The organism is Dermabacter sp. HMSC08H10, from assembly GCF_001807585.1.
GTDB classification, from domain to species: domain Bacteria; phylum Actinomycetota; class Actinomycetes; order Actinomycetales; family Dermabacteraceae; genus Dermabacter; species Dermabacter hominis.
Map to the genome: position 1 here is coordinate 1 of NZ_KV789419.1, position 57,671 is coordinate 57,671.

Sequence of the window (57,671 nt, forward strand, 5' to 3'; positions counted from 1 at the left end):
TGTCCGGGACACACGTCCCGTTATCTGACCGTTACACAAAACCACAACGTCCTGACGGTGTCACGCCAATCCACCAAAAGGTTCCGTTATGTTCCCGTAATGTTCACCCAAGTGGCCTATCTCAGGGATTGTGTGCACAATGGCTCTCGCATATTGACCGCTGACGCGCTCAGCAGGGGGTTTGGACTGCGTGTACACCTATGATGACCAGCTTCTCGACGCCGTTAAGGTGCGCCGGAAACGGCTTGCCCAGGCGCTTTTGCACCGGTCGGAGAGGCTGCGTCGGACGTGGACGGACGGCCTCGGCACGATGCTCGCCAGTATTTTCTTCGCCGTCCTCGCGTGTGCTGTATGCGTAGCCGTGTCATTCGTTATGCATCTCCTCGCGACCGACACGACCTTTAAACGACAGCCCATGCAGGGCACGTCGATTACCACTCCCGCCACACCTCCCACTACGCCGGCTTCCACGCCGAACACTGCTGATGAGGACAAGCAATGACCCAAAGCCCTTACGTTCGCCTCACTATTCGCGGAAGTGAGCGCGCTGCGGACGTGATCGTCCCCGGCTCGCTCACGCCCGCCGATGTGATCCCCGAGTTCATTGAGCTCGTAGGCGAAACCACGAAAGTTTCAAGCCTCGGCCTTTTCACGGTCCTCGGCGCGCGACTTGAACACACGGTTCCCGTTGGTGAGCAAGAGCTTCTTGACGGCCAGGTTGTGCAGGTTCTGCCGCTTGCCGACGCTCCCTTGGAGCCGGTCGTTCACGACGTCGTCGATCGCCTCACGTCCATCGACGTCCGGGGTTTATGGAACGACACCAGCCGCCCGTGGGTGCTCGGCATTCTTTCCACTGTCCTTCTTCTTCTTTCCCTGTGGTTCATCCCCGGTGCGTTTTCCCGCCCGTGGTGGCCCGTCGCGGGAATGTATGCGCTCACCATCGTCACCGCGGCTCTGAAGGTCCACACCCTCGCGTGGCCGCTGTATGCGGGCTCGCTCCTGCTCACCTTCCTCGGAGGGATCAACTTCGAGTTTGGGGGTAAGGAGAGCGCGATCTGGTGGCTCAGCGCGTTCGCGGCCAACCTTGCAGTGTTTGGGGTTCTCCGCCGACGCTTCCTTGCGCTCGGCACTGCCCTCGCCACCCTTGCCGCCGGCATCGGTATCTTCATCCTGTCTACAACGCTCGGTGCAACGGCGGAGCAGGCTGGTGCGATCGTTGCTGTGATCGCCCTCGCGGCGCTGGGCCTGGTGCCGCGCTTCGCAATGCAGGGGGCAGGTCTCTACAAGGTCCAGGATGCCCTCGCCGAGGATGAGGACGTGAAAGTCAAGCGCGTCGATGTCGCCATTTCAGAGGCGTATGAGGCTCTCTCCATGTCGGTCGTCGTTCTCGCGGTGACCTTGGCTATCTCCCTCGGTCTTGCGTCGGCCCTCGTCGTGGAGAACATCTTCGCGGCAATCACCGTGGCAGCCGTCGCCATTGCCATGGTGTTCCGCACTCGTCACTTCCCGTTCGCGCTCCACCGGGCCGTTCTGTGGGGCGCCGCAATCGTGACTGGTGTGTGTTGCGCTCAGGCGATTGTCGCGTCGAAACCCGACCTTTCAGTTTGGCTCGGCGTGGGCGTCATCGTTGTGGCGATCGCTGTGTACACGGTCCCGCGTTTCGCCTTCCGTAGCTCCGTGAACTCAGCCCTTGGACGTCGCATCTCCGGCGTAATTGAACGCATTTGCACGCTCGTGACCGTGCCTGCGCTCGTCGGTATTTTCGGTGTGTATAGCGAATTGTTGAGGACTTTCCAGTGAACCAAAAAGACCGCGCACTCAAGATCAGTAGACGCAAGGGCGAAGGCGGGGCGCGTCGTGCGCTGCGCCGAGTGACCGGATGGATCGGCAACGACGAGACCCCGACTCGCATCGCACAGGCACGACGCGATGAGCAACTGCCCATCACGACCGGGCGCCGCATCGCTTTTCTCGGTGCCCACGGCGGCGCAGGCGCGACCTCGCTCCTCGTCGCGAGCGCGGGCTACCTCGCGCAGGCGCGCGGCGGTTCGGTGACCGTCGCCGGACTGCGCTCGACGAGCGACCTTGCGTGGTTCCTCGGTGAGAACTACCACCAGCGAGGCCTTCGTCTTCAGCAGACCCCTCTCCTGCAGGCGCGTGAATCGATCGGCGAGATCTCGCGATCGCAGCAGGTGCTTCTCGTCGACTGCGACTCACACGTGAATGACGACGAGCTTTCGATGCTCATGCCGCACGTGATCGTCATCGTGGGCCGCCGTACCGTGCAGGGCATCGAGAAGGTCGAGAGCATTCGTGAGGCTCTCGGTGACAAGCACGGCGCTACTATTCGTCTGCTTCGCGAGACCCCGGAAAGCGGCCTTGGAAAGCCCCGCGGCGGCATTCAGCTCGGCGACCTCGTGGTCATCCCGCAGGATCAGCATCTCGCGGGCGACTCCCACGTTCGTATCGCCAACATTTCAGAACCCTCCCGCGTCGCAATCGAGGAGCTGGGTGCGCTCATGATGCAGTTGGCGGTCAGTCGGTGAGTACACGAATCGTCCACCGTCCCGCCCGAACCTCGCCCTCGGCCCCGGGGATCACACGCCACGAGATCGAGCTGCCGCCGGCGCTGCCCGAGAACGATGGCACGGCGAACTTCCTCATGCTGATCCCCATGCTCGGTGCCGCGACGAGTATGACCCTCATGATGCTGTTCAGGGGCTCCGCCCTCGCCGCGATCGGTGCCCTCATGATGATCGTGACGGTCATCGCGTTCGTCATCATGTTTATGAGCAACCGTGGTCGCACAATCAGGCGTCGGCAATCCCTCCGCGACCGGTACCTGACCTACCTCGACCGTCAATCGAGCGAGCTCTTTGAAGCCGAGCAACATCGGGCCGAACTTGCGCGCGCAGCTGAACCCCACCCCGGGGCTCTTCTGTCTCTCGCGCGCTCCACCTCCAGGCTGTGGGAGCGCCGCCGCGACGACCAGGACTTCATGCGCTTGCGGCTCGGTACGGGCTTCGCGCCGGCGGTCGAGTTCGATCGTGTCGGCGAAGATAACGCGATGAGCCTGGACGATGAGTTTATGTCGAGCGAGCTGGATCGCGTCGAAGCTCGTTTTTCGACGATGCCCGATGCGCCCGTGACCATCCCGTTCGACTCCGTGGGCAACGTGAGTATCGTGGGCGATCAGCCGTTTTGCCGTCGCATCGCCGTACTGCTCACGAGTCATGCGGCAGCGCTGTCCTCGCCCGAGGACATCCAAATGGCTCTCACCTACCCCGAGGGCGAAGCGCGCGATTTTTGGTCGTGGATGACGTGGCTTCCGCACATGGCTGACCAGTCTCGCGCGACTCAGCACGGTCCCATTCGCCGCATCGCGAAGGACGAGCGACAGCTCGCGGAGGTGCTGCGCCCCGAGCTTCACCGACGCCTCACGGAGGCCGCGCAGCTTCGACGCAATCTCGGTGGTGGCAACATCTCGAGCACCATGGCGCGCATGTGGATCGTCTCGGACCATCACGGAGAAGACGCGCTCGATCTTCCCATCGGCGACCGCGAGGTGCGCCCGTCGGACGTCGGCCTTACGATGCTGCACCTGCTCGCGAGTCGCGAGCACGAGCCCGACGACATCACGCTTCGCATCAGCCCTTCGTCGGTCAAGTCCGATGAGGCGATCATCGAGCGCTACACGTCGCGAGATCAAGAGCCGGAGCGCCTCACGGTGAAGCTCGACGAATTCACGCACGAAGAGGCGAGGGCGCTCGCGCGCTATCTCTCCGGCGTTCGCCTCGCACCCGACTCGCTTGAACACGACGAAACGCAGCAAGCACTGCGCGCCTCGGACCTTCTTGGCGTCGGCGAACTCACGAACATCAACCTTGAGGAAGCGTGGGCCCCGCGCCCCCGCTCGAGCTTCCTGCGCGTACAGATCGGTACCGACGACCAGGGCGCTCCGGTCATGCTCGACCTCAAGGAGTCGGCACAGTACGGCATGGGGCCTCACGGCCTCGCGATCGGTGCGACCGGTTCCGGTAAGTCTGAGCTCCTGCGCACCTTGGTGCTCGGCCTCGTCACGGGACACTCGCCGGCGGACGTCAACATGGTGCTCATCGACTACAAGGGCGGTGCAGCCTTCGCGCCGTTCGAGAACCTCCCACACGTTGCGGGCGTCATCACGAACCTTGGCGACGACGCGAACCTCGTGGAGAGGGTGTACGCGAGCCTTGAGGGCGAAGTCAAACGCCGCCAGCAACTCCTGAAGGACGCTGGAAGCCTCTCGGATATTACGACGTACCGGCGTCGTCAGGCGGCCGACGGTGGCGAACACATGGAGCCGCTTCCGCATCTGCTCGTGATCATTGACGAGTTCGGCGAGCTTCTGACCGCCCGCCCGGACTTCATCGACCTGTTCCTGTCGATTGGCCGTATCGGTCGTTCGATCGGTGTGCACTTGCTTCTGTCGAGCCAGCGCATCGAGGGCGGCAAGCTTCGCGGCCTCGAAACCTACCTGTCGTACCGCATCGGTCTTCGTACCCTGTCGGCGGCCGAGTCGCGCACCGTGATCGACACGGTTGATGCGTTCTCACTCCCGCCGTTGCCCGGTTACGGCTATCTCAAGGTCGACACGACGACCTACACGAAGTTCCGTTCAGGCTACGTGTCGGGCCTCTTGCCGGCGCAAGAGGATGAGATGGAGGTTGCGGACCTCCCTCACGTCTCCCTTATCGATGAGTTTGCCGTCCTCGATACCGATTCGGAGCCCGATAAGAAAGCTGCCCCGGGCGGCGCCGATGATGAGGACGAAGAGGGCGACACGATTCTCTCGACCGTCGTTGCCCAGCTCGAGAAGCAGCCTCGCGTCACGCGCCCCATCTGGCTCGACCCGATCGACAAGGTCATTACGCTCGACCAGGCTGCCGGCAAACCCATGGCTACGAGGCGCGGTCTGCGTCTGCCGAAGGACAAGCTCCTCTCGGTGCCGATTGGCATGATTGACGATCCGGCGCGTCAGTGGCAGGGCAAACTCAACCTCGATCTTGCTGGCCCAGGCGGTCACGTCTTTATCGTGGGTGCTCCCCGTTCAGGCAAAACGACGGCACTCCACACGATCGCGGCGTCGCTCGCGCTCACGCATCCTTCCGCGGAGGCGATAGTGTACGGAATTGACCTTCTCGGCTCTGGTCTCATGGCAATCGAGAAGCTTCCGAACGTTGCGGGCATCGCGACTCGCCAGCAGCGCGAGGCCGTGCGCCGCACGGTCGAAGAGGTTCAGGCGGCTATGCAGGCGCGCGAGCTTTTGCTCCACCAAAGCCAGCTTCCCGACCTCGAATCGGTACGGCGTGCGGCGGGCCTCGACGTTGATCCGAAGCTCATGAGCGAGATCGTGCTGCTCGTTGACGGGTTCGGCCAGTTCAACGAGGAGTTCAACGACCTCGAGGAGAACATCAAGGACATCGTCCGCCGCGGTGCTGGCCTCGGTGTTCACGTGGTCGCGACCGGTTCGCGCCTCAATGACGCGCGACTGACGATGCAGACCTACTTCGGTAACCGCCTCGAACTGCGCCTCACCGACCCGGGTGAGTCGAGCGTTGCGCGTAAGCTCTCGGCGACGATTGCCGCTGACCGACCTGGTCAGTGCTTGACCTCGAAGAGCCTGTTCGGCCAGATCGCGCTCCCGCGCATCGACTCGAAGGCGGACCGCGAAACGACCGTCGAGGGGCTTTCCAACCTCGTCGAAGCGGTTTCGGCATCGACCACGGACCGCGCGCCCAAGGTGCGCCTGCTTCCGACGGTTGTCACGCCCGATCTGCTCGAGCAGAGCGAATCGAAGAATCTCATCCCGATCGGCCTTTACGAGGGCGACCTCGGCACGGCGCAACTCGACGTGGAAGGCACCGACTGGAACATGGTGCTCCTCGGCTCCAACAAGATGGGCCGCACAAGCATGCTCAAGTACATCGCGCGCGAGATGATGAAGCGGTGGAGCGAGGAGGAGCTGGTCTTTGCCGTATTCGATCCCCGCAGGAACCTCGCGGATGCCATCCCCGAGCCCTATCTCGGCGGGTATGCGGCTTCCGCGACCTTGGCTGAGCAGCTCGTGGCCGCCATTATTCCCGAGCTTAAGAAGCGCGTTCCCGGCTCACCCGAAGCGGCGGAGGCCGAGGGTGAAACGCAGCCGCGCATCGTTCTGCTTATCGATGACTATGACGTGCTCACGGCCGGAAGCATGAGCCCACTTCAAGCTCTTCAGCCGTTCCTCGCGATGGGGCCGGAGATCAACCTCTCCGCGATCATTGCTCGCCGTGTCGCGGGTGCTTCGCGCGGTCTATACGAGCCGGTGTTCAACACGGTGCGTGAGAGTGGTGCGACGGGCTTCATGTTCTCGGGCGACCGTACTGAGGGCCTCCTCCTCGGTGGCGAGCGCGCCCGATCCCTCCCGACGGGCCGGGCTCGCATGTTCCGCATGGGGCAGCCGGGTGAAACTGTTCAGATCGTGTACGAGGGTGGAGATGAGGAAGTGACGCACTCGCGTGGCTTCGGCAGTCCACATGCAAACAACTGAGAGGTGAAGGCATGAACCAGCAGGCCATTGTGCGGCTTCACAGCCCGCGCGAGTGGGAGGCCGAGCGCCTCGCCGATGTCGTGAGCGCCGTGTTTTCGCCCGATCACGAGATGTGGTCGACTGACTGTGATGCGGTCGCGATTACTGACGGCACGTCCAACACCCCGCCCATCTGGTTCGTTGACGATGCGGTCATCGCCGCTCCTTACTATGCGGCCGAGATCGTCGGGCCACGCGCCGAGACGATCGCACTCGCGAAAGCATGTGCGCGTGCATTCTCTGCGAGCGCGAGCGACGTGAGCATCGACGTGGACCTCGTGGACGATGCGGGCTGGGCGAACCGGACCCCGCGGGAGCAGATCAGCCGCGGTGAATACTACGAGGACGACACGCCTCTTGTGCCGCGCGTGATCGACATGCCCGTCGAGGTCATCGAGTACAGCCCGTGGATCTCCGCGCTCATCGCGAGTGCGCAGGCCGAGCCCCATTCGCTCATCATTCGCACGCCGGAACGTACGCGCATCACCCCGTACATGCGCCGCATTTTCGAGACGTTCCAGGTGCTGTGGATACGCGAAACCGCCGATGGGCCCGTCGAGGGGATCACGGGCCTCGGGTACGACTGGACGAGTGACGGCGTTCTCGAGCAGGCGGAAGGGCGCAGCGTTGCGCACTTTACCCCGCAGAGTTTGCGCATTCGGCTCCAGGTGCTTCACCCCCTTGACGACACGGAGGCGGTGGGCGAAGCAAGCGAGCGCCTTCTCGCGGCAACCGTCGGACTCCCGAGCGTGCGGGTGGGGCGAAGTGAAATTTCTCGTGCGCCGTGGGATCGCGAGGCCGTGGTGGGTATGTCAGCGGAGGCATCGCCCGCGATGATCACGTGGTGTCTGAGCGGGCCGGAGATGCGCGGGACGCTTGATCTTGTGCCGTCTAACCAGGGAGTTCTCGAGGATATTTTCCTTGAGCTTCCCGTGGGGGAGTCGAGGCTGAGCAGCGCCGATGCGCGCGCACTCTGGGATCAGTTCAAGGAATACATGCCGCTCGGCTTCGTGATTGCCGAAGGCATGGAGGCTACGACTCGGCTCGTGCACGAGTCGGCAGAGCACGCGTTGAAGGACGACCTGGAACCGTGGGAGGGCGGCTTCGGCTACCTCGGCTACCTCGGTGGTAACCCGGCTGGGGAGAATGCGGGGGAGGAGTCCGACGCTTCCGTGGCCTCCGGTGAGGCTGCGCCCGAGTAATCCAGGACCGGCACCCGGAAGGGGCCGGAGATGTAGAGAAGCGCCCGTCGGACCCCCTCCGCCGGGCGCTTCTCGTACCGCGGAAATCCCCTCACCGCGGCACCGCCCCACCCGCGCGATGGTGTCAGCGGCGGGTGGCGATGTGAACGCCGCTTGGCGGCGCGGGCCTGAGCCCTCGTTTGTGAAAATGAGGAATGCGGTTCAGTCACGGGGAGACCCGCGACACGAACAACATCACGAATATATAACAGCCGCTGGTCAAGCGCTATTCAGAGACGTCGTTTTGGGAAATTAGGGCATGTGCACTCCGCCACTTTGTTGCTAGCTACCGTGTTTTGGTTGCGCAGAGCCGGGACTATGAGGCTCGCGCCGCGGCGTGCTGGCCACCAGGGACGGCACACAGGTAGGGCAGCGCTGGAGTTGGGTTCCTCGGGTCGCCTTCGGCGTGCGGTTGAGGGCGGGTCCGACGGTTGCCGGTTTAAATGTCTCACCCCCGGGATACCGTTGTGAGCGTAACGGGAAACGGTCGAGAGGGGCCCTCGTGAAGATTCGATTTGGCTGGCTTGCCGATGGCGCCGCGTGGGCGTCGCGCGGTGGCGCGGAGCGTGCGTGGGACATGGTCGCGGGGCCGCGCGAGCTCGTGGGGGTGCTGCTCACGCGCCTGGGGCTGCGCCATCCGGAAACGTCGCACGCGGTGAGGGTCGCGCGCACGCACCGCCTTCTCGGCGAGGTGGATCACTCGTGGTATCGGCGCTCGCGAGAGCTGGATCCGTGGAACACGGCGCGCGTGCTGCTTCGGCTACGCGATGAGGCACTCGAGTTGGGTTGGCGTGCGCCGGAGCCTCGCCGGGTTGATGGAGTACGCCAGCCTCGGCTTCAGGCGCTCGCGGCACTCGAACAGGCCATTGTCGTGGGCGTCGAAGGAGTTGCCGGTGCGAATCTGCCACCGGGGTTTGCCGATGATCTCGCGAGTGTTCACGCCGAGCTCGAAGAGCTTGCGGTTTCGAGCGAGGTGTGGCCACTGGGGATCGAGGCCATCGAGTGCGCCGAGGATCCTCGCAGTCTCCCCGGCCGCTGGCCGGCGATTTTTACGCTCCTCTCGCGCTGCGGTGTCGAGGTGACGGTTCGCGAGGAAGATGCACGCGTGCCCAGTTCACTGTCGATCGTGCGTGCGCCCCAGGAACTTTCGGCCGGAGAAGTCGCCGCGCAGATTCTCGAAGACGCATGCGCGGGCGAGGGCACGGTGACCGTGCTTGCAAGCAGGGGAACACTCCCGCTTGACCTGTCGTTGACGCGGCGCGGCCTTCCGCCCGTGGCGCATGCGCCGTCGGAGTTGCCACGGCTTGCCGCACAGATCGTGCCGCTCTTTCTCGAGGCGAGTAGCGCGCCCGTGAACGTACAGGCGCTCGTGGAATTCCTCAGTGTCGAGGTTCCGTGCGAGAAGAGGCGGGAATCTGCGGGGGAGGGGCAAGCGTCGGCCCCCGTGCTGCCGTGGAAGGTGACCCGCGCGCTCCTTCGCGCCCTCGGAGAGGAAGCGGGGATCGACGCGAGCGATCCGCATTCGGCGTTCTCACGGGCGCTCGAGGAGATAGCTGCGGATCCCGAAGCCGGCACGCACAATGTCGCGATCGTGCGTGAGCTGTGCGCGTTCACCGCCGAAACGCCAGGGGACCGCGTGGCGGTCGGTGCTCTCGGCAGGCGCCTTGAGTTTCTCGAGGCACGAGTGGAATCGATGCCGAGAGCGGCCGGGCCCGCGAAGAGCGTTATTCGCCAGCACCTCGCGACCCTTCGCGATCTCGTGGATCTCGTGGGCGGGCCCTCGCTCAGTGAGCGTGAGCTGCGCGACCTCGTCTCGGCATCCGCGCCTTCGGCGCGATCGGTGCTTGCACGTCCATCCGTCGCCCCGTGGGAAACGGCGATCAGCGAGGCGTACGTGGATGGAGGAACGGTCGTGTGGTGGGGCGCCGCCGGAGTCCAAGGAAGGCGCGGTGCCACGTGGGACCGCTCGGAAGTCGACCTGCTCGAAGAGGGCGGGGCGCGCGTCATTGAACCGGAGGCACTCGAGGCGCTCGAGATGGGCACGAAACTGCGTGCTTTGAGTCGTGCCTCAACGATCATCGCCGTCGTTGCCGATGTCGTGGATGGCGAGCGTGCGAGCCTCAACCCTGCACTCGCGCCACTCGCAGGAGCATGGCTTGACGCCCACCCCGAGATCAAGGCTCTGGACGCGAAGCAATCGGATCCCACGCAGCACCGGGCGCTCACTATCGATGCGCGTCAATGGGCTGCGCGACGGCTCGAAGCGGGCTTGGTCGAAACAGTGCCCGAGCTTCGATTCATGCCGCCGTCAACCCTCGCGCGCGACGTGACGCCCGGGATGCACCTCATGCCAGAACGCCTGTCGTTTACGCAGCTCGAAAAACTTCACCGCGATGCCCTTGAATGGGTGCTTCGCTATCTGTTCGGCATCAAACCGGGCAGCGCCGCGAGCGTCCCGAGCGGCAACCGCGCGATAGGCACGCTCGTGCACGCCGTTATCGAAACTCTCGTCAATGACAAGCGCGTGCCGCCAAGCTACGAGGTCCCTGAAAGCACCGTCGAGGAACTCGCGGCGCGGCTCATCCCCCGGTACGCGAGTCACCTCGACCTCCCCGGCAACGAGGCTCTGCGCGCGTACGTCCTACGGAGGGCGAAAACAAGCATCGGCATGCTGTTTCGCACGCTCCGCAGCGCGGGCATCAGCGTGCTTCAGATCGAGCATGCACTCGAAGGCGTGCCCCTCGCCTTCACGGTGGAAGCCACCGGCGCAGCCCAACAGTTCACCGCGCCCCTCTTCGGTTCGATCGACTTCACGGGAATCGACGAGAACGGGAGCCCCGTTCTCCTCGACTTCAAATGGACGAAAAGCACGTCGCGATACGCGAACTACGTCGCCACGCACGAAGCGCTCCAGCTTGCGACCTACGCGTGGGCGTACGGCGCACAGAGAGGTGAGATGCGCGAGCCGCGCTCCGGATATTTCATGCTGCGCCACGCGGAGTTCGTGACCCTCGACCGTGGCCTCGGTGGGCGTGGGGAAAGCGGTGAAACTTCCGACGGAAGCCTCGCCCTTTTCGAGCGGCTTCGCGCCACGATCGAGGATGAACTGAGCGCGATCGCCCAGGGTCGCGTGACGAGTGCGCTGGGGGACATCGCCCTCGCGAACGGTCTTTCGCCTCTCGACACCGCCCACAAAAAAGCCGCGGCGGAACTTGCCGAGGAACGCGCGCAAGCGGGGCGCGTATTCGTCGATGCTAACGCCGCCTACAGCGACTATTGCCTGCTCACGGGACTCACGGGAGACTACTCATGACCTTCACCGTCATCACCGCGTCGGCGGGATCCGGCAAAACTTACACCCTCACCACGCGACTGGCTGATGCGCTCGCAGGCGGCGTGCGCACGAGCGAAATCATCGCGACGACCTTCACGGTGAAGGCCGCGGCCGAGCTCCGCGAGCGTCTCCAAGTACGTCTTCTCGAGCTCGGGCACGTGGAGCAGGCGAACGAGATCGGCTCGGCACTCATTGGCACGGTCAACTCGATCGCGGGGAGCATCGTTCAGGACTACGCGATCGACATGGGGCTTAGCCCCGAGCTGCGAGTGCTGAGCGAAGAGGAAAGCGAACTCATTTTCACGGCGTCGATCAACCACACCATCGCCGAGATCGAGGAGCGCGAGCACAAGCTTCTTGCTCGACTCGGATACGAAGGAGCGCCAGACCAAGGCGCGAACTCGTTTGAGCGCGATGAATCGTGGGCGAGCGCCGTTACGAGCATGACGAGGCTCGCTCGCACAAACGGCATCACACCCGCCGCCCTCGAGCACAGCGCCGAGGAATCGATCACCGCTTTCCGCTCGATGATCGATGAGGCAGGCTACGAGAGTGGACCCGATCAGCGCGGAGCCTGGCTGCGCACCTTCGAACGTTGCCTCGCAGAACTCACGGCGGATCGCGACGCGGCGCGTGCGGCCGAAGCCCAGGGTGAGGAACTTACGCATTGGCCGAGCGACGGCGAGCCCGCGAAACGGGTCTCGTCGACACTCGGAAACATCGAGGGATCGATCGTCACGCTCGAGTCGCTCTACCGTCGCATGAGCCGCGGTATCGAGAACGTGCCGTGGACGCAGTGGATGGCACTCGCCGACGTGACGAAAGTGCGCCCGGCCCACGGAGGCAAAAAGCCCGGTGCGCGACCTCAGGCAGTCTTCGCACCGCTTGCCGACCTCATCCTTGGCGCGAGCGACGGCGTGGGGGTTCTCGGCAACGAAGCGTTCCTCGCGGATGTCGAGAAATTGATTCGCCTCGCGTTCTCGACTGCGGCGCACGCGCTCGAAGCGTATACCGAGCACAAGGCAGCACTGGGGGTCATGGATTTCGCCGATCAAGAGACCCTCGCGCTCGATCTCGTCACGAACAACGAGCGCGTGCGCTCCTCGCTCAAGAGCCGCTTCCGATTCCTCGCCGTTGACGAATTTCAGGACACGTCTCCGATTCAGCTCGAGCTTTTCATGCGCCTTGGCGACCTTGTTGAGGATGTCGTGTGGGTGGGTGATCAAAAGCAGTCGATCTACGGCTTTCGCGACGCAGCCCCCGAGCTCATGTCGGGCGTCGTCGATGCCGTGCGTGAGGGCCGCGGAGGGTTCGCTGGCGGAAACGTCGAGGCGCTTACCGATTCCTATCGAAGCTCTGAGCCGCCGCTCGCCCTCACAAACGCCCTGTTCACGGCAATCTTTCGAGACATGAAGCCATCGACTGTCGCGCTTGACGTGCCCGGTGCCCGCGAGAACACGCGGCACGAGGGCCGCGTGGAGCTGTGGAAGGGCCCCGAGAACCTGCCACGCGCGAAGGACGCAGCATTGCGAAGCTCGATCGCGATGGGCATCCACGCGCTCCTTACCTCGGGCGCCACAATCGCCGGAGAGCCCCTGACGCCCGGTGACATTGCCGTGCTCGCGAGAGGCGGGGGAGCGCTTGCCACCGTGACGGACGCGCTTGAAACACTCGGCATACCCACGACTGGCGCGAAGCGTGATCTATGGACCGGGCGCGAAGCGCACATGATGCGTGCCGGCCTCGCGTCCCTCCTCGACCCGAACGACACGCTCGCACTCGCCGAGCTGGTGAGCCTCGTGCCGGAGCACGCGTCGCACGAAAGCTGGTTCCACGAGCTTGGCGCACTCCCCAATCGTGCCGAGCGTGCGCGGCGCATGCACACCTGGCGTGAAGATCCCGCACTTGCGGGTCTCGAAGCTTTGCGTGCGCGCGCCGCTCAACTCAGTCCGAGCGAAGTCGTCCTTGCCCTCATCGATGCGCTCGAGCTTCCCCGGCGCGTCAAGCAGTGGAGTGCGAGCGAGGAGCGACTCGCAGTTCTCGATGCCCTTCACTCACTTGCCCGCGAATACGAGGAGGAGTGCACGGGCAGGGGCCGCGCCATGGGCCTTGCCGGCCTCGGGGCCTTTCTGGCGGAGCACGGCAAGGAGCACAGGCTTGCGCACGACCCGAACGCCGTCACCGTCAGCACCATCCACGGTGCAAAGGGCCTGCAGTGGCCCGTGGTCGTCACGATCGTTCCCGAGAAAGCGAAAAATGTTCGAGACGCGGTCACGGTGCGGCCGAGGCCAGCGTCGGAATTCGATCCCGAACACCCCCTTACCGGTCGAGCGCTGCGCTTTAACCCGATCATCAACGACTCTTTCGTGCCCATGGCAAAGGCGCTCGCACACGATAGCGATGTGACGCGCGCGCGTCTCGCCAACCGCGCGGAGGAGGCCCGCATCCACTACGTTGCGCTCACGCGAGCGAAATATCAGCTCGTTCTCGCAGGTCACAAAGACCTTACCGAGACGCTGTACGCGCAGTTTTCGCCCGAGGTTCTCGAGGCGGAAATCGCAGAAGCAGCCTCGTGGACGCCCGAGCGGGACGAATCCACGAAGGCCGTGAAGGAACGCAAGGAGGCTCGGGGTCAGAAGGCCACGTATTCGCTCAAGCTCGCGGAGAATTCCGACGGCTCCGCGGCCCTCACCGTGACCGGGGCGCGCGTCCCGGCCGGTCTGCCGGGCCAGAGCGAGCCTCACTGCGCCGCTGATACAGACGACGACGCCCAGGCGAACGGGTGTGAGTGCGGTCCTCGCGTCTCAACGATCCCCGTGACGGTTCTCCACCACGAGACTCCAGGCGACGCCGATGACCCCGATTCGCCTCTCGAGCCGTACCGCCGGGAGCGAAGCCCACTCGCGGCGGAACCCACGGCGGCTCCCACGGGGGCGCCGTCCAGTTTCATCGAGCACGAGGGCGGCCTTCCCGCGCGTTTTGCCGCGAGCGCCGTTGATTCCACTGGCATCGACGCGCGAGTCACGATTCACGTGAAGCTCGGCGCCCCTCTCGTCGGGGAGGGCGGCACGCATCGAGAACTCGTAGGCGAAGCCGTCCACGCCTACCTTGCGACCCCGTACTCGCAGCTACCGCGCGAGCGCCAGCTCACCCTCGCCCGGAGGATCACCGAGCGATGGCTCGGCACAAATCCTCTGCTCAAAGCGAAGGTCACGCCCGAGGTCATCGTCGAGGCCGGCGAGCGATGGCACGCCTGGATCACGCGCGAGTTCCCGGGGCACACCGTCGGCACCGAAGTTCCGGTGGCGTGGTGGAATGCCGACGGTCAAGCCATGGAAGGCTGGATCGACTCGCTCCTGACCCTCGAGAACGGTCACAGTATCGTCGTGGATCACAAAACGAATTCGCGGACCGAACCAGCCGACGTCCTCGATTTCATTCGCCGCGAGTACGTGGGCCAGCTCGCGACCTACCTGAACGCCCTCGAGGAGCGCACGGGGCGTCGCCCCGATTACGCCCTTGTGCATCTCCCACTCAGCGGGTACGTCGTGAAAGTGGAGGTCAAGCCCTAGTTTCGTGCGGGGAGCAGCCCGAGCGCTTCGGCAATCGGAACGGCGCTCGCCGCAGCCCACGCCTGCGGGCGACACGATGCGGGATAGGGCATCGGCTGCTGCACGGTAGCCGTCGGATCCCCCGCGAACAGTTCGGGCAGGCGCCAGTCGAAGCCCTTCGCCGCCTGCACGAGCGCCCGGGCGATCTGCCGGGCTTCGTTCGTGAATCCCGCGCGCATGGCTTGGCGCATGATGAACGCCGTGTTATGGCTCCACACGCTGCCGCCGTGGTAGCGGGTCCGGAAGTACGCGCTGTTGTCGCTCGAGAGGGTGCGGATGCCAAAGCCCGTGAACATCGTCGAGTCCATGAGCCGGTCGATGACGAGGCGCTCTTCGCGCTCATCGAGGAGTCACGCGGCTACGAGCCCAGCTTCATAGGCGTACCCCTGTACTTCAGTGAGGACGATCAGTGCTTCGACGATCGTGCCATCCGCGAAGCACACGGAGTCGCCCGAGTCTTTCCAGCCCTGGTTCGCAAGGCCCTGGCCGGATTCGTCGATGTACTCGAGGAAGAGCTTGCCGTCGGCGTCGGCGTGATCGAGGAGCCAATCGGCGGCGCGCGCAACGTTGTCCGCAAGGGCTGACGGCGTCCCTAACGAAACCAGGAGAATCTGTACCCAACAATTGTGGCGGAACTCGATCTCATACCGCCACAAACGTGGGGGTTAGTTTCATAGGGCCCCAGCTGCGTCGTTGCCCGTGTCACGCAAGCGCTCGACCCAGCGCTCGTGGAGCACGCTCGCGGGGCTTTGTTCCTCCTCGGCAATGCCGGGTTCGAGCGGTTCATAGGTGAGGTCCTCATTCACGTCGTCGTCGGCGACGTTGAAGCGCAGCACGATACGGGTAGGAACTGGCTCGCCCGCGGCCTCTAGGACGTCCTGGAAATCGGCCGTGTTTTCGGTGAGCGGTTCGAGGAGATACTCGACCTGCTCCTCGATCGGGCTTTCGAGCTCGGGGATTGCTTTACCGAGCTCGTGCGACCGGACGATGGTGCCGTCGATCTCGTATACGGCGTTCACCGAGACGGCTCCGCCGAGGTGGGCAACGACCCATACGCGCTGAAGTGAGTCGTGGCAGTCGGCGAAGCTATAGGCGACCTGCAAGCAGTATGCCGACCACTGGTCGAAAGGTGTCTCGCAGTCGGTGGGGTCCGTCGGCTCGAACTCGATAGTGGTGGCGTGAGCGTCCTGTTCGTCGCCGGGTTCCTCGGGGAGCGCGGATGCAGAGTCATCGCCGGTCTCGCGTAGTCGCTCAATCCACCGCTCGATGAGTTCGGTATTGCTCACCTGCTTCTCTTCGGGAACTCCGGGTTCGAGCGAGTCGTAGGTCATGCTCGCTGTCAGTTCCTTCTGCTTGACGTCGTAGCGCAGCACGATGCGGGTGGGCAGCGGCTCGTTCGCCTCGACGACTGCGTCTCGCAGTTCGACCGAGTTCTCGAGGAGGGGATGGAGAAGTTCCCCCTGCGCCTCGGGGGAGCAGTCGAGTTCAGGAATCGCCTCGTCGAGGCTGTAAGGTTCGCAAATCCGGCCGTTGACTTCGTAAACGGCGTACGGCGTCACGGTTGTACCGAGGTGCGCGATCACCCAAAGTCGGTCGAGTGCCTCGTGGCCGTCGGCGTAGGTGTAAGCGAGTTGCACGCAGGCGGGTGCCCACTCTTCGAACTCGTTCTTAAATGTGCCCTGGTTCACCATGGCTCAAGGCTAAACGGTCGCGCCTGGGGGCTCTTCGAGGGTGGCGCGAATCTAAACCCAACGTTTGCGGTGGAACTCAGCCGAATTGCGCCACAAACGTAGGGGTTAGTTTTCTAGATCAGGTAGGAAGGGCCCGGGGCAGGTCCGCCCCCGTCTAGGGAGCGGAGGGCTCTTGGTGGTCCGACGGCGCCTTTTCCCGGCCTGTACCCTGGAAGTTATGGCTTCTTCCGCGCGCACCCCTCAGCCGCCGTTTCCCTTCGTGCCGAAGGCCCTCATCGAACCGATGTTTGGGCGCGTCGTCGTGGAGCGCGCGGCCGATTACGCGAATGACGACCATGTTCGCCTTCCCAACTGGGTGACGACCTCGACCGGGTCGAAGGGCGAGCTCATCGGCGTCGTGCACGGCCGCGGCGCGGATCCCTATCGCGTGCGAGTGTCGCTCCACCACGTCGACGATGACGAAAACGACACCGAAGGTGAGCTTCCCCTGTGGATTCCCGTGCAGTCGACGTGCTCGTGTCCCGTGGCCATGAACTGCAAGCACGGCGCGGCGCTTGCCCTGTGGTCGGGGCAGCAGGCGGAGCAGTGGAGCGAGAGCCGCGAGGCGGAGGCCGAAGCGGAGGCTGAGCAGGCAGCGTCGTGGCTTGAGACTCTTGCGCCGCTCTTGCGCGCGAGCGAGGAGGAGACGGAGGATACGACCCCTCTCGCGCTCGGCTTCGAGCTCAAAGCCGAGCAGCTCACGAAGACGAGGTTTTCGTGGGGCTATGAGCCGTTCACGATGGCTCACCTCGAGGCGGGCAAGAGCGTGTATTTGTCGATCCGCCCGTTGCGTCGCGGCAAGCGCAACAACTGGATCAAATCGGGGCTGTCGTGGCGGACGTTCGAGTACCGCATGAACGGTCGCGGCTTCGACCCCGCGCATGCTGACGCCCTGACCAGGATCTTTGCGCTCTCGGAGGCGGATCGCAGCCATACGGCCGCGGTCGAGCAACTGTGGATCAACCAGTTTCGCTCGCCGATTTTGTGGGAGGCTCTCGCGCGCGCTCGCGAGGCGGGGGTGGCGTTTGTGGGATTGGAGAACGTTGGCGAGGTCCGGCTTGGTGAGGGGGCCGACGTCGGCCTGGACCTGACCGGCGCCGACGATCTCACGGTGCGGGCCCTCGCGCATATCGACGGCGAGCCGAGGCCCGAGGCGCGCATGCTCGGCTCGAACGGCGTCATCGACATCCGCCAGGGCGCTCGCGACTCGTTCGATATTGAATTCGCGGGGACCGGCGCCCCCGTGCCGATGCCCGTGCAGAAGCTCCTCGAGGCACGCACTCGCATCGACGTGCCGAAGAGTGAACGCGAGGCGTTCTTTGATAGCGCGCTTCCTCGCCTGAGCCGTGTCACGAGCGTCGCGAGCGGCGACGGGAGCGTCACGATGCCGTCGCCGAAAAAGCCGCGGCTTCAGCTCGAGGTCGCCTACAGCGGCGCAAACTCCCTTGCTCTGAAGTGGTCGTGGCTGTATCCGTCGAGCCGCAACCGTTTCAGCGTGCATGCGCGCGGCGGTGCGGAGCGCGACCGCGACTGTGAGGATGAGCTTCTTGCCGCGGTGCGCGAGCTGTGGCCAACGGTTGGCGGCGCGCGCCCCGATGACCGCGCCCCCGAAGGCACCGAGAAGCTGAGCGACGTGGACACCGCCCACTTCACGACGCGCGTTCTGCCCGAGCTCGAGGCGATGGACGGCATCGACGTCACGATCTCGGGCACGCGCCACACCTACCGCGAGCTCGATGGTGATCCTTCCGTGCGCGTGAGGCAAACCGAGAATCCTTCGAAGAACGACTGGTTCGACCTTGGTTTCGAGGTCACGCTCGAGGGTAGAACGATCCCGTTCCCCTCCCTTTTTGTGGCGCTCGCGAAGGGGCAGTCGACGCTTCTGCTCGAGGATCGCACCTACTTTTCGCTTGAGCATCCGGCATTCGATGCCCTGCGCGCCCTCATCGCCGAGGGGGAGGCCCTCGCGGAATGGAACCCCGAACGCCAGCAGATCTCGAAGTATCAGGTGGGGTTCTGGGAGGATCTCGCCGACGCGGCGGATGCGACCGAGGCTGCCGACGGTTGGGAAGAAACCGTCGGAAAACTGAAGAACCTCGAGGCCATCCCCCATACGCCCATTCCAGCCGGGCTGCACGCGAAGCTGCGCTCCTACCAGCGTGAGGGCTTCGAGTTCCTTGCGCTGCTGTATTCGCTCGGGCTCGGCGGGATTCTCGCCGATGACATGGGTCTCGGCAAGACACTCCAGGCGCTCACGCTTATCCAGCACGCGCGAGAGACGGCGAGCGCGGGGGAGGGTAACGGCTCGGTGGTGGTGCACGCGGGGGAGACCTCCGCCCAGGCAAGTTCAGGTCCGACGCCTGCCGGCCCCCATCGCCCCTTCCTCGTCCTGGCGCCGAGCAGCGTCATCGGGGTGTGGCAGGCGGAAGCCGAGCGCTTCACGCCCAACCTGAAGGTCGCGCTCGTGGATCGCACGCGACGCGCCCGAAAAACGGAGCTTCGGCGCGAAATCGAGGGCGCCGACATCGTCGTCACGAGCTACACGATCGCCCGCATCGATTCAGAGGATTTCGCACGCGAACAGTTCGCGGGCCTCATCCTCGACGAGGCCCAGTTCGTGAAGAACCGCGCCTCGCGCATCCATCAAGCGGTCAAGAGGATCAAGGCGCCGTTTCGCCTCGCGATCACCGGCACGCCCATGGAGAACTCCCTCGGGGACCTGTGGGCGATCATGTCGATCGTCGCGCCGGGTGTTCTTGGCCCTCACGTGCAGTTCCGCACCCACTTCACGCAGCCGATCGAATCGGGCGAGCATCCGGAGAAGATGCCCGTGCTTCGCCGCCGGCTCCGCCCGTTCATGCTGCGGCGCACGAAGGAACTCGTGGCGAAGGACCTTCCTCAGAAGCAGGAGCAGGTCGTCAAGGTCGAGCTCGAGGGGGCGCACCGCAGGATCTACGATTCGGTGCTTCAACGCGAACGCAAGAAGGTCCTCGGCCTCATCGACGACATGGACAAGAACCGCTTCATCGTGTTTCGCTCACTCACGCTCTTGCGGATGCTCGCGCTCGATCCCGCGCTCGTGGACGATGGCGGCGATAAGAACGCGCCGTCGACGAAGCTCGCGGTTCTTTTCGAGCGCCTCGACGAGGTCGTCGCCGAGGGCCACAGGGTTCTCGTATTCTCGCAGTTCACGAGCTTCCTCGCGCGCGTCGCGGAGCAGCTTCGGGAACGCCAGATCGCCTACCAGTACCTCGACGGTTCGACCCGCGATCGAGCCGACGTCATCCGAGACTTCCGCGAGGGCAACGATCCCGTATTCCTCATCTCCCTCAAGGCCGGCGGTTTCGGCCTGACGCTCACCGAGGCCGATTACGTGTTTCTCCTCGATCCGTGGTGGAATCCCGCCGCCGAAAACCAGGCGATTGACCGCACGCACCGCATCGGCCAAACGGAGCGCGTCATGGTCTACCGTCTCGTTGCGGCAGATACGATCGAGGACAAGGTCCTCGCGCTCCAGGAGAAGAAACGCGCGCTGTTCGATTCGCTCACCGACGGTGGCGAGGCGTTCAGCGCACAGATCACCGCCGACGACGTCAAGGAGCTCTTCTCGTGACCGGTCTCGCCAACCTCGCCCGCTTCTGGCCCGCGCCTACCGAGCGCGACCACAAGTACACGCGCGGCGTTGTGTGCATGGCGACGGGCAGCGAGCACTACCCGGGCGCGGCGCTCATCGGCTGTGAAGCGGCGGCCCGCTGCGGCGTGGGCATGGTGCGTTACCTCGGGCCCGAAGCCGTCGCGCGCATGGTGATCGCGCGTACACCCGAGGTCGTCCCCGCCGTCGGCCGTGCACAGGCATTCGTGGCTGGCTCCGGATGGGAAGGGCCGGGCCGTCTTGAGGCCGTGCGCGCGTGCATGACGGAAACCTCGCCGGGTGCCCTTCTGGTCGCGGATGCGGGCGCGCTTGGACCCGCCCTGGCGCGTGCGAATTCCGACGGTTTCTCCGCCCGCCTCGTCCTCACCCCTCACGCGGGGGAGGCCGCGAGCCTGCTCGATGGCTGGGACCGTGGCCGCATCGCGTCCTCACCCCGCGAGGCCGCGGAAACCCTCGCCGAGCGCACCGGCGCGACGGTGATCCTCAAGGGGCACACGACGTGGATTGCCGCGCCGGGAGAGGACACTCTCGCGGTCACATCGCCCACGACGCGCCTCGCGACCGCGGGAACGGGCGATGCGCTCGCGGGCATCACCGGGGCGTTGCTGGCGCTCAACCACGCACAGATCGCGCAAGGGCTTGAGCGCGGCGACCGTCGGACGCTCCTTGCGGTGTGCGAAGCCGCTGTGACCCTGCACGCTCACGCCGCGGCCCTCGCAGCGGGTGAGGGCCACGCGCCGATTCTCGCAAGCGACATTGCGCAGGTGATTCCCGACCTCTTCGCTCGACTCTCGTCCAAGGTGAACACGTAGACTAGACACAATCCGAAGACGGGCGCCCCATGATGTGAGGCGCCCTCGTCATTTCCACCGCCCCCAGCCCGAAGGGACCCCGATGGGTGAGATTTCCCTGCAGTTCGAGGTCATTTCGCTGATTGTCCTCGTTGCGATCCTCGTTATCGACCTTCTCCTCGTTCTCAAGCGCCCCCACGTGCCGTCCTTCAAGGAATGCATCGGCTGGGTCGTGTTCTACGTGGCGCTCGCGCTCATCTTCGCCGTCACGCTCTACTTCCTCGCCGGCCACCAGGTCGCGGGACAATTCATCGTGGGCTGGCTCACCGAATACTCGCTCAGTATCGACAACCTCTTCGTGTTCATTGTGATCATGTCGAAGTTTGCTGTGCCGAGGAAATACCAGCAAGAGGTGCTCATGGTGGGCATCATCATCGCGCTCATCGCGCGCGCGATCTTGATTTTGCTCGGCGTCGCCGTGATCAATTCCTTCGCGTGGGTGTTTTACATCTTTGCGATCTTCCTGTTCTACACGGCCTACAAACAGGTCCAGGGCGAGGAAGAGGAGGAGGCCGAGGACGGCTTCGTCATGAAGAACCTTAAAAAGGTCGTCCACGTCCACGATCACTACGACGGGAGTAAGATTCGCACGGTGGTGAACGGCAAGAAGGTCTTCACGCCGATGCTGCTCGTGTTCCTTACGATCGGCCTGACCGACGTGATGTTCGCGTTCGACTCGATCCCGGCGATCCTCGGCATTACGCAGAACCCGTTCATCGTGTTCACGACGAACCTGTTTGCGCTCATGGGGCTTCGCCAGCTGTACTTCCTACTCGGTGGGCTCGTGGACCGCCTCGTGTACCTCCACTACGGCCTCGCGGCGATCCTCGCCTTCATCGGCCTCAAGCTCGTCATTCACGCGGCCCACGAGGCGCCGCTGTGGCCTAAGGATTCAGGCTTTGGTCACTTCGTGCACTCGATCCCCGAGATCCCGATCTGGCTTTCGCTCGCCGTGATCGCCGGCTCGATGATCATCGCGATCATCGCCTCGCTTCTGTGGGCGCCGAAGACGAACGACGATCAACCGGCGGCTGCTGTCGAGGGTGGCGAAGGCCGCTAAGGGTAGGCTTCCCGGTCTAGCGGGCAAGGTTTTTAGCGACATAGCGTGAGAGCTATGAGTAGCTCCACCCCTGCCCCAGAAACCTCCCCCGAAGACACACACGACCGCGCCGCGTCATCGGCGAACCTCAACCGCCTGCGTGCCGGCGTACTCGGCGCAAATGATGGCATCGTGTCCGTCGCCGGCATGGTCGTTGGTGTCGCCGCCGCAACCCCGACCTTCGGCGCTCTCGCGATCGCGGGCGCCGCCGCGCTCAGTGCCGGCGCGCTCTCGATGGCGATGGGCGAGTACGTGTCCGTTTCGACGCAGCGAGACACCGAACGTTCGCTCCTCGAGCGTGAGCGGCAGCGCCTCGCCACGGACCCGGAACGTGAACTCGCCGCCCTCGCGGCCTCTCTCGAGGAGACCGGGATCCCCGAAGACCTTGCGCGCGAAGCCGCCGAACGCATGAGCGCGCACGACGCGCTCGACGCTCACGCCCGCGTGCGCTACGGCATCGAAGAAGAGTCGATCGCCTCGCCCATGGGTGCTGCGTTTGCTTCCCTCATCGCGTTCACGCTCGGCGGCTTGCTTCCGGTCATCGCCGTGCTCGTCACGCCCGTGGCCTTCAAGGTTCCCGCCGTCGTGGCGTCGGTAGTGCTCGCACTCGCCCTCACCGGTTTCATTTCGGCGCGCCTCGGCCAGGCGAAAGCGGGCCGCGCCACGATCCGCACGATTCTCGGCGGTACGGCAGCGATGGCCGTCTCCTACGGCATCGGCACGCTGCTCGGCGTGAGCGTGATCTAGGTGTACTGACCGGAGAGGTTGATCGACCAGTCCTTAGTCAGCGCGGAAGGTGCGCCGGTAGTTCGTGGGAGTCACGTTGATCTCACGACGCAGGTGACGCCGTAGCGTGCTAGCTGTTCCCAAGCCAGTGCGCTGGGCAATGACATCGACTGGCAGGTGGCTGTTCTCCAGCAGGTGTCGGGCGGCAAGGACTCGTTGGTGCAAGATCCATTGCAGGGGGGTCTGTCCCATCTCGGCAACGAAGCGTCGCGCGAGCTGCCGCTCGGACAAGTGCGCCTGGCGCGCCAGGTCGGCGACGGTGAGGCTCTGGTCGAGGTGGTCCACGATCCATGCGGCGAGTTCGGCGAAGCCATGTGTCGTGGGAGCAGCCGCTGGCTCGATGTATTGGGCCTGGCCGCCTGCTCGGTGGGGCGGTACCACCATGCGGCGAGCGATCCGGGTAGCGGCCCGCTCCCCAAAGTCCCTGCGCGCCAGGTGCAGGCACAGGTCGATTCCGGCTGCTACACCGGCGCTGGTGGCGACCTGTCCGTGGTCGACATAGAGCACATCGGGCTGCACCGTGATGTCGGGGTACAGCCGCTGCAACTCCATGGCGTCCTGCCAGTGCGTGGTGGCCGTCAGTCCGTCAAGGAGTCCGGTTGCAGCGAGAGCGAAGGCGCCAGTGCACACCGACGCGACTCTTGTGCCGCGCTGGTGGGCGTCACGGAGCACCTTCAGCGTGCTTTCATGAGGACGGGGATAGGGCCGGTAGCCAGGGATGATGATCGTGTCGGCGTGGGCCAGCGCGTCCAGGTCATGGACGGTGCCGATGCTGAATCCGCTGGAGGTCATTACGTCGTCACCGCCGGGCGTCGACACCGCAAAGGTGTACTCCTCCTCGGCGGGGTGTCCGAAGACCTGAGCAACCGTCGACAGGTCGAAGGCGACCACTCCGGGCAGGGCGAGGGCGACAACATGGTGTGGCATGTAGCAATAATGGCAGGAACTGCGCGTTATACGTCATTCCCGCCACTCGCACTGGGCAGGGCGCCCCGGTAGGTTTGAGTCCATGAGCAAGCGGGTGGTCACGGCAACCGGCGTTTCGGCAGGCTTCGATATGGCCCTCCTCTTCGTCGGACGACTCGCCAGCCCCGAACGCGCCCGACAAGTACAGGACGGCATCGAGTACCACCCGGCGCCGCCCATCTGGCCAACGCCCTTAAACCACTGACACATCCCATTGAGCCACCAAGCCAAGTCTCCGGACATGCCGGGGCGGTTCACATTCCCAGATCGAGGAGTAATCACATGACCGAAACACGCAACCCAATCCCACCGTTCACCGCTGAAACCGCCGCCCGTAAGGTACAGGCCGCCGAGGACGCATGGAACACGCGCGATCCCGAGAAGGTCGCGCAGGCCTACAGTGTGGACACTGTCTGGCGAAACCGTGACCAGACGATCACCGGCCGCGACCAGGTGATCGCCTTCCTCACCACCAAATGGGATCGGGAACTCGACTACCAGCTTCGCAAGAACCTGTGGGCGTTCACCGATGATCAGATCGCCGTGCGATTCCAGTACGAATGGCACGACCATGACGGCCAGTGGTGGCGCTCCTACGGTAACGAACTGTGGCGCTTCGACGCGCACGGCTACATGACCCATCGCGAGGCCAGCATCAACGACCGCCCCATCAGCCAGGAGGAACGACGCATCACCCCAGGCCGGGGCGAACTTCCCACTTGGTGACACTCCGCCGCCCTTCTCGCGATTGATCACCGTCCCCGGTCAGTACATCTAGGCGCCGGCTCACTCGCCGGGAGTGTAGATCCACGGCGCTCGCGGCAAGGCTTCAGGGTCGAAGGCCTCGAGGATGTCGCGGGCGCTTCGGCACCCCGGAAGCCCCAGGGAGTCTCCGATTGTTTCGGCGACGTCCTCGGGGCTTTCGCCTTTGGCGAGGCGATCCCTGAGCGTCACGGCCCCGTCCCGTTTGGCGAGCCTCGCCCCATCGGTGTTGAGTGCGAGCGGGACGTGAATGTAGGAGAGATGCGCCGACGGATGCGGCGGCGAGGCTGCCCCGACGACCGTCGGACCTGCGCCGAGCCGATCGGGGTGCGGGAAAAGCCAGGGCGCGGCAAGCGCGAGCAGGTCGGTGAGGTAGGCCTGGCGCGGGCTCGAACTGAGGAGATCATCCCCGCGCACGACCTGATCGACGCCCGTCTCAATATCGTCGACCACCGCCACGAGGTTGTAGGCGAACATTCCATCGCCGCGCACGAGCACGAAGTCGTCGACGTCGCCCGGGGTGTGCCCGGCGTATAGATCGGTGACCTTGTAGGAGTGCGTATCCGCGCGCAGTCGCAGCGACGGCTCGCGATTCAGCGCGCGCATCTTCGTGCGCCCGGCCTCCCGTTCGACGTCGGTGAGATTGCGGCACGTGCCGGGGTACGCCCCTGGCGGGGCGTGAGGGGCCGACGGCGCCTCGTGAATCTCGCGGCGGGTGCAATAGCACTCGTAGACGAGCCCGCGTTCAACGAGGGCCGCCACGACCCGTCGATACAGGTCAAGTCGCTTCGACTGCCAGGCGACAGGGCCGTCCCAGTCGAGGCCAAGCGCCTCCATGTCCTCGAGCTGACTCTCGGCGCTTCCTTCCTTCACGCGGTTGAGATCCTCCATGCGCATGAGGAAATGACGGCCGGTGCGGCGCGCAAAAACCCACGCGAGGATGGCCGTACGAAGGTTGCCGAGGTGCAGATCGCCGCTCGGCGAGGGTGCGTAGCGGCCCGCGAAACCGAAGGGCGAGCGGGGATCAGGTGTGGTCATGGAGATTGAGGAGGTAGACGACGTGGGCGCCCGTTTCGGTCGGGTCGCTTTCGGAAGAGAGGGTGAAGCCGAGGCGCTCGGCGAGGCGGCGCGCGGGAAGGTTGTGCTCCGCGGTGATAAACGCGGCCTCGCGCGGCGCGGTGTCGAGCGCGGCGACCTCGCGAAGGCACGTCGTGAGCGCGTCCGTGGCGACCCCGGTTCCCCAGGCCTGCGGCGCTAAACGCACGTAGGTGTTGGCGACCCAGCGCTTACCGAGCGGCATTGCGGAAAGGCCCGCGACACCGAGGAACTCGCCCGATCCCGCCTTGCGGATGGCGCAGTACCCGAAGCCGTCGCGCTCATGCGAGTCGAGCCAAATGTCGAGGACGCGCTGCATCTGGTCGACGGTTTCGAGCGGCCCGATCGTGTCGAGAGTGAACGTGCGCGGATCCGAGTGGAGGAGCCACAGGTGCGGAAGATCCGCCGGCGCGAGAGGCGCGAGGGTGTGCGAGAGAGCCCCGCTCCCACGCAGTGCGTGGGGAACGGGGCTCTCGCTGCTCAGAGGCGGAGTGTCACTCACCCTTGTGGGTGTTTTCCTTCTCGCCATCGGCGAGGGACTCGGAGACGTCGCCGGCCTCGGCTGCGGCCACCGAATCTGACACCACGGTCGAATCTTCTTCGCTCACGCCAGCGGCGGGGTAGTGCGAGCGGGCGAAGTCTGCAGGCGGGGCCCACGGATCCTCGACGGGGCGGGTCTTCTGCCAGGCGAGGTAGCCGGCGGTGCCGGCAACCGCGGCAATACCGAGGACGACGAGGACGGTGCCGACCTTCGACTTCTTCTTGTCGGCAACGGGGCTCGTGGTGGCGGCGGTGCGGATCTCGGGCGCGCCCTTCTCCCATTCGGCGCGAGCGGCATCCACGGCGGCGGCGACAGCCGCGCTGAGGGTCGTGTTCGCGGCATCCGCCGTGCGGCGAGCGCGGGGGAGGTAGTCAGCCTCGAAATCGCTGCGGAACTTGCGAGCGCGCGGGCCGACGTTGCGATCGAATTCGTCCGAAAGGCGGCTCGAAAGCCCGCTCACGCGTGCCTGGCTGGCATCGAGGCCCTTGCGCACGCGCTTTTCCACCTCGGGGGCGTAGTCGCCGTAGAACTTTTCGGCGCGCTTACGCGCCTCCTTCGACGCCTCGTTGAAGAGCGGGCCGGCGTTATCGAGCGCCTTGCGCCACGTGCTCTGGGCGTGCTTCGCCTGCTTCTTGGCGTTCTTTGCGTGCTTCTTCGCGGCCTTTTTGGCCTCGCGCTTGGAATTGGTGAAAGCCATCGCTGACCCTTTCGTTCGTGCGCCGGGAATCCCGGCGGCGGTCTGGAAGTGCGGGTGGTGGCCACGCCGCGATGCCTTAAGCCTACTAGCGGTGCATCGGCAGATCACAGTTTCTATGCAGAATGGCTGTGCGCCGTTCAGCGGTTTTCAGCGAGGGTATGGGAGGATCGAGGCATGTTTGCAACGCTTCACACGAATCACGGCGATATCCGCCTCGAACTGTTCGCTAACCACGCCCCCAAGACCGTCGCGAACTTCGTTGAGCTCGCGAAGGGCGAGCGCGAATTCACGAACCCGGTCACGGGCGACAAGGAAAAGCGCCCCTACTACGACGGCGTGATCTTCCACCGCATCATCGATGGCTTCATGATCCAGGGCGGCGACCCGACCGGCACCGGCACGGGCGGCCCCGGCTACAACTTTGATGATGAGATCTCCGAAAAGAACTTCAACGAGCCCTACGTTCTCGCGATGGCCAATGCCGGTAAGCGCATGAACGCCATCACGGGCCGCCCCTCGGGCACCAACGGCTCGCAGTTCTTCATCACCGTTGCCCCGACCCAGTACCTGCACGGCAAGCACACCGTGTTTGGTGAGGTTGCCGACGATGCCTCGAAGAAGGTCGTCGACGAGATCGCCAAGGTCGATACCGACATGCGTGATCGCCCGCTCGAAGACGTCGTCATCAACTCGGTGACCATCGAGGACTGACCCGAAGGTTCACTTCGTCGATGTCCCAGAGCTACGGAAAAGGAGCCGATCCGCAGCCGGGCGCGGGAGAGCCGTACTACACGAGTAGTACGGACTCCGTGTGCCCGCGCCACCCGGATCGGCCCTCTCTTATCCGCTGCCAGCGCTGCGATCGCCCCGCGTGTGTCGAATGTCAGCGCCGGGCCGCCGTCGGCGTCCATTGCGTCGACTGTGTGAGCGAGGCCGAACACAGTCAGCGTCAGAGTGCCCCGCGAACCGTTGTGGGAGCCGAGCCCGTGCGCACTCTCCCCGTCGTGACGTACACGATCATGGGGCTGTGCGCCGTGATCTTCGCGCTCCAGTTCATCGGGCTTGACCGCACGCTCTCGCAGTGGTTCATGTTCGCGCCGTTCCGCTCGCTCGCGATGCCGTGGACTTTCCTCACGAGCGGCTTCCTCCACGGGGGAATCGCGCACGTGGGTCTCAACCTGTATGCCCTGTGGGCCGTGGGTCAATTCCTTGAGCGTGCGCTCGGCCACTGGCGCTATCTCGCGGTGTTTCTCGTGAGCGTGTTCGGCGGGCACACCGCCGTGCTGCTTCTGTCAAGCATCGGTACGGATGCGTGGTTCACGGGCACGGTAGGCGCTTCGGGCGGTCTTTTCGGCCTGTTTGGTGCGCTCCTGATCCTCCAACGCCGCCTCGGTGCGGAGAGCACGCAGGTTCTTATCCTTATCGTGCTCAACTTCGTGATCGGTTTCCTCTACCCGGGTATCTCGTGGCAGGGCCACCTTGGAGGCCTTGTTGTGGGGGCAGCAGCCGTCGGCCTTTTCTTCGCAACCCGACCGACCGCCGAACCTGGCGCGGATCGCGTTGCTGTCGCGAAAAAATCGGCGCTCATTCACGGCGGCGTGATCGCGGGAATCGTCGTGTTGCTGATCGCCGCGTGCGCGGTGAAGTGGTGGCTCGCGGCACAGGCGGGCTACCTCGTCTAACGCCGCTTCGGTCGGGCGGGGTTTCACTCTCGTATAGCCCCGCCTCAACAGAGTTATCCACAACGTTGTCCACGGTTGGGGAGAACTACATGGCTGTCATTCACGCGTGAACAGCACGGATGCCCCGCCCAATCGGGCGGGGTTTTCGCGTATGTGGTTCGCGAGCGCTTAGAGTGCTCGATGTGCCTCGTGTTCGCGCGCAACTTCGGCCTCCGCAGCCGCGACGCGCTCGCTCCACGCCTCGCGGAGAGTCTCGAGTGCGTCGTGCGATGGGGCGTTCTCCACATCGAGCTCGAGGACCGTCGCGCCCTCGTCCTCCATGAGGGTCGCTTGCACGATGATGCGAGCGCTCACGAGCGGGCTGTCGTACTCGACGCGGATGCGGTGCCCGAGGGCCGAGCCGAGCACCTTGCCGATGATCTGGCGGTTCTTACCGGGGTTCTTGACGAGGGGGCCGCCCACCATGAGGGGGATCGACTGAAGGCCGAGCCACGCGGGCAGCCACTGCTGGGTCATGCGGTCCCACGCCTCGTCTTGCGAAAGCGCGAAATGACCGCGTGCGCGGAACGTGTAGTCGGTGCGTGAAAGGGTGCGTGCGTCACTCATGCCTCCAAAATAGGAAGGCCCGCGCCCCCGGGGAAGAGGGCGCGGGCAGGTTCCGCACAGTGTTCGTGAACTTGTTACCTTCCGCTTGGCGGAACGAAACTTCGCCGCCGACGGTTTACTTAAAATCCGCCGTAGCCGGATCCGGGCCGCCGCGGCCGTCGGCGCGCGAGAGGGCGTTGATCTTCTCGATCTCCTCACCGCTGAGCGTGAGGCCAAGCGACTCCCAGTTCTCGGCGATGCGCGAAGGCGTGACCGATTTCGGGATCGCAATTGTGCCGAGCTGGCGGTGCCACGCGAGGATGACCTGGGCGATGCTCGCGTCGTGAGCCTTCGCGATGGCCTCGAGCGCGGGATCGCTCAGGACGTCGCCGCCCTGGCCAAGCGGCCCCCACGCCTCGGTTGCGACGCCGTACTTGGTGTTGGTGACACGTAGCTCGGCCTGGTTGAAGTAGGGGTGAAGCTCGATCTGGTTGAGGACGGGCGTCACGCCGCTCGTCTCAATGAGATCCTCGAGGTTTTCCGCGGGGAAGTTCGAGACACCGATCGAGGTGATGCGGCCCTGTTTCTGAAGTTCGATGAAGGCCTTCCACGTGTCGTTGTAGAGGCCGAAGCTCGGGCACGCCCAGTGGATGAGGTAAAGATCGAGCACGTCGAGGCCGAGCTTGCCCATCGACTCGTCGAAGGCACGCATTGTCTCGTCGTAGCCCTGGTTCGCGTTCCACAGCTTCGTCGTGATGAAAAGGTCCTTCGGGTCGACGCCCGCGGCATCGATGCCCTGGCGCACCCCCTCCTCGTTGCCGTAGACAGCGGCGGTGTCGATGTGGCGGTAGCCGGTCTCGATTGCGGCCTTGACGGCGGCGGCGGTTTCATCGTTCGGAACCTTGAACACGCCGAAGCCGAGCTGCGGGATTGTCTTCCCGTCGTTCAGGGTTGTGAGTGGACTCTCGAAGGCCATGGTTTTCTCCTTACGGTTGGCGGTCACACAATTTTTTGGTCTGCTTGCTGCGCGTGGTTTTTAGCCCTTGTATCCCGCGCCTCGCTCCATGGTTTCCGGGTCGAAGCCGGTTCGCCCGGCCTCGCCGCGGTCGAGGGCTGCGATTGCCGCGAGGTCCTCGGGCGTGAGGCGCACATTGAGCGCGTCGAAGTTCTCGCGGATTCGGCTCGGCGTCACCGATTTCGGGATCGCGATCGTGCCGAGCGCGAGGTGCCACGCGAGCACGACCTGCGCGGGGGTTGCCTCGAGGCGCTCGGCGATCTCGCGGATGATCGGTTCGTCGAAGAGGCCCTTGCCGCGATGAAGGGGCGCCCAGGCCTGGCTTAGCACGCCGCGCTCGCGATTGGCTTCGCGCAGGTCGTTTTGGGCGAAATAGGGGTTGAGCTCGATCTGGTTCAGCACGGGCACAACTCCCGTCGCCTCCGTCAGCTCGTCGATGCGCTGTGCCGGGAAGTTCGCGACGCCGATCGAGGTCACGAGGCCCTCCTCGCGGAGCCTGATGAGTTCCTCCCAGGTGTCGACCGCGAGGCCGTTCATGGGCATGGGCCAGTGGATGAGGTAGAGGTCGACGTAGTCGAGGCCGAGCCGCTCGAGGCTCTCTTCACATGCGCGGCGCGTCTTCTCGCGCCCGTGATCGTCGTTCCACACCTTCGTCGTGACGAACACGCTCGAGCGCTCCAGGCCCGAGTTTCGCACGGCGCGGCCCACGCCCTCTTCGTTGTCGTAGAGCTTCGCGGTGTCGATGTGCCGGTAGCCGGCCTCAAACGCACACTCGATCGCGGCCTCCACCTCATCGTTTGGAGTCTTGTACACCCCGAAGCCGAGTTGGGGGATCTTCTTGCCGTCATTGAGGGTGAGCAGCGGGCTTGTCGACGCGAACTCGCTCGTAGAGGTCATCGAATCCTTCTTCCTAAAGCCTCACACAAGCCTATAAATCTCCATCGGGCGGTCCCTGAATCATCGGGATCGGGAGGCGTCGCCCGTACAATGAGCGGCATGGAGGCTTACGGGGGGCGCGCACGCGCTGAGGCGAGGCGACCGTCGCAACCGCTCGTTCTCCCGGAGAAACCGCGCATCGTGCCCCGCCCGCCGCACACGAAACGCACCCGGTTCGCGAAGTGGAAGCGGCCCGTTCCGCTCACGTATCCCGAATATGATCACGCGGCCGGCCATAGCCACGACCGCCCGCGCCTCGAGATCTACCCTCGGCTTGACGCCCTATTCGTGCTGCTCGCGACCGTTCTCTCGCTCGTGCTTGCCTACGTATTCCTGCGGCAGGGCCTCACGACCAACCCGAGACGCCTCATCAACCTTCTCGTGTTTTGGCTCGTGTTCACCTACGTCGCTCTCCCGCGCATTCACCAGGCGCTCACGGCCGTGTACGTTCCCGACTACTTCATGGGGCGCACGCGCACGGCCGACGGGCTGCTCGGCGACCCCGTGAACCTCGCGTTCGAGGGATCGGCGGAGGATATCCACGTCGCGATGCGCAAGGCCGGATGGGTTCTCGCGGAGGAGAACACGTTGCACAGCGCGAGGCGCACGGTGATCTCGTTTCTTCTTCGACGCTCCTACCCGCAAGCCCCGGTGAGTTCGCTCTTCCTCTTTGGCCGACGGCACGAGTTCGCCTACCAGCAGGAGGTGGGCGGCACTACGCTCAGGCGCCACCACATCCGGTTCTGGCGAGTGCCGCACAAGTGGGTCATGCCGGGCGGACATCGCGTCACGTGGCTCGCCGCCGCGACGTACGACCGCGGCGTGGGCCTCTCGCGGTTCACGTTCCAGGTCACCCACAAGATCGACGAAAACACGGACGTCGAACGCAACTACGTCGTCGATACGTTGTTGCACGCCGACCACGCTATTCCCGTGGGTGTGATCAAGGATTATTCGACCTCCTACCACCACAGGAACGGCGGCGGGGATCCGCTTCGCACGGACGGCCACCTGCCCGTCGTTGACGTGACGGGCGCCGAGGCTCGCTCGACCGGGTCCACCGCGGTGATCCAGCCACGCAACCGTGCCACGGGCATCTTCTACCTGCGTGGGCGCTCGCTGCGCCCGCGCGAACTCATGCAGTCGCTCGAGCGCGAATGGCACGGCGCCCGCGCGGATTTCCTGCAGGCAATCCGCAACGTCGGCGACCACCACCTGCCGCCCCCATCGATCGGTTTCGTTGGGCTCATGATTGCGCTTGAGGCGGCAGCGGTGGTCGCTCTGTGGGGTCTCGTATGGGCACGGGGATCGGGGGCCGCGCAGGCCGACGGCATCGTGCGCGCCCTCGGCTTCGATCAGCTCGGCGAAACCCCGCTTCTGCCTTTCACCGCGCTCGTTGCGGGGCAGATCCTGCTGTTCCTGTTCATGCTTGGCCGCAACAGGTGGGCGCGGCTCGGCCTCATGGCGCTTCTCGCCTTCGACTCGCTTGCGCGCATTAGCGTCGCCGCGCTCGAGCCCGCGGGCGCGGCGAGTGCCACCGAGCTGCTCGGCGTTGGGCTGAGCACCCTCGCGCTTCTCACGCTCACCTCGGACGCGGCCCGCATTTGGGTGCATACCGACCGCATCGCGTACTACGCGCAGCGCGAGGAGGGCGCCGCCGAGTAGAGGCGGCGTCTTGAGCGCGGCTACTTCGTGTGCGAAGTATCGTCGGCAAACACGTCGGGGATACCGTCGTAGTTCGCATCGACCTTCTCCCGCTCGGCGATCTTCGCGTAGCGGGCGTTTCGCGGCGTGAGGATGGCGGCGCCCACGATCGCGGCGAGCACCGAAGCGGTGAGCACGCCGACCTTCGCCCAATCATGCGCGGGGTTGGCAACGTCGAAGCTGAGCTCGGCCACGAGGAGTGACACGGTGAAGCCGATGCCGGCGAGGGCCGCGACACCCGTGAGGTCGATCCACCTAATGTCGGGGTCGAGGTTTGCGCCTCGGATTCGTGTCACGAGGAACGTCGTTCCCACGATGCCGAGCATCTTCCCTGCGACGAGACCGACGATGATGCCGAGCGCAACGCTTGAGGTCCACGCCTCGGCGAGCCCGCTGAGGCCGCCGACGGCGACGCCCGCGCTAAAGAATGCAAAGATCGGCACGGCGATGCCCGAGGAGAGCGGACGGAAGCGGTGCTCGAACGTTTCGGCAAGTGAGTAGCGCTCACCGTATTTCGAAAGGGGGTTCACGGGGATCATGAACGCGAGCGCAACGCCCGCAATGGTGGCGTGGATGCCGGAGTTGTAGAAGAGCGCCCACACGATGAGGCCGAGCGGAAGCAGCACGAACCACGCGGCGGTGTAGTGCTTTTTGAAGAGTGCCTCGGCCTTGTTGGCGACCAGCCAGTAGAGCGCGAGGGGGATGAGTGCAAAGGCAAGGTAGTGGAGCTTGAGGTCGCTCGAGTAGAACACGGCGATGATCGTGATGGCGATGAGGTCATCGACGATTGCGAGGGTCAGGAGGAAGGTGCGTAGCGCCGCGGGGAGCTTCGAGCCGACGATTGCGAGGACCGCGACGGCGAAGGCAATGTCGGTTGCGGCGGGAATCGCCCAGCCACCGAGTGTCTCGGGGCTCGCCGCGTTGATGGCCGAGTAGAGAAGGGCCGGTAGCGCGACGCCACCCGCAGCGGCCGCGACGGGCACGAACGCGCGGCGGGGATCACGCAGGTCTCCTTTCGTGAGCTCCATCTTGAGTTCGAGGCCCACGAGGAAGAAGAAGATCGCGAGGAGTCCGTCGGCCGCCCAGTGTGCGAGGGAGAGGTCGAGGTCCAGCCAGCTTGTCGAAAAACCGACGTGCATGTCGCGCAGGGCGAAGTAGGCGTCGGCGGCAGGGGAGTTGGCGAGGAGGAGCGCGAGGATGGTCGCTCCGACGAGGATGAGGCCACCGGTGGTCTCGGTTGTGAGAATTTTTTCGATGCGCGTCAGTTCGCGGTAGGTGCCGCGGGCGAGGATTGCGTCGGTGCGGCTTTTGCGGTTGCTCGTCATGGAGAGTCCTTTGGGGCTCGGCGGGCATTGTCAACGAGCGAAGCATCCGGGGCCTCGCCCGTGGCGACCAGACTTCCCGGCACACCAGCCACCCACACTACAGGCTGAGGTGCGAATGGGGCCCGGGTCGTGTGACCCGAGCCCCATTCGTGCGGGCGATATGCGAAGCCCTATGGCTGCGACGTGCGCGAGGTGTCGTCGGAGAACACGTCGGGAATGCCGTCCTGGTTCTCGTCTCGCGATTCGAGTTCGGCGATCTTCTTGTAGTGGTTGTTGCGGGGAATAAGAAGAATCGAGCCGACGATCGCCGCGAGGAGCGAAGCGGTCAGCACCCCGACCTTTGCGTCTTCCACGAGCGGGCTCGAGGGATCGAAGCTCAGCTCCGCAACGAGAAGCGACACGGTGAAGCCGATGCCGGCGATGGCGGACATACCGATGAGGTCGATCCATTTGATCTCGTCGTCCAGGTTCGCCTTTGTCAGCTTCGTGAGGAGGAAGGTCGTGCCCGTAATGCCGAGCATCTTGCCGCACACGAGGCCCACGATGACGCCGAGGGCGACGGTCGTGGTCCAGGCGTCGAGAAGACCGCTCAAGCCGCCCACGGCGACGCCCGCGCTGAAGAAGGCGAACACGGGAACGGCGACGCCAGTCGAGAACGGGCGAAGCCTGTGCTCGAGGGTTTCGGCGAGCGAATGCTGGCTGCCGTAGGCGCTGCGGGCATGGACGGGCACGCAGAACGCGAGTACCACGCCCGCGATGGTGGCGTGCACGCCCGAGTTGTAGAACAGGATCCACGTGATGATCGCGAGCGGGAAGAGGATCACCCAGGCCGCCGAATAGTGCTTCTTGAACAGCCATTCAGCTTTGTAGGCGACGAATGCGTAGATCGCGATGACGGGAATTGCCGCGAGGAGGTACACGAACTTCGTTTCCTCCGCGTAGAAGATCGCGATGATGAGGATGGCGATGAGGTCGTCGACAACGGCGAGGGTGAGGAGGAAGGTGCGCAGGGCGGCGGGAAGCTTCGAGCCGATCAGGGTGAGCACCGCAACGGCGAACGCAATGTCGGTCGCGGCGGGAATCGCCCATCCATGGTGGGAAGCTTCGGGACCACCGAGGTTCACGAGCGTGTAGATGATGGCGGGCACCGCGACGCCACCAGCCGCGGCGAGCATCGGCACGAGGGCAAGCTTCGGGTCGCGCAGGTCGCCACGCACGAACTCGTGCTTGAGCTCGAGGCCCACGAGGAAGAAGAACACGGCGAGGAGACCGTCGGCTGCCCAGTGTGCAACCGAGAGGTTGAGGTTCAGCCAACCGAGGTCGAAGCCGAAGTGGGTATCGCGGATGGTGAAGTAGAGGTCCGCGAGCGGGGAGTTCGCGCAGATGAGCGCGAGGATCGTCGCGATGACGAGAGCAATGCCGCCCGCCGATTCCTTCGTGAGGATTTCCTCGACGCGGCTGTATTCGCGGAAGGTTCCCTGGTCAAGGATTTTTCGTGGGGTGCCCGGCTTGGGCGCGGGCAGGTCGTTTTTCGACGCCGGCGTGCTGTTCACTGCGTGCCTTTCTGATTGGTCGAGTGTGGTGAAGTGGGGTCCTCGCGATGCTTGAGCTACGAGGCGCTCAGCTTCTCGAGGAGGGCGAGGAAGAACGCCTCGCATTTGTCGATTTGTTCGAGGTCAACGTATTCGTTGGCGCCGTGGGCTTGGGCGATGTCGCCGGGGCCGATCACGACGGCGCTCATGCCGGCGGCCTCGTAAATGCCGGACTCGGTGCCGTAGGTGACTTTCGTGGGGCTGATGGTCACGCCGAGCTCGCGCGCGAGCTGCACGGCCTCGCCCTCGGTTCCGCAGTCGAGCGGGTAGAGGAGCGTGCGGATCGTGAGGCTCGCGCCCACGTTTTTCGCTTGCTCGGGATCGGCCGGGTCGGCGGGAATTGCTTTTTTCATGTCCGCGTCGATTTCGGCGATCTTCGCCTGGATGCGGCGGGCGATCGCGATCGCGTCGTCGCTCGGGAGGGCGCGGTATTCGAAAAGAAGGTGGGCGTGCGCCCCGACCGTATTGATCGCGTTGCCGCCATCAAAGCGGTTCACACCGCCCGTGATGTGCGGGACGAGGAAAGCTGGGTCATTCGGGCCGTCGGCGATGCCTCGGTCGATGATCTCCTCGTGAAACCAGGTCGTGAACATCGCGGCGTAGCGGTTCGCGTTGAGGCCTCGGGGCAGGAGGCTCGAGTGGGCGGCGATGCCGCAAAAATCGGCCTCGAAGGAGTTCATGGACTTGTGGGCGGTGACGACGTCCATCATCGTGGGCTCGCCAACGTAGGCAATGCGCGGCGCAATATCGAGGGTTTCGAGTTGCTTGACGAGCTCACGCGCACCGTTGCAGCTCGTTTCCTCGTCCCACGTAGCGGCGAGGTAGACGGGTTCGGTCAGCTCGGCCGCGAGGAAACGGTCGGCGAGGGCCGTGAAGGTCGCGAGGTACCCCTTCATGTCGGCGGTGCCGCGGCCATAGAGTTTTCCGTCCCGCTCGGTGGGCTCGAAGGGCGCGCTGATCCAGTCCTGTCCCGTGACGGGCACGCAATCGGTGTGGCCCGCGATGAGGATGCCCCGGCGTTCGGTGTCGCGCGCGGGAGCGGCGTGTGCGTCGCCGTCGAGCCTGTCGACACCGCCGCGACCCGTTGCGTACTTCTCTCCGAGTACGTCCTTTGCCGCACGGTCTGTACTATCACCAGCGGTTTCCCCCGCCGCGGGGAACACGGCCACGAGGTTCGCATCGAGACCGTCCTCCTCGCGGAACACGTGGGTGGTGACGCCCTTACTCGCGAAGATCCGCTGCAGAAGCGTGATTGTCTCGAGGTTCCCCGTGTGGGAGGTGCTGTCGATACGCACGAGAGCTTCGAGGATTTCGCGGGGACTCGAAGGCAGGGCCGACTCGGGGTTCTCAGTTTGCGACATAATTCCACGTTACCCCCTTGACGGTTTCGTCGGGAGGAGCGGTAGTTTCTCTGTGAGAGAGCTGTCGAAGAACGCCCCGGTTTAAAAGGGCAGGAGCAGGGAGGCCCGCGGTGAGGGTTCTGATCGCGCCCGATTCCTTTAAAGAGTCGATGAGTGCGCGCGAGGCGGCTGAGGCGATTGCGCGAGGAGTGCGCGCAGTTGTTCCCGGGGCGGCATGCACGCTCGCTCCGGTGTCCGACGGTGGCGAGGGTTTCACTGCCTCCCTCGGGACAGCGCTCGGGGCCACCCTCCATTCCGTCACCGTTGCGGATGCCCTCGGCCGCCCCGTGAGCGCAGAGTACGGCCTCGCCCCAAACGCGCAGCCGTCCACAGCGGTCCTCGAGATGGCGAGCGCCGCGGGACTCATGCACCTTCAACCGGGGGAGCGCGACCCGATGAGGGCGAGCACGCGCGGCGTCGGCGAACTCATCTCCTCCGCGCTCGATCGGCTTGGCGAGGGCGGCCGGCTCATCATCGGCCTTGGCGGCTCCGCAACGAATGATGGCGGGGTGGGGATGCTCGGTGCGCTCGGCGCGCGGTTTCTTGATTCCGACGGCCGCCCGCTTCCCCCCGTACCCGCCTCTCTAGCCGGGTGCCTTGCCCGCATCGACGTGAGCGGCCTCGATCCTCGGCTCTTTGAGGTCAGCATCGAGGTCGCGTGCGACGTGACGAACCCGCTCCTTGGCACGAGTGGTGCAAGCGCGGTCTTCGGCCCGCAAAAGGGCGCGGATCCCGCCACGGTGGCGAAGCTCGAGGGTTTCCTCGGGGAACTCGTGGAGGCTGCGGAAGCGTCGGACCCTTCCCTTGGCGCCCGGGCTCATGCAACCGAGCCCGGTGCTGGCGCCGCGGGTGGGCTCGGCTGGGCCCTCGCGACGTTCCTCGATGCGCGATTCGAGCCGGGTTTCGATCTCGTCGCGCGTACGGTGAGCCTCGAAAGAACGATTGCGCACGCCGATCTTGTCCTCACCGGCGAGGGATCGATTGACGCGCAGACGCTTAACGGTAAGGCCCCCGCGGGTGTCGCCGCTCTCGCAAGGCGCCACGGCGTGCCGTGCGTGGCCTTCGCGGGACGCATTGGCGAGGGCGCCGAGGTGCTTTACGCTCATGGTGTGAGCGCTCTCGCGCCGATCGTGCAGGGAGTGACGACTCTCGAAGAGGCCCTCAATGACGGTCCGCGCAACCTCGAGCGTGCAGCGGCAACCTCGATGCGACTCATGGAGATCGGGAACATTGCAGTTCACAGCCATAGAGCGGAGTGAACCCGGGTGCGTCCTCGTGCGCGAAGAGGGGAAGCCTAGAGCGAATCCTGCCACGCCTTGTAGAGGGCGGCGAAGCGGCCTCCCTGCTCGATGAGCGCCCTGGGGGCGTCGTCTTCGACCACGACCCCATCGTGGAGCACGAGCACACGGTCCGCGATCATCACGGTCGAGAGGCGGTGAGCGATGATGATCGCCGTGCGGTTGCCGAGGAGCTTCGTGAGGCCCTCCTGCACGAGGCGTTCACTCGGCAAGTCGAGCGAACTCGTCGCTTCGTCGAGGATGAGCACGTTCGGGTTCGCGAGGAACGCACGCGCGAACGAAATGAGCTGACGCTGACCAGCGGAGACGCGCCCGCCGCGCTTGCTCACGTCGGTGTCGTAGCCGTAGGGGAGGGCCTCGATGAACTCGTGCGCGCCGATCGCTTTGGCCGCGCGCACGATCTCTTCGCGGCTTGCGCCGGGCCGCCCTAACTCGATGTTGTCGGCAACGGTGCCGCTGAACAGGTACGCCTCTTGGGTCACCATCACGACATTGCGCGTGAGTTCCTCGCTCGTGAGGTCGCGAAGATCGACACCGTCGAGCTCCACGGAGCCCTGCGTGACGTCGTAAAAACGCGAGACGAGCTTCGCGATGGTCGACTTGCCCGCACCCGTCTGCCCGACGAGTGCGACGGTCTGGCCTGCGGGAATCGTGAGATCGAGGGGCTTGAGCACGAGGGGGCCATCCTCGCTATAGCGAAACTCGGCATCCGTGAACTGAATTGCCCCGCGGCCGCTCGCAATAGATTTTGCGTGCGCGACGGTGGGCTCGGCAACCGTCGGAACCTCCCACAAAAGCGCGCTGATCTTCTCGAGTGCCGCCGTGGCCGACTGGAACGAGTTGTAGAAGTTCGCGATCTCATCGACGGGCTGGAAGAAGCGCCTCGCGTACAGCACGAGGGCGAGGAGCACGCCCACGCTCAAGTCGCCCGCGAGGACGCGGAAGCCGCCCACGACGAGGACCGCCGCGACCGTGACGTTCGCGAGGAGGCGCAGCGCGGGCTGGTAGATGCCGAACACGGAGATCGAGTTGAGGGTCGCGCGCCGATAGTTTTCGGCGAGCGCGCGGTATTCGCGCGAGTTCGATTCCTCCTTGCGGAAGGCCTTGACGGCGCGGATACCGTTCATCGCCTCGACGAACTGCACGATGAGGGCTGCCGAGTGGGTGCGCATGCCGCGATAGGCGATGCGCGAGCGCACCTGGAACCACACGGTGAGGGCGATGCACGGGATGAGCAGCACGAGCATGATGAGCCCGGTTGGCCAGTCCATCGCGACGATCGATGCGGCGGTGAGAACCATCGAGAGGCTCGAGCCGATGAGGATCGGCACGCCGAACTCGAGAAGCTCGCGCAGGGCCTCCATGTCGGACGTTTGGCGAGAGACGATGCGTCCGGAGGTGTACCGTTCGTGAAATTCGAGAGAAAGGCGCTGCGTGTGCCGGAAAACGCGGCGGCGCAGCTCGAGCAGGAGCCTTTGGCCGATCACCGAGGACTGGCGGGTGAAGGCAAACGTGAGGAGCGCGGCGAGAATTGCACACGCCGCGTGGAGCCCGGCCGCGCCGAGTGCGGGCAGCGCGTCGCCGTTGATGAGTGCGGGGAGTCCGTGGTCGATGCCCCACGCGAGGATCGCGGGCCCGGCCACGACTGCGGCCTGCGCGAGAACCACCATGACGGCGACAAGCACGATCGAACCCTTTTCGGGCGCGAGCAGCTCGCGCAGCAGCGCAAGCGAGCGCTTGCGCGAGGCACGGTTCTCTTCCTTCGTGAGCTCGTGATCTTCCTCTTCGACTGCCTGGCTCACTACGCACCTCCCTTCTCGTCAACCGCTTTGCGAATCTCGGCGACCTCGAGGCTTCCCGTTTCCGTCGCGACCCGCGTCAGGTTTCGGTTTCCTCGCGCCTCTTCTTCCTGGTTCGCGATCACGTAGCGGTAGCGTTCGCTCGAGGCCATGAGCTGCGTGTGTGTGCCGACGGCCGTGATGCGGCCGTCCTCGAGGAGTGCGACGCGGTCCGCGAGCGCGACGGTCGACGTGCGGTGTGCGACGATGAGTGTTGTCGTATTCGAGAGCACCTCTCGCAGCCGCTCTGTGACGCGCTCCTCGGTCTTCGTATCCAGGGCGGAGAGCGGGTCGTCGAGGAGGAGCACAGTGGGTTTCGCAGCGATTGCGCGGGCGAGGGCGAGGCGCTGGCGTTGCCCGCCCGAAAGGCTCATTCCCTCCTCGCCGATGTGGGTCTCGATGCCCTCGGGCAGGTCGTAGGCGTAGCGCGCGTCGGCTGTGTCGAGGGCGAGTTCGAGGGCCCGATCGAGCTCGGCGGTTCGCATGGACGTGCGCGTCACCGGGGGTACGGTGCCGTCGGAACCAAAGAGCCTGTCCGCAAACTCGACGGTTCCGACGGTTCTTTCGTATCCGGGTGCCCCAAGGAGCACGTTGTCGCGAACGGAATCGCTGAAAAGCGTGGCGTCCTCGAATGCGAAGGCCGTGATCCGGTGGAGGGTGTCGAGGGGGATGTCGCGCACATCGTGACCGTCGATCGTGATCGAGCCCGAGGTGACGTCGTAGAGGCGTGGCACGAGCTGGAGCAGGGTCGATTTGCCGGAGCCGGTGATTCCCACGAGCGCCATGGTCTCGCCCGGTTCGATTTCGAGGCTCGCCCCGTCGAGGAGGTCGGGCATGTGCGCGGGGGAGTCGGAGTAGCGGAAGTGGACGTCGTGGAGGGCGAGCCTGCCTGAGAACGTGTGCCCGGGATCGAGCGTCGGCGTCTCGGGATCGGCGATCGTGTTCGGGGCGTCCATGACTTCGAAGTAGCGGTCGAGCGCGGTGTTCGTATTGATGAGCATGCCGAACAGCTGGCCGAGCATGCGCACGGGGCCCGTGACGAGCACGGCCGTCACGAAGTAGGCGCTCAATTGGCCGAGGTTCATGTGGCCGTGTGCCGTGAGGTAGATCCCGAGCAGGAGGCTGATGGAGGTGGCAATCTCGGGAAGGCCGTACATGAGCATGTCGAAGCGCGCGATCGCGGTGGCTTTTTTGACCTCGGTTCCGCGAAGCTCATCGGCCTGGAGGGTGAACTGTTCGAGAGCCGTGGGGCCACGGCCGAAGGCTTTGAGTACGCGGATGCCCTGCACGGATTGTTCGATTGTGGTGGCGAGGTCGCCGTTTTGATCCTGCGAGAGGCGAGAGAGGGTGGAGAACTGCCGGTTGAACCGGAACGAGAAAATCCCGATCGGGATCGCCGCTGCAATAAAGACGAGTGCGAGGATCCAGCTCGCGCGGATGAGTAGTGCGATGCCCACGATGGTTGTGACGGCTGTGGTCACGCCCATGATGACGCCGAACGCGATCCAGCGACGGATGAGGTTCGTATCGCTCATCGCGCGCGAGAGCAGCTGCCCTGAACTCCATTGGTCGTGGAAGGTGACGGGCATGTGTTGGATTTTGTCGTACAGATCGGTGCGCATGTCGCGTTCGATGCCGGTTGCGGGAACGAGCGCAAATACGCGGCGGAGGAACAGGAGGAGCGCCTCGAAAATGCCGAGCACGAGCACGGTTGCGCCCGCGGTCCACACAGCTGCAGCGGTGCCACCCTGGACGAGGTCGGAATTCACGAGGCGCTCGAGCACCTGAGGAATCATGAGCCCGAGTACCGCGCTGCCGATCGCGCACACGAGACCGAGCATGAGACGGACGCGTATGGGCCGAACGATTCGCCACAGCCGGATCATCGGATGCGGGTGCGAGGTCGCGGAGTTTTTGTGCATGGCCTGCACGATTTTACCGGCGGCTCCCGTTTTATGTGGGCTGTTTCACTAGGTGGGAGCGGTCTGTTTCTCGAGCTGGGCGATGCGCTGATACGAAAGGCCGAGTGCCTCCGCGGTGTCGCGTTGGCTCATGCCGCTTGCGCGCAAGGTGCGGACGGCAGCGCGTGAGAGGCGGGCCGCCTCGGCGGAAGTCTTTCGAGACTCTTCCTCAAGGTCGCGGGCTTTTTGCCATGTCGAGCTCACGTCGCGCGGAAGCTGGATCGAGAGATCGACGGTCACCTTTGATTCGTCGACATCGAGGTAAAGGCCGATGGCCTCGGCTGCGACGGCGCGGGCATCCTTGAGGTTGCGTGTTTGAGTCGCGATATCGAGGGCCGGAATCTCGACAACCCACCATCGACCTTCGCGGCGAGCAAGGACGTGAAATGGCGAAGCCACCATGAGTGCTACCTCCACTCTTTCGGTGCTTGGGAGCCGAGCGTTCGTGCGATGCTTCGAATGACGCCCGGCGAAATTTCTGGATGAGCTGGAAGGATGATCGGGGAAGGGTTCAAGGGGTGCTTCCACTTCTCGTGCGAGCCACGCGTACTGTCATGTCTCCACCCTCGTGCCCGAAGCACCTTGGCAGCGTCGCGGTACTTTATTGGCTTGACCATAGGGTAAATCTAGAGCCCCTTGATGTTCAAGACTAGCGCCCCTAGTCAAATGTGGATGGGTGTGAGTGTGGAGCGGCGACTACGCTGGAGCCATGATTCACTCACGCATGGATTTCCACTCGCCCGCCCTCGGCATGGGCACGAGCGCCGTTGTGCTCTACCCGCAGCAGACCGACGGCCAGATCGGCATGGCGGGAGGGATCGATCTCGACGACAACGGCGAGCCGCACGTTCGGGTGCTGTACCTTCTCCATGGTCTCAGTGACGACTGCACAGGTTGGACGCGCCGCACGAGCATCGAGCGCTACGCCTCCGCGAAGGGGATCTGTGTGGTCATGCCCGAGGTGCGCCGTTCGTTCTATGCCGACGAAGTGCTCGGCGAAAAATACTGGACGTACGTGAGCGAGGAGCTTCCCGCCCTCATCAACCAGACCTTCCGCGTCTCAACGGCTCGCGAGGACACGTTCGTTGCCGGCCTCTCAATGGGAGGCTTCGGCGCGATGAAACTCGCGCTCAACCAGCCCGAACGCTTCGCTGCGGCAGGCTCATTCTCGGGCGCGCTCGCGGTCGCCCAGCGCGACTACACCGAGTTCGGGCATGCGATGCCCGCGCGCATTTGGGGGCAGGGCCTCACGCCCGAGGCGGGCAGCGTGTACGAGCCTTTCTTCGAGGGCGTCGAGCAGGGGAAGTTCCCCGCCATCGACGACGTGAATGCGCTCGCGCGCGCTGCCGAGCCGGGATCGCTCCCGCGGCTCTGGATCGGGTGCGGGACGGAGGATTTCCTGCTCGAAGAGACGCGCACATTCGTGCGCACGCTCGAGGAGCGCGGCCACGCTCACGAGGTGACGTACACGCCCGGCGCCCACGAATGGGCGGTGTGGGACGAGTACGTGCGCCGCTTCCTCGACTGGATCTAGCGCGAGGGCTCGTCGCCGGATTCGCTAGTGCCCGCGGCGGGTGTGCTCTCAAGGGCGTCGAACACTTGGCCCGAGGTCGCACCCTCAAGGATCGTCTCGCCCACGATAGCGATGGGCAGCGCCGCGAAACCACCGTGTTGCTGCGCAAACGCCCAGGCCTCGGTGTCCTGGTGGAAGTTCACCCAGGTCGTGCGGGGGTCGGTTGGCTGGAGGCCGATCTGGATCTGCGCACTGTGCCGGCTGACCGGTGACCACACGATGATCGCGTGATCCGGGGCGCGGCGTTGCAGCGCCTCGAGCCACGGCGTGTGTTGGCCTTTGCGAACGGGGGAGACCCACCACGCGAAGAAGAGCGTCGGCACGAGGATGATCGTCATCGTGATCCACCACCCGTAGTACGCACAGATCGCCGCGGCAATGGCCCCCACGAGCAGAAACATGAATGTGCGGGCCCACAAGCGGATCGCGGATGGGCCGTGCGGGCGATTGCGAGTGGTCATTGTTCGGCTCCTTCCCGCGCACTGGCCTCGATGTCGGCGAGCGCCTCGAGTTCACTGAGGTCGCCCGTATCAAGGTGGACGTGGGCGTGGGTGAGCGTGCAGCCGTGGGCGTTCGCGTTGTGTCGAAGGGTGTTGACGAACGCGGCGATTGCCGGAATCTTGAGGGCGCCGGGTCGGTTCACGATGCCGATCACGCGATTGTCGAGTTCGGTGACTTCTTTGATCACGACTGTGTCGTTGGGGTAGGCCTCAAGCGCGATTTCGGGGAGGAGCGCAATGACGCCCGTGCCGTGCCCCACGAGGCGCTGGGCAACCGTCGAATCGTCCGTGCAGTACCGGATGTTTGGCGTGAAGCCCGCGACCTGCGCGTGGTGGCGGAGGTTTGCGCTGCAGCGATCGCATCCTGCAACCCACGCCTCGTTCTTGAGGTCCCTCATCGAGATGTCGTCGCGCGAAGCGAGGGGGTGATCTCGCGGAAGAATGAGGCGCACGGGATCGGCGAGAATGGGCGTCCACTCGAGTGAGTCGTTTTCGTCAGCCGGGGTTTGCGCGTAGCGGAAGATCATTGCCACGTCGAAGTTATTGCCGCGCACCCCTTCGAGCGCCTCGGGCGGCTCGCATTCGGTGAAGCCGAGCTCGATGCCGGGGTAGTCCTTATCCATGCGGGCGAGGGTTGGCGGTAGCAGCATGGCGGCGGCCGAGGGGAAGGCTGCGCAGCGCACGAGCCCCTTCTTCAGGGCGGCGAGGTCGTTCATTTCCGTTTCCGCCGCTTCGAGATTCTGGGTGATGGCGGCGGCGTGCACTGCGAGACGTGCCCCTGCCTCGGTGGGGGTCACGCCACCCGAACCGCGCACGACGAGCTGCATGCCCGTGTCCTTTTCGAGGGCCGCGATGTGCTGTGAGACCGCGGGTTGAGTCCAGCCGAGCTCACGCGCCGCAGCACCAATTGAGCCTTTGGTGACCACCCTGTTGAAGATCACGAGTCTGCGAGGATCCATGCCTGCAAGTCTACAGGCGCCCAAAGGGTTCCTTATGGGGTGGGGGATATGTTTAGGATTGATTCTCGTAACACCTTGGCGGCGGAAGGCAGAGGATGCGGCGAATCAACGGCCATCGCCAGCGCTACGCGTGGGGCTCGCCCACTGTTCTGCCACAGTTCCTTCGAACGGCAACCGACGGCGAGCCGTGGGCCGAACTGTGGTTCGGTGCCCACCCGCTCGCTCCCGCCACCGTGGCCCCGAGCGATCTCGCGCTCAACGAAGCGGTCAGCGCCGACCCCGAAGGGATGCTTGGCGATTCCGTCGCGCGTGCGTTTGACGGTGCACTGCCGTACCTGATGAAACTCATCGCGCCCGCGGAGCCTCTCTCACTCCAGGTTCACCCCACGCGAGAGCATGCGCGCGAATGCTTCGCGGCGGAGAACGCCGCGGGTCTCCCGCTGGATTCTCCCGAGCGCAACTACCGCGATGCGAACCACAAGCCAGAAATGGTCCTCGCCCTCGAACCCTTCGAGGCACTGTGCGGATTCCGCACCCCGCGCAAGGCCGCCTCGATCCTCGAGGGGCTCGAGGCGCCGCTCGCGAAACGCATGCTCGCCCTCCTGGTTTCGCAGCCGAGCGCGCACGGAATGCGCGCGGCTTTTCGCATGCTCGTCGCCCCTGCCATGCGTCCGGAGCCGGCCGACATCACGGTGCTTGCCAACGAATGCGCGGCGCGCCTCGAGTCGCACCGCTCGCCCTCCCCTCGCATCGACCGAGCCGTGGCGCTGCTCAACGAGAAATACCCCGGCGATCCCGGCGTTGCCGCAACGCTCCTGCTCAACCCCGTGTCACTCAAACCGGGCGAAGCGATGTTTGTTCCCGCGGGTGCTCTGCATTCGTATTTGAGCGGTTTCGCGGTCGAAATCATGGCCTCAAGCGATAACGTGTTGCGCGCCGGCATCACCCCCAAGAAAGTCGACGCCGACGAGCTCCTCCAGTGCGTGTCCGTGACCGCCGCCCCGCCGATCCGCATCGCGCCCGAGCGCCTGAGCGACGCCACGAGCGCCTACTTCGCGCCGATCGACGACTTCGAGCTCTCGACGTTCACGAGCGAGACGGGCGGGACGAACGCGGACGCGGTGGCGCGCACGCTCGTGGGCACTGGCCCGCGCATCGTGTTGTGCATCGAGGGGCCGCTCACCCTCGAAACCTCGGCGGGAGTGGACACGCTTGAGCGGGGCGAGGCCGTCTTTATCGCCGCGAGCGAAGGACCCCTCACAGTGCGTGGGCACGGCAGGCTCGTGCAGGCAAGCGTCCCGTAGGGTGGTTCCGACGCTCGCCTACGCCTCGGCGTTCTCGTGTTCTTCGAGGTGCATCCACGCGTCGCTTCGGCCGCGCCACCAGAGTGTCGCGGCGCGCGAGGCCAGGAACACGAACGTGAAGATGGCCCACAGAAGTGCCAGTGCGAACGGGGAATCAGCGGGAAGCAGGCCGGCGTCGGACACCCACCAGAGCCCCAGGGCAAACGGGAGATACGCACCCATCGTGACGAGCCCGGCGAGTCCGAGGTAGCGGGCATCGCCCGCGCCCATGTAGACCCCGTCGAGCACGAATACGTAGCCCGCGAGCGGCTGCGCGATGAGCAGCACGATAAGCGCCCACGTGAGCGAGCGCTGCACCGCGGGATCGGGCGTAAACACCTGGGGGAGCACGAATGACGCGAGGAGAAGCACGGCGGCGACCGCGATCCCGCCGACGAAAGACCAGCGCACGAGCGTGCGCGTCACGGACTCGACGCTCTTGCGGTCGCCCGCCCCGAGGTGCTTGCCCGTGAGCGCTTGCGCCGCGATCGCGAGGGAGTCGAGGGCGAGCGCCGTAAGGGAGAAAACGGAATTCATGAGCTGATGCGCGGCGAGCGTGACCTCGCCGAGCTTGATCGCGATGGCCGTGGCCGTAAGGAGCACGATCCGCATCGTCACGGAGCGAATAAAAAGCCAGCGGCCCTCCCGCCACGCCGAGTTCACGCCCGAGAAGTTCGGGGCGAGGCTCACCGAGTGGCGTCGGGCCCCGCGCACGATAATCCCGATGTACCACGCCGCCATACCCCACTGGCAGATGAGCGTGCCGATCGCGGAGCCCGCGATGCCGAGGCTGAGGCCGAAAATGAGGGCCCAATTGATGGGAACGTTGAGCGCTGCCCCCACGGCCGCGATGATGAGCGTGATGCGCGTGTCCTGAAGGCCGCGCACGAGACCGAGGGCCGCCTGGATCATGAGCATCGCCGGAAGGCCTGCGGCGGAGATCTGCAAGTATGTCGATGCTTCGTGTGCAACCTCGGCGCGGGGGCCGAAGAAGCCGATCACGACATCCGCGCCGAAGCCCAGCACGAGCGCGCATGCGAGCCCAATGAGGGCGGCGAGCCACGTGGCATCGATGCCCTTCGTGAGAGCGCGGGTCATGTTCCCAGCGCCCACGGCCCGCGCGACCGCCGCGGTCGTCGAGTATGCGAGGAAAATTGCGAGGCCCACGACGGTTGTGAGGATCGTCGAGGCAATCGAGAGACCGGCGAGAGCAGCCGTGGACACGTGCCCCACGAATGCGGAATCCACGAGAATAAAGAGCGGCTCGGCAACGAGCGCGCCGAGGGCGGGAATCGCAAGTGCAAGGATTGCGCGCGCATCGGTTCGGGGCTGAGGCGAATCGGTGGGGGCAGAAGAACTCACGCGTCGATGCTACGGTGCGCATCCGCGTGCACTCGAGCGCCCGGCGCACCAAACGTGACGAGGAAGTCACAGCCTCGATTCGATGAGCGCTGCTTCGTGCGGTAAAGTAGATCCGGTTCAGGGGCTATAGCTCAGTTGGTAGAGCGTTTCGTTCGCAATGAAAAGGTCAGGGGTTCGATTCCCCTTAGCTCCACTGGAAAGGAAAGACCCCAGGCAGCGCCAGGCGTGTGGCGTGCCTGGGGTTTTCGCATGCGCTGTCATCCCCCGTGCCTCGACCGAGAGTATTCATTGGGTCACTTCCCAGCTATGCGCAGTTACTTTTTGTCGTGTGAGGCCCAAGCGAACTTCGGCCGTGCAGTCGTAGGAAGGATCGAACGAATGAGCACTTTTAGAGACCGCAAAGAGACTGCGCTTGTGGTGGTCGATGCCCAGACGGGTGTTCTTTCCTCCTGTCACGACCGGGACGCCGTTGTCGACCGAATCAACGACCTGGTGACTTCGGCGAGGGAGGCTGGGGCCCCTGTGGTCTGGGTGCAGCATTGCAGCGACGAATTTCCAGCGGGCAGCGACGTGTGGCAAGTGACCGCCGAGCTTCAACCCGAGCAAAGCGAGCCGCGAGTCCTCAAGCGCTACGGCGACTCATTCGAAGACACGACCCTCGAGGCTGAGCTTGCGAAACTCGACGCCGGCAAAATTATCGTGTGTGGTGCAATGACGGACGCCTGCATCCGTTGCACGATCCACGGGGGTCTCGCTCGTGGCTACGACGTCACCCTCGTCTCGGACGCGCACACGACCGAGGATATGCGACAGTGGGGTTCCCCTATCGGGCCAGAAGAGGCCATTGCTTATCTCAACATGGCGTGGTCGCACACGTCCGCCCCTGGTCGTGATGTCGAGGTGATCGCCGCTGCAGCGATCGATTTCGCCTGCCCTGCGACATAATTGGCGGCCAGCCGCCACTCAATTACCGCGAGATAGGGGCAATCCTCAATGTTCGTGGTTCGCTCCCTTGATTCGACCGATAGTGACGAGATTCTTCGCGTGCTCCAGGACGACGGCGGCTACGCGATGCGCGTCAACGGCGAGCAAGCCGATTCCCGTACTGTGGCCTCGCTCCTGAACGACAAACCGCCCGAGGTGGGCGCTGATGATCACCACGTTATGGGCCTGTGGGTCGACGATGAACTCGCGGGAGTCGCCTCATTTGTCGTGGGGTGGCCGTCCCCGGAAATCACGTATCTCGGCCTTCTTCAGCTGCGTACAAGCCATCAAGGTCGTGGGCTCGCCCGTGCCTTTCACCAAGCACTTCGCGCCGAGTTTCCCGGGCGGTTGCGCCTCACGGTCGTCGACACCAATGCCGAGGTCCTCCCGTTCTGGGAGCGCCTCGGGTACGCGCGCACGGGGGAAACGAAAGAGTGGATCAGTGATTCGGGCCTTCGCCACGAAGCTATTGTCATGGAACTTCCGGCTTAGCGTAAGAGCCTCGTTCCGCTCCGCTCGCTGCCCACATCGTGAACATTTCGCACGATTTTCGTCTCAGTCCCCATGAGTCCCGAGGCTTCTTCAACCGGAAGCGCCACAATAGCTCCATGGATAGTCACAAGACTTCGCACGAACCTGCCCTGAACCGCCTTGTCACCACCCGCCGCGCCGCGATTTTTGCTGGTGGCGCAACCGCCGCGGCACTTCTTGCCGCATGCGGAAACTCGGGGAGCAAGGAAGGTGGGAAAGCGTCGGATTCCGGCGGTTCCGACGCCACCCCCGCCTTGCCTGAGCCCACTCAGAGCGCTGCGGTCAGCGTGCCGTTCGACGAATCGAAGCCCTACCTCGAGTTCAATCCCGATTCCAAGGGGCCGGCCGTCGAGTTGCTCGTTGATTACCGCTGCCCTCACTGCAAGCTCTTTGCCGAGGCGCAGGATAAGGACATTCGCGAGCTCGTCGAGAAGGGCTACATCAACTATCGTGTGTACCCGCGCCCGATGCTCGATAAGCTCACGGGCCTTACGTTCTCGAACGATACGGCGAGCGCTGTTGTCGCGTCGTGGGCTGAGGATCCGAAGCTGTTCTGGGACATGAACGAAGCAATGTTCGCGCTCCAGCCCGAATCGCCGGAGGACCCCACGCCCGATACGGCCGAGGTTGCCGAAGCCGCGGTGAAGGCCGGCGCGAGTGAAGAGGTCAAGAACGCCGTCCTCGACGAGAAGTATCGCGACTACGTCGCCACCGTTGAAGAGGTCGGCCAGGAACGCCAGGTGGGTACCCCGACGGTGTACATCGATGGTGAGGAGTGGATGGGCGACGGTGAAAAGCCAGGTACGCTCAAAGCCGACCTTGTGAAAGCGATCATCGCGAAGGCTAAGAAGTAAAATTTCGCGATTGATAGCCTGAGACCATGAAAAAGCGAGCCGAGCGCGAATGTGATGCCGGCTCGCTTTTCACGTGGCACGTGCCGTTTTTTGCGGTTGCCAATCGCCGAGCTTTCGCGCGCGAGCGGCGTGCACGCGTGGAGGCGTGGTGTGCGCGGCAACCGTCGGAATCGTTTGAGCGGCGAGCGGTCGAGATCGTGACTTCGGCTGTGCCGCCGTCGCCTGCGTTATGCAGGGCTGCGCTCGAAAAGCTCGAGGCTGAGCAAGGTCGTCACCAGGCTCTTCGAGCGCTTCTCTTGCAGAGGTTCGCGCTTTCTGTGCTTGATCCTGGGACGGCGCGTTCAGGGCGAAGGGCGCGCGTTTTTGGTCCGACGGATGCCTACGATGCCGCAGCAGAGGCGTTCGCGTGGTGTGAAGCCGCGCGAGGGGGCGGCGGCGTTGCCAGTATTCCCGATGTCGTGGTTGAGCTGGGGCTGACTCTCGTGCGCACGGCGCTTGTCGCGGGCGTGACTGACGCGGTTGAAGCGCCGCTTGCTGCTGTTGCGGAGAACGCCTCCCGCGTCCACGCTGTGCACGTCCGCTTTCACGCGTGGTCGTCGATCGCGATTGCCCGGCTCGCCCTGGGCGATCCCGAAGCAGCGCTCATCCCCGTCAACCGCGCGAAAATTCTTGCCGACCGCGCTCGGGACCTCGCCGGGCAGTGGCACGCCGAGCGGATCCGCGCGCAGACGCTGAGTATTGCGGGGCGCACATGGGCGGAGGCTGCCGCTCACGCTGAGGTCGCCTCACTCGCCGAGCGCGTTGCCGACGATCTCGACAGCACTCCTGATCTGCGCCGCGATGCGACGATTTCGGCACTTCAGGCACGCGCGCACCTGCTTGTGCACATGCGAGAAGAGGGCCGAGATCGAGCTGCAGCAGTCGAGATTGAGGCGATGCTGCGCCGCATTGCCCGGGCTCGGGCAGCGGGCGATGCCGATGAAACGGTGCTTGCCGAATTCGAGAGCCTCGCGCTCGCGGACTCGCGCTGAGACGCGCGTTAGGCCATCGTGTCGCGCAAAACCGCGACCACGCGGTCCGCTTCAGTGTCAGGGTTGACGAACACAAGCCGCAGCACCGTTTCGCCGCCGTGCTTGGTGGGGATGCACAGGATCACGCCGTCGCGGGCCATGCGCTGCGACCACTCGTGATACTGCTCGTCGGTCCAGCCGGGGCGGCGGAACACGAGAACGCTCAGCTCGGGTTCGATGACCATTTCGAGGTGGTCGATGTCGTCGATGCCGCGGCGCACCGCGCGCGAGGTCGAAAGGCACTTCTCGATCGCTTCGGAGTACTTCGCCGTGCCGTGCGTCAGCAGCGAATACCACAGCGGGAGGCCGCGGGTGCGACGCGAGAGGTGGGCTGCGAGGTCGCTCGGGTTAGCGTCGGACCTCACGATTGAATCCAAGTATTCGGCGTGCTGAGAATGCGCGCGGTAGGCGGGGCTCGGGTCCCGGTACACGAGGGCGCAGCAATCGTATGGGGCGAAGAGCCACTTGTGGGGGTCGACGATGAAGGAATCGGCCTGTTCGATGCCGTCGAAGCGCGGGCGCGCGCTCGGGGCAGCGAGGGCGGCGCCACCGTAAGCGCCGTCGATGTGAACCCACACGCCGCGCGCGTGAGCGACCTCGACCACGGAGCGGATGTCGTCAACGATGCCGGCGTTGGTCGTGCCGCCCGAGGCGACAACTGCGAACACGCCGGGGTTCTCGTCGAGGGCGCGTGCGAGATTCGGGCCGCTCAGGTGTCCGCGCTCATCAACGGGAACGGTCACGACTTCGACGTCGAGCAGGCGCGCTGCGCTGCGGATCGACGAGTGGGCGCTGCTCGCGCAGGCGACCTTGAAGCCCGTCGTGGGGCGACCATCGATAAACACGCCACTCGAGGCCCATTCTTCGCGGGCCTTCTCGCGTGCCGTGGCGAGCGCGGAAAGGTTGCCGCTTGTGCCTCCCGAGACGAAGGCGCCAGCGGATCCTTCTGGCCATCCGAGCAGATCCATGAGCCACCGCAGCACCTGGTTCTCGGCCCAGATAGCGCCGGCGCCAGCCTCCCACACGCCGCCGAAAACGTTAGCGGCGCTCACGACGTTGTCGAAGGCGACGGCCGCGCGCGTGGGTGCGCCGGGAATGTAGGCGAGGTTCATGGGGTCGTCGGCGGCGCGGGTTGCCGGGATGAGGATGTTCTCGTAGATCTCGAGGGCGCGGTCGGCGCCGATGCCCTCTTCCGTGATCATCTCGCCGGCGAGGGCCTTGACTGCGGCGTCGAGCTCAGCCGCGGGGCGCGCTGTGGCCTTGGGGTCGTGGGCGAGAGCGGTGTGCTCGCGTGCCCACTTTTGCGCGGCTTCGACGGCGTGCTGCTCGTCGCCCCACACGCTCGAGAGCATGCGGCTCGGGCGTTGGGTCGCGTAGGCGGTGGAGGCGGAACTGTTGGTGTTGGGGTCGGTGCCGGTGGCAGCCAGGTTTTCGTTCCGACGCTCGCCCGCGCCCTGTCGAAGGTCATTCTTCTGTTCGTTAGTGCTCACGCTCTCAATCCTAGGTGCGCGGGCCGGGACCCGTGGCAGAACTGAGGCGCCCCATCGCTCCAATGCAGGGGACGCCTCTCGCCCCCCGGACAATCTCCACGAATGGCTCTGGTGTCCTCTCGCTAATGGCGGCGTGCCGCTTTCGGCAGCGCGGCCGCTTCCTCAGACTCTTGCATCTGTCGAGACTCTCGCATCTGTCGCGAGCGTTCTTCCCGTGGTGTTCAGGTTGCCTAGCTGTCGTATGTGGGTGTGGTGCTGGTGTAGGTGCGGCCTGTTGGGGTGGTCCAGGTGGTGGTGTGGGGTGTGGTGTTGGTGGTTGTGGTGGTGACGGTGAGGGCTTCTTTGGCGAGGTTGCATCGGGTGCAGAGGCCTTGGGCGTTTTCGATGGTTGTGGGGCCGTTTTGGGCGTGGCGGTGGATGTGGTCGGTGGTGGTGATAGGGGCGTCGCAGTAGGGGCCGCGGCAGGTGCGGTCTCTGAGGCGAACGAGTTCGGCGAGGGCTTTGGGGAAGAGTCTGGAGCGGGAGTCCATGGCGAGGACTTCACCGGTCGTAGCGCTTGTGAAGATTCGTTTGTATTTGATGAGGGCGTCATTGTCGAGAAGTTCGTTGAGGTAGTCGTAGCCTGCTTTGGCGGTGATGGGGCCGGCCTCGGGAATGTAGGCGCTGGAGACGTCGGGGTTGACGGGGACGAGTAGCCCGATCTCGAACCTTCGGGCACGGCCTGGCCCCCGAACACCCAAAGCAGTGTCTTCGGTTTCTGTGCTTTCCGTGGATTCTTCTGTTCGTTCGGTTCTTGGTTCGGGTGGTGCTGCTGTTTCGTTGGCTTGCCTGCTTCGTTTCGTTCTTTCGTCTTCTGGTTCGTGTGGGTGGGGTAGTGGTGTCCAGGGGTCTGTGGTGACGCCGGGTGCGGTGGTGGCGGGTGCGAAGCAGGTTGTGGGGTGGTCGGGTCGTGTGTTGAGGAGGGTTTCGACGAGAGCGTCGATGGCGAGGTTGTGCTTTGTATGTGCTGGTGGTTGGTAGTGGCGCCGCCATGCCCCTGCACTGGCTACCACGCTCACCTCTGGTGAACCGTCACTGTTGTTCGTGATTGTGAGGCGGAGTTTTTCCTGTTCGAGCTTGGTGAGGAAGGCTTTGGCTTTGGTGCGGGCGGCTTCATCGGCTTCCTCTAACTCGAGTTCTTCGATCTTGGTGAGTTTCGCGTGCTGAGTGAGGATCCGTGGCTGTGGGGTAGGGGCGGGTTTGGTGAGGTGGCTCAGGGTGAAGTCGCCGTTTTCGAGGAGCGAGTGGAGTTTGGTGGTGGTTTGTTGGGCGTGGTCGTGTGCTTCTTTTTTGGCGGTGGTGACCTCGTGCTGGTGGAGGATGGCGTGGGCGCGGGCAGCGTGGTGGTTGAGCAGGTCGTGGATTCTTTTGGCGTCGAGGGTGCGCATGGTGAGGGTGAGGCTACTCATCCCGTTGCGCAGGGTTTTCAGGGTGAGGCGGCGTTTGGTGAATGCTTTCTTTTCCCGCTCCAGCGCAGTCGCCGGGTCGAGTGAGAGGAGTGCGTTTGTGGTGAAGTTTCGCCAGTGTGTTTTCCCGGCGTGTGGGGAACGCTCCAACTCTCGCGCGATTGGGTGGTCTAGTTGTTGGGCGTGGGTGCTTGTGGCATCACGCAGACTGGTCGTGATCGCGTGGGTTTCATTGATCGAGATCCGGCCCGCCTCCAGGTTCGCCAGGAGCATCGGCAGGTTCTTCGTGAGCATACGTGCGCGAGCAATCTCGACACTGGTCGCGTAGGGGGATTGTTTGAGGATCAACGACACCTCATGCGCGAGAGCACGACGCACAGCGAACACTCTTGCCCGGTCCTTGTCGCTAAGAGAATCCAAGCCAGTACACGGATCGAGGTTGGCAGTATCCTCCGGTTCCGTGGGTGAGTGTTCGCTCGGCTTGGTGCTTTCAGACTTCACTGCGTTGCTTGCAGTGATCTCTTTGCCGTTGAGGTGGCCGATGCCGTCGGTCTCATCAAGCTCGCAAAGAATATGCGCTTTGACCGCTTCAGTCAGTTCCGCGATCCGCGTGAGTGACTCCAACACATCCAGACGCGTCAGCAGATCCTGCCCGTCAAGCACACGCGCGGGAGTCGTCGCCGGGTTCGCCGAGTCAACATCATGAGACACCCCGGACGTGGGTGCGGTGGGGAAGGCTTCAAGCATGCCCGTCAGGGACGCCTGCCAGCCTTCCGAACGGGCAAGGAGAACGTTCAGTACGTCCGTGCGGGTGGGAGCACCGGGATCGGCGAGCTCGCGAGAGGCGAGCAAAACATCGGGCGAACATGGTGTAGGGGAAGCGAAATCAGCAGTAGCGTCACCGCGAGTAGCGCCATCCATGCTGATCGCATCAACGGCAGTGGCAGTGTGGTCGAGTGTTGGTGCACTCATAGCTCCTGAATTCCCCCTTCCCCTTAAACGGTGAACTCCATAAGGCCAGAGTTCGTGTTCGTTATTGATGCTTCGAGCCTATAAAGGGGGTGAGACATTTAAACTCGCCCGCCCCGAAAAGAACCCTGCTACCAGCCCAGAGAATGTGGAAAACCAGCAACCACAGAATTCCTGCATGTGGAAAACCCGAAATTCTTGTGGGTAAAAACGGATTGTGGAGCACTGATCGTCACGCAAAACCCCTCCCCAAGAAACACCGCACACCAAAACCGGGGATACGAGTGTGGATAAACCTAGCCCGAAAAACAGCAGAGTGAGGTGCACCACGGTAACTGTGAGGGGGAAGGAAGGGAGAAATGTGGTGGCGAAGGAGGAAGAGGCAAGGAGCGAAAAGGAGAGAGGCGCCGCGGTGAAAGCGGATGGGTCCGACGGTCGCCCAACAAGCGTCGGACCCGCATGAGCCAAGCGAGCCCTGCCCATGCCTCGAGATCTCCGGCCAAAATAGCCAAAAGCCTGTTGCGACCCGCGCGCTCCTGCGACACTTAAGGCATGGCTACCGTGACTCATTTTTCTGACCAGCAGCGCTTCATTGCCACGGAAGGTGGCGTGGAAGCGGGGTACCTCGAATACGACCGCGAGAATGATGGCGCCATTTTCGTCGCCACGCATGTCGTGACGGATCCGGAGTTTCGCGGGCGAGGCATCGCGGGCGAGGTGACAGCTGCAGCGTTTGAACATGCGCGTCGCCACGGCGTCAAGGTTCGCCCCGTGTGCCCCTACGTTCAGGGGTGGATCGAAAAGAACCCGGAAGTACGCGACCTCGTAGCGGAGTAGCGCTTCGCGGTAGGATTCTGGGGCATTCATGCCCCGCCTCGGGGCAGTCACACCGAGACGTGAGGAGGTCGTATGTCGAGCGCCCTTTTGGAGCCGGGTCCCGATCAGGGAATGGACCGCCTCCCGCCGCAGGATCTAGGTGCTGAGCAGGGCGTTCTGGGCGGCATGATGCTGTCGAAGGATGCGATCGCCGACGTCGTCGAGAAGCTCCGCAGCAACGACTTTTACCGCCCCGCGCACGAACTCATTTACGAGGCGATCATCGACCTTTACGGTCGCGGGGAGCCGGCCGACTTCGTGACGGTCGCCGATGCGCTGCGTGAGAAGGGCAACCTCGAGAAGGTCGGTGGAGCCCCGTACCTCGCCGATTTGATCGATGCGGTTCCGACGGCTGCCAACGCGGGGTTCTATGCCGAAATCGTCGCGGAGCGGGCTACGCTCCGTCGCCTCGTTGAGGCGGGCACGCGCATCGTGCAGCTTGGCTTCGCTGCGGATGGCGGCGAGGTTGATGCCGCCGTCAACGAAGCGCAGGCGCAGGTGTACTCGGTCACGGACCGCACGAAGTCCGAGGACTACGTGAAGCTTTCCGAAGTGATTGAGCCGACGATGGACTTCATCGAGATGCTCCAATCGCGCGGCGGGCAGGTCAACGGCGTGCCCACGGGATTCGCGGAGTTCGACGAACTCACGCAGGGCCTGCACCCCGGCCAGATGATCATCTTCGCGGGCCGCCCCGCGATGGGTAAGACCACGCTCGGCATGGACGTGATGAGGAGCGCCGCGATCCACAACGGGATGGCGTCGGCCATCTTCTCCCTCGAAATGGACCGCCAAGAGATCATGATGCGCATCATGGCCGCCGAAGCGCAGGTGCCGATGAGTCGCCTTCGCGACGGCACGGTCGACGATCAGGACTGGGAGCGCCTTGCGCGCGCCACGACTCGCTTCATGGATGCGCCGCTGTATATCGACGATTCGGCGAACATGACCCTCATGGAGATTCGCGCGAAGTGCCGTCGCCTCAAGCAGAAGGCGGATCTCAAACTGGTCGTGATCGACTACCTGCAGCTCATGAGCTCCGGTAAGCGCGTCGAGTCGCGCCAGCAGGAGGTTTCCGAGTTCTCGCGTGCCCTCAAGCTCCTCGCGAAGGAGATCGAGGTGCCCGTGATCGCCATTTCGCAGCTCAACCGCGGAAACGAACAGCGCACCGACAAAAAGCCCATGATGAGTGACCTTCGCGAATCCGGCTCGATCGAGCAGGACGCGGACCTCATCGTGCTCATCCACCGCGAGGACTACTACGAGAAGGAGTCGGCGCGCGCGGGCGAGGCCGATCTCATTGTTGCGAAGCACCGTAACGGCGCGACCAAGACGATTCCCGTCGCGTTCGAAGGCCATTACTCGCGCTTCAAGGACATGGCGCAGTAGCCTCGAACGTACGTGAAT

General features: G+C 64.5%; 45 protein-coding genes, 1 tRNA gene and 1 pseudogene. 25 read left to right on the forward strand and 22 right to left on the reverse strand.

Features of this window, described 5'->3' with window-relative positions; genetic code table 11:
- Positions 1-190: 190 nt before the first annotated feature.
- From HMPREF3176_RS02100 to HMPREF3176_RS02130, 7 genes are all read left to right on the forward strand, one after another.
- Positions 191-502 (forward strand): hypothetical protein, encoded by a 312-nt coding sequence (locus HMPREF3176_RS02100; RefSeq protein WP_034371485.1) that lies wholly within the window; start codon positions 191-193, stop codon positions 500-502.
- Positions 499-1,800, forward strand: coding sequence for a ubiquitin family protein (locus HMPREF3176_RS02105; protein WP_070457816.1), 1,302 nt, complete (start codon positions 499-501; stop codon positions 1,798-1,800). Before HMPREF3176_RS02100 ends, HMPREF3176_RS02105 begins: the two co-directional genes overlap by 4 nt.
- Complete coding sequence (locus tag HMPREF3176_RS02110; protein WP_070457818.1) at positions 1,797-2,546, forward strand: hypothetical protein; 750 nt, start codon at positions 1,797-1,799, stop codon at positions 2,544-2,546. The genes HMPREF3176_RS02105 and HMPREF3176_RS02110 overlap by 4 nt, the downstream gene beginning before the upstream one ends.
- On the forward strand, positions 2,543-6,568 hold the full coding sequence (gene eccCa / locus HMPREF3176_RS02115) for a type VII secretion protein EccCa (RefSeq protein WP_070457820.1): 4,026 nt from the start codon (positions 2,543-2,545) through the stop codon (positions 6,566-6,568). The genes HMPREF3176_RS02110 and eccCa overlap by 4 nt, the downstream gene beginning before the upstream one ends.
- 11 nt (positions 6,569-6,579) lie before the next feature.
- Positions 6,580-7,809, forward strand: a complete 1,230-nt coding sequence (locus HMPREF3176_RS02120; protein WP_070457822.1) for a DUF6177 family protein — start codon at positions 6,580-6,582, stop codon at positions 7,807-7,809.
- Positions 7,810-8,350: 541 nt separating this feature from the next.
- Positions 8,351-11,161 (forward strand): PD-(D/E)XK nuclease family protein, encoded by a 2,811-nt coding sequence (locus tag HMPREF3176_RS02125; RefSeq protein ID WP_070457824.1) that lies wholly within the window; start codon positions 8,351-8,353, stop codon positions 11,159-11,161.
- Positions 11,158-14,754 carry a UvrD-helicase domain-containing protein gene (locus tag HMPREF3176_RS02130; RefSeq protein WP_070457827.1) on the forward strand — a complete coding sequence of 1,199 codons (3,597 nt, stop codon included), beginning with the start codon at positions 11,158-11,160 and terminating at the stop codon, positions 14,752-14,754. Before HMPREF3176_RS02125 ends, HMPREF3176_RS02130 begins: the two co-directional genes overlap by 4 nt.
- On the opposite strand, the pseudogene HMPREF3176_RS02135 reads toward HMPREF3176_RS02130, so the two are convergent.
- From HMPREF3176_RS02135 to HMPREF3176_RS02145, 3 genes and pseudogenes are all read right to left on the reverse strand, one after another.
- Positions 14,751-15,125, reverse strand: a pseudogene (locus HMPREF3176_RS02135) (amylo-alpha-1,6-glucosidase); the annotation flags it as partial. The gene HMPREF3176_RS02130 and the pseudogene HMPREF3176_RS02135 sit on opposite strands and share 4 nt — an antisense overlap.
- Before the next feature lie 18 nt (positions 15,126-15,143).
- Positions 15,144-15,449, reverse strand: coding sequence for a hypothetical protein (locus tag HMPREF3176_RS02140; RefSeq protein ID WP_070457830.1), 306 nt, complete (start codon positions 15,447-15,449; stop codon positions 15,144-15,146).
- Positions 15,450-15,464: 15 nt separating this feature from the next.
- Complete coding sequence (locus HMPREF3176_RS02145) at positions 15,465-16,484, reverse strand: hypothetical protein (RefSeq protein WP_070457831.1); 1,020 nt, start codon at positions 16,482-16,484, stop codon at positions 15,465-15,467.
- A 217-nt stretch (positions 16,485-16,701) separates the two neighbouring features.
- Between HMPREF3176_RS02145 and HMPREF3176_RS02150 the strand changes: the two genes are divergently transcribed.
- From HMPREF3176_RS02150 to HMPREF3176_RS02165, 4 genes are all read left to right on the forward strand, one after another.
- Positions 16,702-20,136 carry a DEAD/DEAH box helicase gene (locus HMPREF3176_RS02150; protein WP_246826627.1) on the forward strand — a complete coding sequence of 1,145 codons (3,435 nt, stop codon included), beginning with the start codon at positions 16,702-16,704 and terminating at the stop codon, positions 20,134-20,136.
- Entirely contained in the window at positions 20,133-20,987 is an 855-nt protein-coding gene (locus HMPREF3176_RS02155; RefSeq protein WP_065247063.1) for an ADP-dependent NAD(P)H-hydrate dehydratase, read from the forward strand. Before HMPREF3176_RS02150 ends, HMPREF3176_RS02155 begins: the two co-directional genes overlap by 4 nt.
- Positions 20,988-21,069: 82 nt before the next feature.
- Positions 21,070-22,086, forward strand: coding sequence for a TerC/Alx family metal homeostasis membrane protein (locus tag HMPREF3176_RS02160; RefSeq protein ID WP_070457834.1), 1,017 nt, complete (start codon positions 21,070-21,072; stop codon positions 22,084-22,086).
- Between the two features lie 54 nt (positions 22,087-22,140).
- Complete coding sequence (locus tag HMPREF3176_RS02165) at positions 22,141-22,872, forward strand: VIT1/CCC1 transporter family protein (RefSeq protein WP_070457836.1); 732 nt, start codon at positions 22,141-22,143, stop codon at positions 22,870-22,872.
- 33 nt (positions 22,873-22,905) lie between these two features.
- Here HMPREF3176_RS02165 and HMPREF3176_RS02170 read toward each other — a convergent pair whose 3' ends face one another.
- Complete coding sequence (locus HMPREF3176_RS02170) at positions 22,906-23,838, reverse strand: GlxA family transcriptional regulator (protein ID WP_070457837.1); 933 nt, start codon at positions 23,836-23,838, stop codon at positions 22,906-22,908.
- Positions 23,839-24,159: 321 nt separating this feature from the next.
- On the opposite strand from HMPREF3176_RS02170, the gene HMPREF3176_RS02175 reads away from it, so the two are divergent.
- Entirely contained in the window at positions 24,160-24,603 is a 444-nt protein-coding gene (locus HMPREF3176_RS02175; protein WP_065247067.1) for a nuclear transport factor 2 family protein, read from the forward strand.
- Between the two features lie 60 nt (positions 24,604-24,663).
- Here the strand turns inward: HMPREF3176_RS02175 and gluQRS are convergent, their stop codons facing one another.
- From gluQRS to HMPREF3176_RS02190, 3 genes are read right to left on the reverse strand one after another with little or no spacing between them, the layout of a single operon-like run.
- Positions 24,664-25,677, reverse strand: a complete 1,014-nt coding sequence (gene gluQRS / locus HMPREF3176_RS02180) for a tRNA glutamyl-Q(34) synthetase GluQRS (protein ID WP_070457839.1) — start codon at positions 25,675-25,677, stop codon at positions 24,664-24,666.
- On the reverse strand, positions 25,664-26,236 hold the full coding sequence (locus tag HMPREF3176_RS02185) for a GNAT family N-acetyltransferase (RefSeq protein WP_070457840.1): 573 nt from the start codon (positions 26,234-26,236) through the stop codon (positions 25,664-25,666). Before HMPREF3176_RS02185 ends, gluQRS begins: the two co-directional genes overlap by 14 nt.
- Positions 26,229-26,972, reverse strand: a complete 744-nt coding sequence (locus HMPREF3176_RS02190) for a hypothetical protein (protein ID WP_070457841.1) — start codon at positions 26,970-26,972, stop codon at positions 26,229-26,231. The genes HMPREF3176_RS02185 and HMPREF3176_RS02190 overlap by 8 nt, the downstream gene beginning before the upstream one ends.
- A gap of 174 nt (positions 26,973-27,146) precedes the next feature.
- On the opposite strand from HMPREF3176_RS02190, the gene HMPREF3176_RS02195 reads away from it, so the two are divergent.
- Both HMPREF3176_RS02195 and HMPREF3176_RS02200 read left to right on the forward strand, forming a co-directional pair.
- Positions 27,147-27,683, forward strand: a complete 537-nt coding sequence (locus tag HMPREF3176_RS02195) for a peptidylprolyl isomerase (RefSeq protein ID WP_070457843.1) — start codon at positions 27,147-27,149, stop codon at positions 27,681-27,683.
- Between the two features lie 20 nt (positions 27,684-27,703).
- On the forward strand, positions 27,704-28,654 hold the full coding sequence (locus HMPREF3176_RS02200; RefSeq protein ID WP_070457845.1) for a rhomboid family intramembrane serine protease: 951 nt from the start codon (positions 27,704-27,706) through the stop codon (positions 28,652-28,654).
- A gap of 168 nt (positions 28,655-28,822) precedes the next feature.
- On the opposite strand, the gene HMPREF3176_RS02205 is transcribed toward HMPREF3176_RS02200, so the two are convergent.
- The 3 genes from HMPREF3176_RS02205 to HMPREF3176_RS02215 all read right to left on the reverse strand — a co-directional run bounded on the left by HMPREF3176_RS02205 (position 28,823) and on the right by HMPREF3176_RS02215 (position 31,151).
- Positions 28,823-29,260 carry a hypothetical protein gene (locus HMPREF3176_RS02205; protein ID WP_070457847.1) on the reverse strand — a complete coding sequence of 146 codons (438 nt, stop codon included), beginning with the start codon at positions 29,258-29,260 and terminating at the stop codon, positions 28,823-28,825.
- A gap of 115 nt (positions 29,261-29,375) precedes the next feature.
- A complete protein-coding gene (locus HMPREF3176_RS02210) occupies positions 29,376-30,215 on the reverse strand; it encodes an aldo/keto reductase (protein ID WP_070457848.1) in 840 nt (279 codons plus the stop codon).
- A 60-nt stretch (positions 30,216-30,275) separates the two neighbouring features.
- Positions 30,276-31,151 (reverse strand): aldo/keto reductase, encoded by an 876-nt coding sequence (locus tag HMPREF3176_RS02215; protein ID WP_070457850.1) that lies wholly within the window; start codon positions 31,149-31,151, stop codon positions 30,276-30,278.
- A gap of 99 nt (positions 31,152-31,250) precedes the next feature.
- Here HMPREF3176_RS02215 and HMPREF3176_RS02220 point away from each other — a divergent pair, with 99 nt between their 5' ends.
- Positions 31,251-32,855, forward strand: coding sequence for an LssY C-terminal domain-containing protein (locus HMPREF3176_RS02220; protein WP_083286193.1), 1,605 nt, complete (start codon positions 31,251-31,253; stop codon positions 32,853-32,855).
- Positions 32,856-32,875: 20 nt separating this feature from the next.
- On the opposite strand, the gene nhaA (HMPREF3176_RS02225) is transcribed toward HMPREF3176_RS02220, so the two are convergent.
- From nhaA (HMPREF3176_RS02225) to HMPREF3176_RS02235, 3 genes are all read right to left on the reverse strand, one after another.
- The gene (gene nhaA, locus HMPREF3176_RS02225) at positions 32,876-34,219 is read right to left on the reverse strand and encodes a Na+/H+ antiporter NhaA (protein ID WP_070457852.1); all 1,344 of its coding nucleotides are present in this window, start codon (positions 34,217-34,219) and stop codon (positions 32,876-32,878) included.
- Positions 34,220-34,389: 170 nt separating this feature from the next.
- Complete coding sequence (gene nhaA, locus HMPREF3176_RS02230) at positions 34,390-35,772, reverse strand: Na+/H+ antiporter NhaA (protein WP_141742339.1); 1,383 nt, start codon at positions 35,770-35,772, stop codon at positions 34,390-34,392.
- A 56-nt stretch (positions 35,773-35,828) separates the two neighbouring features.
- A complete protein-coding gene (locus HMPREF3176_RS02235; RefSeq protein ID WP_070457853.1) occupies positions 35,829-37,172 on the reverse strand; it encodes a M20/M25/M40 family metallo-hydrolase in 1,344 nt (447 codons plus the stop codon).
- A gap of 110 nt (positions 37,173-37,282) precedes the next feature.
- Between HMPREF3176_RS02235 and HMPREF3176_RS02240 the strand changes: the two genes are divergently transcribed.
- The gene (locus HMPREF3176_RS02240; protein ID WP_070457855.1) at positions 37,283-38,470 is read left to right on the forward strand and encodes a glycerate kinase; all 1,188 of its coding nucleotides are present in this window, start codon (positions 37,283-37,285) and stop codon (positions 38,468-38,470) included.
- A 35-nt stretch (positions 38,471-38,505) separates the two neighbouring features.
- On the opposite strand, the gene HMPREF3176_RS02245 is transcribed toward HMPREF3176_RS02240, so the two are convergent.
- The 4 genes from HMPREF3176_RS02245 to HMPREF3176_RS10680 are packed head-to-tail and all read right to left on the reverse strand — an operon-like array spanning position 38,506 to position 42,925.
- Positions 38,506-40,311, reverse strand: a complete 1,806-nt coding sequence (locus HMPREF3176_RS02245) for an ABC transporter ATP-binding protein (protein WP_070457858.1) — start codon at positions 40,309-40,311, stop codon at positions 38,506-38,508.
- Positions 40,311-42,269: an ABC transporter ATP-binding protein gene (locus HMPREF3176_RS02250; protein ID WP_083286194.1), complete on the reverse strand. Its 1,959-nt coding sequence runs from the start codon at positions 42,267-42,269 to the stop codon at positions 40,311-40,313. The genes HMPREF3176_RS02245 and HMPREF3176_RS02250 overlap by 1 nt, the downstream gene beginning before the upstream one ends.
- A 48-nt stretch (positions 42,270-42,317) precedes the next feature.
- The gene (locus HMPREF3176_RS02255; protein WP_070435183.1) at positions 42,318-42,710 is read right to left on the reverse strand and encodes a type II toxin-antitoxin system HicB family antitoxin; all 393 of its coding nucleotides are present in this window, start codon (positions 42,708-42,710) and stop codon (positions 42,318-42,320) included.
- Positions 42,711-42,715: 5 nt separating this feature from the next.
- Positions 42,716-42,925 carry a type II toxin-antitoxin system HicA family toxin gene (locus HMPREF3176_RS10680; protein ID WP_081976409.1) on the reverse strand — a complete coding sequence of 70 codons (210 nt, stop codon included), beginning with the start codon at positions 42,923-42,925 and terminating at the stop codon, positions 42,716-42,718.
- 92 nt (positions 42,926-43,017) lie between these two features.
- Between HMPREF3176_RS10680 and HMPREF3176_RS02260 the strand changes: the two genes are divergently transcribed.
- Positions 43,018-43,842 (forward strand): alpha/beta hydrolase, encoded by an 825-nt coding sequence (locus HMPREF3176_RS02260; protein ID WP_070457860.1) that lies wholly within the window; start codon positions 43,018-43,020, stop codon positions 43,840-43,842.
- On the opposite strand, the gene HMPREF3176_RS02265 is transcribed toward HMPREF3176_RS02260, so the two are convergent.
- The gene (locus HMPREF3176_RS02265; RefSeq protein WP_070457861.1) at positions 43,839-44,342 is read right to left on the reverse strand and encodes a hypothetical protein; all 504 of its coding nucleotides are present in this window, start codon (positions 44,340-44,342) and stop codon (positions 43,839-43,841) included. The genes HMPREF3176_RS02260 and HMPREF3176_RS02265 overlap by 4 nt on opposite strands.
- A complete protein-coding gene (locus HMPREF3176_RS02270) occupies positions 44,339-45,340 on the reverse strand; it encodes a LysR family transcriptional regulator (RefSeq protein ID WP_052126779.1) in 1,002 nt (333 codons plus the stop codon). Before HMPREF3176_RS02270 ends, HMPREF3176_RS02265 begins: the two co-directional genes overlap by 4 nt.
- 95 nt (positions 45,341-45,435) lie before the next feature.
- Here HMPREF3176_RS02270 and manA point away from each other — a divergent pair, with 95 nt between their 5' ends.
- On the forward strand, positions 45,436-46,644 hold the full coding sequence (gene manA, locus HMPREF3176_RS02275; protein ID WP_070457865.1) for a mannose-6-phosphate isomerase, class I: 1,209 nt from the start codon (positions 45,436-45,438) through the stop codon (positions 46,642-46,644).
- Between the two features lie 18 nt (positions 46,645-46,662).
- Here manA and HMPREF3176_RS02280 read toward each other — a convergent pair whose 3' ends face one another.
- The gene (locus tag HMPREF3176_RS02280; RefSeq protein WP_070457866.1) at positions 46,663-48,045 is read right to left on the reverse strand and encodes an MATE family efflux transporter; all 1,383 of its coding nucleotides are present in this window, start codon (positions 48,043-48,045) and stop codon (positions 46,663-46,665) included.
- 120 nt (positions 48,046-48,165) lie between these two features.
- Between HMPREF3176_RS02280 and HMPREF3176_RS02285 the strand changes: the two genes are divergently transcribed.
- From HMPREF3176_RS02285 to HMPREF3176_RS02305, 5 genes are all read left to right on the forward strand, one after another.
- Positions 48,166-48,238, forward strand: a tRNA-Ala gene (locus tag HMPREF3176_RS02285).
- A 185-nt stretch (positions 48,239-48,423) separates the two neighbouring features.
- Positions 48,424-48,990, forward strand: a complete 567-nt coding sequence (locus HMPREF3176_RS02290; protein ID WP_070457868.1) for an isochorismatase family protein — start codon at positions 48,424-48,426, stop codon at positions 48,988-48,990.
- Positions 48,991-49,044: 54 nt separating this feature from the next.
- Complete coding sequence (locus tag HMPREF3176_RS02295; RefSeq protein ID WP_168161935.1) at positions 49,045-49,521, forward strand: GNAT family N-acetyltransferase; 477 nt, start codon at positions 49,045-49,047, stop codon at positions 49,519-49,521.
- Between the two features lie 116 nt (positions 49,522-49,637).
- A complete protein-coding gene (locus HMPREF3176_RS02300; protein ID WP_070457871.1) occupies positions 49,638-50,414 on the forward strand; it encodes a DsbA family protein in 777 nt (258 codons plus the stop codon).
- 26 nt (positions 50,415-50,440) lie between these two features.
- Positions 50,441-51,445 carry a hypothetical protein gene (locus HMPREF3176_RS02305; protein ID WP_070457873.1) on the forward strand — a complete coding sequence of 335 codons (1,005 nt, stop codon included), beginning with the start codon at positions 50,441-50,443 and terminating at the stop codon, positions 51,443-51,445.
- 8 nt (positions 51,446-51,453) lie between these two features.
- Here HMPREF3176_RS02305 and HMPREF3176_RS02310 read toward each other — a convergent pair whose 3' ends face one another.
- Both HMPREF3176_RS02310 and HMPREF3176_RS02315 read right to left on the reverse strand, forming a co-directional pair.
- Positions 51,454-52,974: a pyridoxal phosphate-dependent decarboxylase family protein gene (locus tag HMPREF3176_RS02310; protein ID WP_083286196.1), complete on the reverse strand. Its 1,521-nt coding sequence runs from the start codon at positions 52,972-52,974 to the stop codon at positions 51,454-51,456.
- A gap of 230 nt (positions 52,975-53,204) precedes the next feature.
- Positions 53,205-55,391, reverse strand: a complete 2,187-nt coding sequence (locus tag HMPREF3176_RS02315) for an HNH endonuclease (protein WP_070457874.1) — start codon at positions 55,389-55,391, stop codon at positions 53,205-53,207.
- Positions 55,392-55,940: 549 nt separating this feature from the next.
- Between HMPREF3176_RS02315 and HMPREF3176_RS02320 the strand changes: the two genes are divergently transcribed.
- The gene (locus tag HMPREF3176_RS02320) at positions 55,941-56,225 is read left to right on the forward strand and encodes a GNAT family N-acetyltransferase (RefSeq protein ID WP_070457876.1); all 285 of its coding nucleotides are present in this window, start codon (positions 55,941-55,943) and stop codon (positions 56,223-56,225) included.
- A 72-nt stretch (positions 56,226-56,297) separates the two neighbouring features.
- On the forward strand, positions 56,298-57,653 hold the full coding sequence (dnaB, locus tag HMPREF3176_RS02325) for a replicative DNA helicase (RefSeq protein ID WP_034371573.1): 1,356 nt from the start codon (positions 56,298-56,300) through the stop codon (positions 57,651-57,653).
- Positions 57,654-57,671: the final 18 nt, after the last annotated feature.

Coding starts and splice junctions, on each gene's coding strand:
- HMPREF3176_RS02105 (WP_070457816.1), top strand. CDS start 499: ATGACCCAAAGCCCTTACGTTCGCCTCACTATTCGCGGAAGTGAGCGC.
- HMPREF3176_RS02120 (WP_070457822.1), top strand. CDS start 6,580: ATGAACCAGCAGGCCATTGTGCGGCTTCACAGCCCGCGCGAGTGGGAG.
- HMPREF3176_RS02130 (WP_070457827.1), top strand. CDS start 11,158: ATGACCTTCACCGTCATCACCGCGTCGGCGGGATCCGGCAAAACTTAC.
- HMPREF3176_RS02145 (WP_070457831.1), bottom strand. CDS start 16,484: ATGGTGAACCAGGGCACATTTAAGAACGAGTTCGAAGAGTGGGCACCC.
- HMPREF3176_RS02150 (WP_246826627.1), top strand. CDS start 16,702: ATGGCTTCTTCCGCGCGCACCCCTCAGCCGCCGTTTCCCTTCGTGCCG.
- HMPREF3176_RS02160 (WP_070457834.1), top strand. CDS start 21,070: ATGGGTGAGATTTCCCTGCAGTTCGAGGTCATTTCGCTGATTGTCCTC.
- HMPREF3176_RS02165 (WP_070457836.1), top strand. CDS start 22,141: ATGAGTAGCTCCACCCCTGCCCCAGAAACCTCCCCCGAAGACACACAC.
- HMPREF3176_RS02170 (WP_070457837.1), bottom strand. CDS start 23,838: ATGCCACACCATGTTGTCGCCCTCGCCCTGCCCGGAGTGGTCGCCTTC.
- HMPREF3176_RS02175 (WP_065247067.1), top strand. CDS start 24,160: ATGACCGAAACACGCAACCCAATCCCACCGTTCACCGCTGAAACCGCC.
- gluQRS (WP_070457839.1), bottom strand. CDS start 25,677: ATGACCACACCTGATCCCCGCTCGCCCTTCGGTTTCGCGGGCCGCTAC.
- HMPREF3176_RS02190 (WP_070457841.1), bottom strand. CDS start 26,972: ATGGCTTTCACCAATTCCAAGCGCGAGGCCAAAAAGGCCGCGAAGAAG.
- HMPREF3176_RS02195 (WP_070457843.1), top strand. CDS start 27,147: ATGTTTGCAACGCTTCACACGAATCACGGCGATATCCGCCTCGAACTG.
- HMPREF3176_RS02200 (WP_070457845.1), top strand. CDS start 27,704: ATGTCCCAGAGCTACGGAAAAGGAGCCGATCCGCAGCCGGGCGCGGGA.
- HMPREF3176_RS02205 (WP_070457847.1), bottom strand. CDS start 29,260: ATGAGTGACGCACGCACCCTTTCACGCACCGACTACACGTTCCGCGCA.
- HMPREF3176_RS02210 (WP_070457848.1), bottom strand. CDS start 30,215: ATGGCCTTCGAGAGTCCACTCACAACCCTGAACGACGGGAAGACAATC.
- HMPREF3176_RS02215 (WP_070457850.1), bottom strand. CDS start 31,151: ATGACCTCTACGAGCGAGTTCGCGTCGACAAGCCCGCTGCTCACCCTC.
- HMPREF3176_RS02220 (WP_083286193.1), top strand. CDS start 31,251: ATGGAGGCTTACGGGGGGCGCGCACGCGCTGAGGCGAGGCGACCGTCG.
- nhaA (WP_070457852.1), bottom strand. CDS start 34,219: ATGACGAGCAACCGCAAAAGCCGCACCGACGCAATCCTCGCCCGCGGC.
- HMPREF3176_RS02235 (WP_070457853.1), bottom strand. CDS start 37,172: ATGTCGCAAACTGAGAACCCCGAGTCGGCCCTGCCTTCGAGTCCCCGC.
- HMPREF3176_RS02250 (WP_083286194.1), bottom strand. CDS start 42,269: ATGCACAAAAACTCCGCGACCTCGCACCCGCATCCGATGATCCGGCTG.
- HMPREF3176_RS02255 (WP_070435183.1), bottom strand. CDS start 42,710: ATGGTGGCTTCGCCATTTCACGTCCTTGCTCGCCGCGAAGGTCGATGG.
- HMPREF3176_RS10680 (WP_081976409.1), bottom strand. CDS start 42,925: ATGGTCAAGCCAATAAAGTACCGCGACGCTGCCAAGGTGCTTCGGGCA.
- HMPREF3176_RS02260 (WP_070457860.1), top strand. CDS start 43,018: ATGATTCACTCACGCATGGATTTCCACTCGCCCGCCCTCGGCATGGGC.
- HMPREF3176_RS02265 (WP_070457861.1), bottom strand. CDS start 44,342: ATGACCACTCGCAATCGCCCGCACGGCCCATCCGCGATCCGCTTGTGG.
- HMPREF3176_RS02270 (WP_052126779.1), bottom strand. CDS start 45,340: ATGGATCCTCGCAGACTCGTGATCTTCAACAGGGTGGTCACCAAAGGC.
- manA (WP_070457865.1), top strand. CDS start 45,436: ATGCGGCGAATCAACGGCCATCGCCAGCGCTACGCGTGGGGCTCGCCC.
- HMPREF3176_RS02290 (WP_070457868.1), top strand. CDS start 48,424: ATGAGCACTTTTAGAGACCGCAAAGAGACTGCGCTTGTGGTGGTCGAT.
- HMPREF3176_RS02300 (WP_070457871.1), top strand. CDS start 49,638: ATGGATAGTCACAAGACTTCGCACGAACCTGCCCTGAACCGCCTTGTC.
- HMPREF3176_RS02305 (WP_070457873.1), top strand. CDS start 50,441: ATGAAAAAGCGAGCCGAGCGCGAATGTGATGCCGGCTCGCTTTTCACG.
- HMPREF3176_RS02315 (WP_070457874.1), bottom strand. CDS start 55,391: ATGAGTGCACCAACACTCGACCACACTGCCACTGCCGTTGATGCGATC.
- HMPREF3176_RS02320 (WP_070457876.1), top strand. CDS start 55,941: ATGGCTACCGTGACTCATTTTTCTGACCAGCAGCGCTTCATTGCCACG.
- dnaB (WP_034371573.1), top strand. CDS start 56,298: ATGTCGAGCGCCCTTTTGGAGCCGGGTCCCGATCAGGGAATGGACCGC.